Source organism: Sphingomonas sp. PvP056 (assembly GCF_040549155.1).
GTDB lineage: Bacteria > Pseudomonadota > Alphaproteobacteria > Sphingomonadales > Sphingomonadaceae > Sphingomonas.
In genome coordinates this window covers 109898-165507 of the sequence record NZ_JBEPST010000001.1, presented here as the reverse complement: position 1 = coordinate 165507, position 55610 = coordinate 109898, and the positions used below count along the sequence as shown (strand labels likewise).

The following is a 55610-nucleotide window of genomic DNA, read 5'->3' as shown; positions in this document are numbered from 1 at the left end:
CCCGAGCGCCGCCAGCATCGAGCGCGGCACATGCGCCAGACCCCGCCCGCTATCTTCCGCGCGGGCATTGGCAACCTGCAATTTCCGAATCGGCGCCTCGGCGTCCGCCATAGTCATTCCCTCACGAAACCCGCTGGTGAGCGCGCGAGATAGGGGGTCGGTTCCGCGAATACGAGGGCGCGCGCCGGGGCGGCCCGGTTCCGAGCGCGATCTGCGCGCGATCTGCGCCCGATCTGTAAAAGACAAAAAAAGGGCCGACCCCGGAGGATCGGCCTTGAAAGTTTTAGGAGAGGATGCCTGAAAGGCACCGTCTAAGTGCACCGCCGCGGATTATGTTGCAAGTGCGAAAGGATCGGATACGATTGCGCTTTGTGCAATCGACGTTATTAATTGCACCTGTAGCGCATAGCCGTCCTGAACCATGCGCAGCATGGTGCGTCGCACCATTCAACAAAGAAGGGGCATCCGATATGCGGCGCCTGCCACCACTCACCGCGATCGAAGCCTTCGTCCAGGTCGCGCGCACGGGATCGATCAAGGCCGCTTCACAAGAACTTGCGCTGTCACCCCCGGCGCTGAGCCGTCGCATCCAGGCGCTCGAACGCTTCATCGGTCGCCCGTTGTTCGAACGTCGGCATCAGGCGGTCGTGCTCAATGCGGACGGCGACCGGCTGCTCCAGCAAATTGCCCCCGCTCTGGACCAATTGTCCGATGCGGTCGAAGTGATGACGAGCAATACCGACGTGTTGCGGCTGCGGCTGGGCATCCTGCCGCTTTATGCGTCGCAACGGCTGTTCCCGCGACTCGGCGAACTGCGCAACCGGCATCCCGAACTGCACCTCGACATCGACACCAGCACGCACAACATCGCGCGGCTCGGCGAGGGGCTCGACGCGGTGATTGCTTTGGCACGCGATATCGACCCGGCGTTGTACGCGCGGCGGCTCGATCGCAACCAGGTCTATGTCATCGGCGCACGCTCGCTGATCGAGGGGCCGGATCCGGTGGTACGGCCGGAACAGCTTTCGGGGCTCACTGCGCTGGTTCACCGCGAGATGCCCGACACGTTCACCGCGTGGCGCGCGGCCGCGGGGCTGACCGAGCTCGAGCCGCTGGCGGTGGATCATTTCGATTCGGGGGCGTTGATGCTCGAGGCGGCGGCGCAGGGGCTCGGCATCGCCTTCATGCACGAAAGCCATTTTGCGGATGCCAACGATGCGCGGATCGTGCGGCTGTTCGATATCTCGGTGGAAAGCCCGTACAGCTACTGGTTTGCATGCCGCCCGCGCGCGCTGGCGCAGAAGCCGGTGAAGCTGTTCCACGACTGGCTGATCGCGACGATCGCCGATCCGAGTGTGTAACGTCTTCTTCTTCTAAAGCCCCTCCCCTTCAGGGGAGGGGTTGGGGGTGGGGAAGTGCCTCGCAGAGAGCTGAGTTCTGCTGCACTGCCCCACCCCAACCCCTCCCCCGAGGGGGAGGGGCTAAAGGCAGGATTTAAGCAGCCGTCGCCTTCAAAATCTTGCCCGGCTCGCGCGGCGGCTCGCCCTTCGGTAGCGCGTCGATATGCTCCATGCCCGACGTCACCTGGCCCCACACGGTGTACTGGCCGTCGAGGAAGCGTGCATCGTCGAAGCAGATGAAGAACTGGCTGTTCGCCGAGTTCGGATCGTTGGTGCGTGCCATCGACGCGACGCCGCGGACATGCGGTTCCTTCGAGAATTCGGCGGGGAGGTTGGGCTTGTCCGAACCGTGCATGCCGGTGCCGGTGGGGTCGCCGCCCTGCGCCATGAAGCCGGGAATGACGCGGTGGAACACGACGCCGTCATAGAAGCCGTCGTTCGCCAGTTCGGCGACACGCGCGACGTGCTGCGGCGCGAGATCGCCGCGCAGCTTGATCACGACATCGCCGCCATCGAGGGTCAGCGTCAGGGTTTCGGGAAGATCGGCCATGTTGGGCTCCTGAAATGGGAATGACGCTGACGTAGCGATGCAGCGTCGGAGAGGCAAATCGCCACCGATTGGCTTTGTTCCCATATCGGGCTAGAGCGCACCCCCGGCGGGCAACAGGAGGTCCATGATGAGCGAGACCGAGCTCCTTCCCGAAAACGACGGTGCACAACTCGACGAGGACGATCGGCTCAAGCCCGAATTCGTCCGTGCGGTGCTCGATGCGGTCGAGGCCGGCGATGCGGAGGGCGCGCGCGCGCTGGTCGAACCGCTTCATCCCGCCGATATCGCCGATCTGTTCGAGCTGACCCCGGCGGATTGCCGCGCGGCGCTGGCGAGCGCGATCACCGACCTGCTCGACGGCGACGTCTTCGCCGAAATGAACGATTACGTCCGCGAGGATCTGATCGATTCGCTCTCGGCGAGTCAGGTCGCGGATATCGCGTCCGAACTCGACACCGACGACGCGGTCGCGATCATCGAGGACATGGAGCCCGCCGACCAGCGCGAGGTGCTCCGCGCGCTCGACCCCGACGATCGCGCCGCGATCGAGGAGGCGCTGAGCTATCCCGAGGAATCCGCCGGCCGCCTGATGCAGCGCGAGCTGATCGCGGTGCCCGAACATTGGCGCGTCGGCGACGTGCTCGATTATCTGCGCACGCATGACGCGCTGACGACCGATTTCTGGGAAATCTTCGTGGTCGACCCGGCGCACAAGCCGATCGGCACCGTCGCCTTGTCGTGGATCCTGCGCACCCCGCGCGGGATTGCGATCAGCGACGTGATGCAGCGCGAACAGACGCTGATCCCGGTCGACATGGACCAGGAGGAAGTCGCGCTGCGCTTCCAGAAGTACGCGCTGATCTCAGCGGCGGTGACCGACACCGGCGGTCGGCTCGTCGGCATGATCACGGTCGACGATATCGTACACATTATTTCCGAGGAAGCGAGCGAAGACATCCTGCGCCTGTCGGGCGCGGGCGACGGCGACATCAACGAACCGATCCTGCTGACCGTGCGGACGCGGATCACCTGGCTGGTGGTCAACCTCGGCACCGCGATGATCGCCGCGTCGGTGGTCGGTGCGTTCCAGGGTCAGATCGCGCGCTTCGCATTGCTCGCGGTGCTGATGCCGATTGTGTCGGGGATGGGCGGCAATGCGGGCACGCAGACGCTCGCGGTCGTCGTGCGCGCGCTCGCGACCAACCAGCTGACGAGTTCGAATACCGCACGGATGATCCTGCGCGAATTCCGCATCGCCGCCGCCAATGGCGCGATGTTGGGCGTATTGGTCGGCACCGGGACCTACCTTGCGTTCGGCAATGTTGGGCTCGCGATCGTGATCGCGATGGCGATGGTGATCAATAATCTGATCGCGGGGCTGGCGGGCGTGCTCGTGCCGGTGTCGCTGGAACGCGCCGGGGTCGATCCCGCGGTATCGTCGGCGGTGTTCGTGACGACGATGACCGATGTGATGGGTTTCTTGTCGTTTCTGGGACTTGCGACGCTGTGGGGGCTTGGCGGCTGAGCCCGCTGCGCCCAAATCGGCGACATGTTGCATTTGACCAAGGTTGCGTTCGGCGCGACGAGCCTCGAACATCTCGCCGAACGCCTCAAGCAACGCGCCGCGGACGGCCCGGTGTTTCTCACCACGCGCTATCTACCCAAACGGCATGAGGAAATCGTCGGTGCGGACGGCCAAGGGGATGGCAAGGGCGGCTCGCTCTACTGGATCATCAAGCACACGTTGGTCGCGCGCTCGCCGATCCTCGGGTTCGGCGAGGCCGAGGGCGGGCGAGTCGCGATCCATATCGACCCCGCGCTGGTGCTGACCGAAGGCCGCCCGAAGCGTGCGCACCAGGGGTGGCGCTATCTCGAACCGGGCGATGCGCCCGCCGATCTGGGCGGTGACGTGGTGGTGGGGGATGCGATGCCGGCGGCGCTGATCGGCAAGCTCGCGGCGCTGGGGCTGATCTGACGAAGGCTTACGGCGTCTCCCCCCTTACGGCGCCGCCTCTACCCCGCACCGGATCGGCCCGCTCGCCGCCTTGGACACCCGGCACGTCGGCTTGCCATAGATCGTCACCGCCCCCAGCCCGGTGCTCGTCGCATCGGCGGTGTAGCGTGCGGTCGCGGTGATCGTCCCCGATCCGTCGAGCCGCACCGTCAGCGCATCGCTGCGCAGCGCGGCGGCAGCGATCCCGCCGGTCCCGCTGGTCAGCAACCGGACCCGACCCCCGCGCCCGCCGAGCGTCATCGCGCCCGTCCCGAGCAGCGTTGCGTTGAGCTCGTCCGCGTCGAGCGCGGGCGCGGCGATCGATCCACTCCCCGTCACCTGCAAATCGACGCGCTGTGCGCGGAAAGGCCCCGCCACCGTCAGCCGCCCGCCACCGATGACGGTCGCACCGCGCAGCATCGGAACGCCCAGCCGGATGACGAAGGGCTGCGCACCGCCGCGCCGGGGGACTTCCCCCCAGCCGCGGCTGCCCGCACGGACGATCAAAGTGCGCCCCTCGACCCGGATGTCGAGCGAGTCGCTCGCTTCCGCCGGCCCCTCCGCCCGCGCCGAGGGCGGTGCGCGCGTGGTCAGCGCGACGTCGAACGGGCCGTCGATCCGGATCCGGTCATAATCGGTGACGACATAGGACCGGCCCGTCGCCGCCAGCGCAACACCAGGCATTGCGAGAAAAAGCAGGGTGAGCAGGCGGACAAGGATCATCCACAGGGCATCGCCGCGATTCCGCGCTCAGGCAAGCGCCCGATTCACCCGCCGCAGCGGACGTTGCCCGATCCGGTCTTGCTCACCGAACACCGCGCCTGCGGCCCGAGATCGACATCGCCCGATCCCACCAGCGAAACCTGCGCCTGCCCGACGACGTCGGCGCGGACATCCCCCGATCCCGCGAGCGAGACGGTCGCCGACCCTGCCTTGACCCCGCCCGCCGACACGTTGCCCGACCCGGCAAGCTTGACCGTCAGCCGCTCGACCCGGCCCCTGGCGTCGATATTGCCCGACCCGGCCACCGTCAGCCGTGCATCGGGCACCGTCAGCGTCGCAATCGACAGATTGCCCGACCCTGCGGCCTCCCCGCCGAAGCGCTGCCCATCGACCCGGTCGATCGCAAGGTTGCCCGATCCGACGATCTGCGCGGTGACGATCCGTGGCATCGTCACGAACACCTTCACGCCGCGCCGTCCGCCGCCCCAGCTCATGCCCGCAAGGTTCTTCTTGCGCCCGACCTTCAACGTATCGCCGTCGCGGAGGATCTCGAGCTTGTCGAGTTCGGCGCTTGGCCCTTCTGCGCGGACCGAGAAGCCGGTGCCGACGCGGACATCGACATCGTCCGATCCCCGCAGCGAGACCCCGCTGAAATCGGTGATCGCGAAGGTGCGGGTGGTTCCTGCGCCCGCGGAGGTGGCCGCATCGCTGGTGTTGGAACATCCCGCAAGCGCGACGGCTGCGAGGAAGGACAGACTGCGCATACGCTACCTCCTGTGTGTTGCCTTATTAGTACACCGTCTGCTTTCGGATGCAACCCCTGTCGTGGGCCCGCCCCCTCCACACGCCGTGATGCTGAACGTGTTTCAGCATCCACCGTGCGACAGGCGCGGACCGTCAATGCGGCGCGGTGGCCCCTGAAACACGTTCGAGGTGACGCAAGGGGCGTGAGCGCCGTCCCACTCCAAACGCGCCGTCATGCTAAACTTGTTTCAGCATCCACCATGCGACGGGCACGGACCGTCATCGCGGCGGGGTGGACCCTGAAACGAGTTCAGGGTGACGCAGGGTGGGGGGGGTCCCGTGCCTCTTCATCCCACCCGTCATGCTGAACTTGTTTCAGCATCCACCGTGGGACCGGCACGGACCGTCATCACGGCGCGGTGGACCCTGAAAGACGTTCGGGTGACGCCGGGAGTGGGAGCGCCCCCGCTGCCCCCAAACGAAAAAAGGGGCGACCGTCGCCGGCCGCCCCTTTTTCAAACCGCGGTATCCGCAAAAGAACGTCAGGCCGGAGCCTTGTCCTTGTTGTGGATCGCCGCTGCCTTGCGCAAAATCTCGAGGATCTTTTCCTGCGCGGTCGGCTCGTCGACCTGCTCCATCGCGGCGAGTTCGCGCGCGAGGCGGCTGGTCGCGCCTTCGAAGATCTGCCGCTCGGAATAGCTCTGCTCGGGCTGGTCGTCGGCACGGAACAGGTCGCGGACCACTTCGGCGATCGACACGAGGTCGCCCGAATTGATCTTGGCTTCATATTCCTGTGCACGGCGCGACCACATGGTGCGCTTGACGCGCGGCTTGCCGGTCAGCGTCTCGAGTGCCTCACGCAGCGTCTTGTCGCTGGAAAGCTTGCGCATTCCGACGCTTTCGGCCTTGTTGGTCGGCACGCGCAACGTCATGCGCTCTTTTTCGAACCGCAGAACATAAAGTTCGAGCTGCATCCCGGCGATTTCCTGCCGCTGAAGCTCGATCACACGGCCAACGCCGTGCTTGGGGTAAACGACATAATCGCCGACGTCGAAGGACAGCGCCTTGGCAGCCATTCCGTTGGACCTTTCTGTGGACCGGGTATCCGGTGCAACGCACTTCTCGCAGCAAAGCTGCATCAGCGCTCGCAGGGTGGTGGGTTGATACGTCTCCGTGTCGGACAGCGCCTGAAGCACCGTCCGTCGTCACCCTTTTAACACAGTCGCAACAAAATTACCAGACAAAGGTCGCGCGCGCGCCGCTCCCGACGGGATCGGACGCACGACGACGCGCCATTTCCGGCCAATCCGGTCGATCAGTCGCCCGCGCCGGGCTCTGCCGAGAAGAACTTGTCGTACTTGCCGGTCTCGCCCTTATGCTCGTCGGCGTCGGCAGGCGTCTGGTTCGCCTTGCGCGTGACGTTGGGCCACTGGCTAGAGAAGGTCGTGTTGAGTTCGAGCCACGGTTCGAGACCGCTTTCCGTATCGGGGAGGATCGCTTCGGCGGGGCACTCGGGCTCGCAGACGCCGCAATCGATGCATTCGCTGGGGTTGATGACCAGCATGTTCTCGCCTTCATAGAAGCAATCGACCGGGCACACCTCGACGCAGTCCATGTACTTGCACTTGATGCAGGCATCGGTGACGACGTAGGTCATTAGGTAACTCCCGGAGCAACGAACTCGACGCTGCTATGCGCGAGCGTCCGCCCCGTCAATGTTTGCGTCACTGATTGCGGTGGCTGTTCGGTCATTTTCGATCAGGTCGACGTAGCACGCCCGCCCCGCTTCGGGCGGGCCACGACGCTCGGGCAGGCATTCGACGCGGATCGCGCGAATCCGGCCCGAGGGGGTAGCAAAGGCGAGCACGCTTCCGATCCGCACCGCCGCGGCGGGCCGGTCGACCGCGCGCCCGTCGATCCGCAATCGTCCGCTCGCGGCCATCCCTTGCGCGATGCCGCGCGTCTTCACGATCCGGGCGAACCAGAGGAAACAGTCGAGCCGCATGCTCGGGCCGCGGGGGAAAGCTTCAGCCATGCACCGCCAGATCGGCGAGCGCCGCAAAGTGCGTGCCGCGCGGCGCGACGACGGCTCGGACGGTCGGCAGCCCACGCCAGACCCAGCGCGGTACCGTATCGTCGGCGGCAGGGGGCGCAGCGGCTGGAGCCGGGCGGAAGCCGAACCCCGCCATCAGCTTCTCGATCGTCGGCGGGGTCAGCCCCATCGACAGCGCGAGCGCGGGATCGAGCGCGAACGGCTGTCGACCCGCCGCACCGCGTGCGTCATGCGCCGCGCGCGCAATCCGTTCGATCAGGTCGATCCGCACCGCTTGCGCCGCGATCGGGCGATAGCCGTCCACCAGCGTCGCGCCGGGTGCGCCGCGCACCAGCACGCTCGCGCCGTCGCGCGGTGCGTCGGCGATGCCGCGCGCGTCGCGGATCGCGAACAGGGCGCGCCGCCACCGCGCGGCGGCAGGCTTGAGCAAGCGCGGATCGAACAGGTCGAGCGCGCCGATCGTCACCCCCGCCCGCCGGAACGCCTTGCGCGCGACCCCGTCGAGCTTGTCGAGCACCGCCACCACTTCGCTCCGCGCGACCATCCCGCCGCCCGCAACCAGCGCCGCCGCGACCGCGCGCGATGCAGGACTGGCGGCCGGATCACGCTGGACCGAGTCGAGCAGCACCGGCCCCGGCAGGGCGCGTGCGACCGAATCACCGAACCAGCCGCGCAGCCGCTGCTCGATCTTGGCGCGGAGCGTCACGTCGAGGCAATCGAGCGCGCGGTCGAGCACAATGCGCGGGCGCACCAGGCTTTGCCCCGGCGCAAAGGTCGCGACCGTAAAGCCGCGCCACAGCAGCACCGGCGTCTCGCCCGCCTCGGTGCGCAGCGACAGGTCGGCATCCGCCGCTTCGGCAAGCGCCACCCCGCGCTTGCCGCGCTCGTCACCCAGCCGCCGTTCCGCCGCCGCGAGCAGCATGCGCTTGTCGTTCGCGCGCGCATCCGCCGCGACCGTGAAGCGGAACCCGTCGAGCCGCCCGATCGCATGATCCTCGACCATCACTTCGCCTTCCGGCCCGATCGTTACGGGGAGCATCCGCGGATCCGCACCGATCTGGCGCATCAGCAGCGTGGTGCGCTTGTCGACGAAACGCTGCGTCAGGCTCGCGTGGAGCGCATCCGACAGCCGTTCCTCGACCGCACTCGCACGCGCTGCTCCTTGCGCCGGGTCCGCCAGCCAGTCGCGCCGGTTGGCGATATACGCCCAGCTCCGCGCCGCCGCGATCCGCCCAGCGAGCGTCTCGACATCGCCGACCACCGTATCGAGCCGCGCGAGTTCCGCCGCGAACCAGGCGTGCGGGATATGCCCCTGCCCTTCGCTCAGATAGCCGAACACGCGCGCGACGAAGCGGGTATGCGGATCGACGCCAAGCTTGCGGAAATCGGGCAGCCCGCACGCCGCCCATAGCCGCTCGACCATCGCCGGATGCCGCGTCCGCGCGCGCACCCAATCCTCCTCGGCCATACGCTTGAGCACCGCGAGATCGACCGATTGCGGCGCCGCGCGCAGGCGGCGGTTCTCGGGCTTGGCCTCGAGGCTCGCGATCAGCGCGGCGACGCTCGAAAAATCGGGCTCGCCCTCGCGCCAGTAGAGATGTTCGAGCGGCGGGAAACGATGCTCTTCGATCGCGAGCACCTCCTCGGGTGCGAACGCCCCCGGCCCTTCCTCGACCAGAGCACCGAACGTCCCGTCGCGCTGGTGCCGCCCTGCCCGCCCCGCGATCTGTGCCATTTCGGCGACGGTCAGCCGACGCTGGCGGTGGCCGTCGAACTTGTTGAGGCTGGCGAAGGCGACATGGTTGACGTCCATGTTGAGCCCCATGCCGATCGCATCGGTCGCGACCAGATAATCGACCTCGCCCGCCTGGAACATCGCGACCTGCGCGTTGCGGGTGCGCGGGGACAGCGCGCCCATCACCACCGCCGCGCCGCCGCGCAGACGCCGCAGCATCTCGGCGACCGCATAGACTTCCTCCGCGCTGAACGCGACGATGACGGAGCGTTTCGGGAGGCGGCTGATCTTCTTGGCACCCGCATAGCTGAGCGTCGAAAAGCGCGGGCGGTTGATGATCTCGATTCCCGGGACCAGCGCCTTGAGCATCGGGCGCAGCGCTTCGGACCCGAGCAGCATCGTCTCGTCGCGCCCGCGGGCGCGCAGGATGCGATCGGTGAAGACATGACCCCGTTCCAAATCGGCGCCAAGCTGCGCCTCATCGACTGCAACGAACGCCAAATCGCGGTCAACCGGCATGGATTCGGCTGTGCACAGGAACCAACGTGCGTCTTTTGGGACGATCTTTTCCTCGCCGGTGATCAATGCGACGCGGTTCGCGCCCTTGATCTTGACGACCCGGTCATAGACCTCGCGCGCCAGCAACCGCAGCGGAAAGCCGATCATGCCGCTGGAATGCCCGCACATTCGCTCGACCGCGAGATGCGTCTTGCCGGTGTTGGTCGGCCCGAGCACCGCAGTGACGGCGCTGTCGTGGTGGCGTTGCATGACACAAGCAACATCGCGTCCCCAGAGGCGATACGCAACCATCCCGTTTGCAAAAAAGACCGCGAGATCATCGCCCAGCCACCGATATGCCGCCGACCCGGCGTGTTCCCGACGCAATCGTATCGTTCGAACGGTTGGCCGCATCCCACCCGATCGCAGGTGGCAGTTAATTTGACTTTAGGACTTGAGCGGCACAGTCCTCGGGCCCGACGCTGCGGGGCACATCAGGCGGCGGACAACGGATTTCGGGGTCGAAACAGCCTTGTTTGTACCAAATTTGAACGACGTGGAGACTTCGGGCGGCAGCGCGGCGCTGTCCTTCGGCCGCGCCATCGTGCCCGTGGCACAGACCCATCGGCTCGAACGCCTGCGCGCTGCCGCGGGCCGGGTCGATTGGGTGCCCGACCTCGGAACCCGCATCGGCTCGCGCGACTGGTGGCGCGGTGCCGCAACCTGCGCCGTCCTGTGCGTCACCGCCTTCGTCACCGCACCGCCGCTCACCCCTCCGTTGCTCGGCGCGGCCGCCGCACCGATGATCGGCACCGACCGCGAGGAAGCGCGTGCGCAGATGATCGCGCCGCTCGCCTGGGGCGCGGATACCGGGCGGCACATGGCGTCGAACGATCTCGTCCGTCCGCTGACCGAAGCCCCCGAACGCCCGGTCGAGCAACGCACCGCGACGGTCGGCCACGGCGACAGCCTAAGCGACATGCTCCAACGCGCCGGCCTGTCCGAGCGCGATGCGCAGGACACGGTTGCGCTCGTCGCGACGACGGTGCCGCTCGACACGCTCAAGCCCGGCACGCAGATCCCGCTGACGCTCGGTCGCCGCCCCAACCGCAGCGTTGCGCGTCCGCTCGAGGCACTGTCGCTGCGCGCGCGGTTCGATCTCGCGCTCGACCTCAAACGCGTGGGCGACCGGTTGGTGATGGAGCGCCGCGCGATCGCGGTTGATGACACGCCGCTTAGGATCACGGGCGCGGTCGGCTCCAGCCTGTACCGCTCGGCGCGCGCGGCGGGGGTCCCGATCCGCGCGGTCGAGAGCTACATCAAGGCGATCGCGAGCAAGGTCGCGGTCGGCCAAATCGATTCGAACGACACCTACGACCTGATCGTCGAGCGCCAGCGCGCCGCGACCGGCGAGACGCAGCTCGGCAAGCTGCTGTTCGCGGGGCTCGGCCACGGTGGACGCAAGACGCAGTTGGTCCAGTGGAACGACGGCACCTGGTATGAAGCATCGGGCCAAGCCGAACGGCAGGGGCAGTTCACGATGCCGGTATCGATGGCGCGCGTGACCTCGAGCTTCGGGATGCGCTTTCATCCGCTGCTCGGCTTCTCGCGGATGCACAAGGGGATCGACATCGGCACCGCCACCGGTACGCCGATCCACGCCCCCGCCGACGGCGTGGTGGCGTTCGCCGGGCGCAGCGGGGGTTATGGCAATTTCCTCAAGATGGCGCACGGCGGGTCGATCGTGACCTGCTACGGGCACCTCAGCCGTTTCGCTGTGCGCGCAGGCCAGCGCGTGTCGCGCGGGCAGGTGATCGGCTATTCGGGCAACAGCGGCCTTTCGACCGGACCGCACCTCCACTGGGAAGTGCTGCGCGGCGGGGTTGCGGTCAATCCGCGCGGCTTCTCCTTCTCCAGCCTTGCGACGCTTTCGGGGGAGCAGTTGCGCGCATTCCGGGCGAGGGTTTCCGGTCTCCTCGCGGTGAAGCCGGGCGCCTGAAAGCCCTAAACACGGAGCGTCGCGCTCAGACTAGTCCCGTGCCGTCGATCACCAGGTCGGGCAACGTCGCACTGGGCACCGCCCCGGCGAGCGGGAGCGACCTGCGGTGCGAGAACCCCTCCGCCGATACCGACCAGAATTGATGGACGGTCGTCTCCGCGAGATCGACGACCCAATATTCCGGGACGCCGTGCCGCGCATAGAGCGCCAGTTTCGCGCCGAGATCGTTCTCCAGCGTCGTATCCGACACCTCGACCACCAGCGCGACATGCTCGATCCGGAAATAATCGCGCGCCATCGGCGCATCGACGACAGCAACGTCGGGTTCGGGAAGATTATACGGCGGTAGCGCGAGCGTTGGCTCGACCACTGCGCTGAAGCGCGAGCCCGTCGCTTCCAAAGCGGCCTGCAACCGATACATGAGCTGACTTTTGACGAAGGTATGCGGGCGGAATTCTGCGCTCATTCCGACGATCATCCCCTCGATCAACTCGACCTTTTTTAAATCGGCGAACGCGCCCGTGCGATCGAGCACCTCGAAGTCCTCGATCCGGAGCTTGACCGGATGCGGCACGTTCACGGGGATCGTCATGTTCATGGCGCAAACAGCATAGCATTTGCGCTTGCCCCCCTAAAGCGGCAAACGCGGGGGATTATGACCGACACAGCCTTCCGCACCGCCGCCCAAGACTCCAAAGCCTGGCCCTATGAGGAGGCGCGCAAGCTCCTCAAGCGGTATCCCGACGGCAAACCCGGTGGCGCGCCCGTCATCTTCGAAACGGGCTACGGTCCCTCGGGCCTGCCGCATATCGGCACGTTCAATGAAGTGCTCCGCACGACGATGGTACGCCACGCATTCCAGACGCTGTCCGATGCGCCGACCCGGCTGATCGAATTCAGCGACGACATGGACGGGTTGCGCAAGGTGCCCGACAACGTCCCCAACCAGGCGATGCTGACCGAGCATCTCGGCAAGCCGCTCAGCCGAATCCCCGATCCGTTCGAGAAGTTCGAGAGTTTCGCCGCGCACAACAATGCGATGCTGCGCGATTTCCTCGATCGCTTCGGCTTCGAATACGAATTCATCTCCTCCGCCTCGCAATATGAAGCCGGCGTGTTCGACGATGCGCTGAAGGGCGTGTTGCGCAACTATGCCGCGATCATGGGCGTGATGCTGCCGACGCTGCGCAAGGAACGCGCAGCGACCTATTCGCCGATCCTGCCGATCAGCCCCAAGACCGGGGTGGTGCTCCAGGTCCCGGTCGAGGTCGTCAATGTCGAGCAGGGCACGATCCGCTTCACCGACAGCGACGGCGAGGTGCTGGTGCAATCGATCCTCGGCGGCCACGCCAAGCTGCAGTGGAAGGTCGACTGGGCGATGCGCTGGGTCGCGTTGGGCGTCGATTACGAGATGTACGGCAAGGACCTGATCGACAGCGGCGTACAGTCGGGCAAGATCGCGCGTGTGCTCGGCGGTCGCCCGCCGGAGGGGCTGATCTACGAGATGTTCCTCGACGAAAAGGGCGAGAAGATCTCCAAGTCCAAGGGCAATGGCCTGACGCTCGAGCAGTGGCTCGATTACGGCACGCAGGAGAGCCTGTCCTTCTTCGCCTACCGCGAACCCAAGAAGGCGAAGCAGCTTCACGTCGGCGTCATCCCGCGCGCGGTGGACGACTATTTCGACTTCCGGGGCAAATATGCCGCGCTTCCGGTCGAGCAGAAGCTTGGCAATCCGGTGCACCACATCCATGACGGCGCGGTGCCGGGGACGACCCCGCCGGTGACGTTCGGGCTGCTGCTCAACCTCGTCGGCGTTCTCGGCGCGGGCGCGACGGCGGAGCAGGTGCGCGGCTATCTCAGCAATTACGTCGAAGGCGAGATCACGCCAGAGCTCGACGCGCTCATCGGCCATGCACTCGCGTACAACCGCGATTTCGTCGCGCCGACGCTCCAGCGCCGCAAGCCGGTGGGGATCGAAGTCGCCGCGCTCGAACGGCTCGATCGCGATCTGGCCGCCGCACCGGCGGATGCCTCGGCGGTCGACTTGCAGAACATCGTCTATGCGATCGGCAACGAAGGCGGGTTCGATCCGCTGCGCAGCTGGTTCGGTGCGTTGTACGAGACGCTGCTCGGCTCGAGCCAGGGACCACGCATGGGCAGCTTCATCGCGCTGTACGGGCTCGACAACACCCGCAAATTGATCGCTGAGGCGTTGGCGGACTGAGGAAGCGGAAAATGCCCAACAAGCCCCTGATCAATCGTGACACGCGGCTGTGCATGTCGCTGGCGGCTCGCCCGGGCAATTTCGGGACGCGCTTCCACAACCGGCTGTACGAAACGCTGGGGCTGGATTTCGTCTACAAGGCGTTCTCGACGCAGGACCTGGAAGGCGCGGTGCGCGGGATCCGCGCGCTCGACATTCGCGGCTGCGCGATCTCGATGCCGTTCAAGGAAGCGGTGATCCCCATGCTCAACGGGCTCGCGCCCTCGGCGGCGGCGATCGATAGCGTCAATACGATCGTCAACGAAGACGGCGTGCTGACCGGGCACAATACTGATTATGCCGCGGTTGCGCGGCTGATCGCCGATATCGATCCTGCCACGCGCTTCGTGCTGCGGGGGTCGGGCGGGATGGCGAAAGCGGTCGCGGCCGCTTTGCGCGACGCGGGCTTTCGCGACGGGACGGTCGTTGCGCGCAACGCGGACGTGGGACAGGCGCTGGCGGCGCTATATGGTTTCGGCTGGCGTGCCGACGTGGACCAGGACGCGGGGGCCGGACTGCTACTCAACGTCACGCCGATCGGCATGACCGGCGGCGACGCAGACTCGCTCGCCTTCCCGGAAGCGATGATCGCGGCAAGCACGGTGGTGGTGGATGTCGTCCAATATCCGCCCGAAACACCGTTGCTGCGGGCAGCACGCACGGCCGGCAAGCGCGTGATCACGGGGGCCGAAGTCGCGACCTTGCAGGCGCTCGACCAGTTTGTGCTCTACACCGGCGTCACCCCTGACGCCGAACAGGTTGCCGAAGCCGCTGCATTCGCCCGCGCAAACGGTTGAAATCGGCACCTAGGTTAGGGCACCCTACCCTAGCAGCGCGCGATATTCCGGGTGTTTCTCGATATAGGCCGTCACGAACGGACATTGCGAAATGACCTTCAGTCCGCGGTCGCGCGCCGAATCAAGTGCGGCGCGGATCAGCTTGGATGCGACTCCTCGCCCCTCGATCGCCTTGGGGACGATCGTGTGGGTGAAGACGATCGTGTCGCCCTCCAGCTGATACGCCGCAACGGCGCGCTGGCCACTCACGATCAGTTCGAATTCGGCCTCGGCCTTGTTGTCGGTAACGCGTTCCATAGCCTTGCATGTGCTGTGCAGCCCCGGCTTGTGCAAGAACGTTTCGTGAAAACCTTGTGAGCGCACCCCGTCAGCGTTACATGTAACGGCATCTTCCGGAGACCGCCGCAATGGGCATGGAACGACCAATGACCAGCGCCGAACGCGTCGCCAAGCGCCGCGCGGCGCTGCGCGCGCAGGGGCTGCGCGCGCGGACCTTGTGGCTGCCCGACCGCGCGAGCGCGGCGTTTCAGGAGAGCGTCGTCCGGGACACGGCGGTAATCAACGCCATGCAGGGCGAAACCGATACGTCCGCCTTCATCGAAGCGGTCCAGCATTGGCCCAATGCGGACTATGATTGGGGTCCGGACGGCGCACCGTGACGCGCGATGACATCGCAACGTCGCCACAGGATCGGGCTTTGCGGGCAAGCCGCGCCCGGCGCTGATCGTCCAGGACACCGCCTATCTCGGGATTTCGACGATCGTCCTTGCGCTCATCACGAGCGACGACCGCGCCAGTCAGCTGTCGATCAGCGTCCCCGTCACCCCGAGCGCGACGAACGGGTTGCGCGTGCAATCCTATGTCACCGTTCACGAACTTGTGACGGTTCGGCGTGAAAAGCTGGACAAGCATGTCGGCAAGCTCGAAGAGCCCCTGATGCGCCGTGTCGATCACGCCATCATCCTTTTTCTTGGCCTAGACCGTGGTTGATCCTCTCCCCATCCTGCAATCCACCTTCGGCTTCCCGGCGTTTCGCGGCGTCCAGGGGTCGGTCGTCGAGCGCGTGCTCGCGGGCGAGAACACGCTCGCAGTGATGCCGACCGGCGCGGGCAAGTCGCTCTGCTATCAGCTTCCCGCGGTCGCGCTCAACGGCACGTGCGTCGTCGTCTCGCCGCTGATTGCGCTGATGCACGACCAGTTGCGCGCGGCGACCGCGATCGGGATCAGCGCGGCGACGCTGACCTCGGTCGACACCGACCAGATGGAGACGATCGCGCGCTTCCGCCGCGGCGACCTCGACTTGCTCTATGTCGCGCCCGAACGCGCCTCGAGCCAGAGCTTCCGCGACTTGCTCGGCCAGGCCCCGCTCGCGCTGTTCGCGATCGACGAGGCGCATTGCGTGTCCGAATGGGGGCACGACTTCCGCCCCGATTACCGCTTGCTCCGCCCGCTGCTCGATGCCTTCCCGGATGTGCCAAGGCTGGCGCTGACCGCGACCGCCGATGCGCATACCCGCGCGGACATCCTCGACCAGCTCGGCATTCCGCACGACGGGATGATCGTCGCAGGCTTCGACCGGCCCAACATCCAGTATCGCATCAGCCCCAAGGACAATGCGACGCGCCAGATCGCCGACCTGATCGCGGAGACGCCCGGCGCGGGGATCGTCTACGTCCAGAGCCGCGCCGGTACCGAGAAGATGGCGGAGGCGCTCGCCAAGACCGGCCGCCCAACCCGCGCCTATCATGCCGGGCTCGATCCGTCGGTCCGCGCGCGTAACCAGGCCGATTTCGTCGCGTCCGAGGATATGGTGATGTGCGCGACGGTCGCGTTCGGCATGGGGATCGACAAGCCCGACGTCCGCTTCGTCGCCCACGCCGGTCTGCCCAAATCGATCGAGGCTTATTATCAGGAAACTGGCCGCGCGGGGCGCGACGGCGATCCGGCGATGGCGCATCTCTTCTGGGGTGCCGAGGATTTCGCGCGTGCGCGCCAGCGGATCGGCGAGGTCGAGCCTGCGCGCCAGCCGGGCGAGCGGCAACGGCTCGCGGCACTCGGCGCGCTCGCCGAGACCGCGGGGTGCCGCCGCCGCATCCTGCTCAAGCATTTCGGCGACGATTCGCCGGAGAATTGCGGCAATTGCGACAACTGCATCTCCCCGCCCGCCAGCGTCGACGCGACGGAGGTGGCGAGGAAGTTCCTTTCCGCCGTCTTTCGCACGGGCCAGAGCTTTGGCGCGGGCTATATCGAACAGGTCCTGATGGGCCAGTCGAGCGAACGCAGCCTGATGAACGGGCATGAAGCGCTCGGCGTGTTCGGAATCGCGTCCTCCCCGGAGGAAGCCGCGCTGATCAAGCCGGTCGGACGCGCGTTGCTGCTGCGCGATGCGCTCCGCGCGAACGATTTCGGCGGGCTGGAGTTCGGCCCCGGCGCCCGCGGCATTTTGAAAGAGAACGACCGCGTCGACCTGATCGTCCCGCCCAAGCGGACCCGGCGAGCACGCGGCGGAGCAGGCAGTGGTGCGGCGGCGAACCCGAGCGGCGATCCGCTGTTCGAGGCGCTGCGTACCAAACGCCGCGAACTCGCGCTCGAGGCGAGCGTGCCGCCTTATGTGATCTTCCACGATTCGGTGCTGCGCGAAATGGCAAACCTGCGTCCGGCATCGCTCGGCGCAATGGGGCGGATCACCGGGGTCGGGACGCGCAAACTCGAGGCGTATGGCGAGGCGTTTCTGGCGGTAGTGCGACGGTTCTAAAGGGACTGGCGTCGGGTCGGGCAAATGGCCAGCCGGTACAGCTCGCCGCCTGCGCGGGGATGACACCTGGGAGGACCACTTCCCTCAAGCTCAAGCGCGATCCTCGCGGCCTTCGTCCAAATCGTCTTCGCTGCCCGATGGCCCGGCCCCCTTTTCCGTCCGCGCCGCGCGAAAGCGCCGCGCCGCTAGCACAGCGCCGAGTGCAAAGCCGCCGGGGACGAGGAGCACCACTGCCGCCGTCCCGATCCTGGTCCAGTCCTTACGATCCATGGCCAGGGCCTAGGCGCTTACCTGAGGTCGGTCGTTACGAAATCGGCACAGCGTTCCCCGATCATGATCGACGGTGCATTGGTATTGCCCGAGACGAGCTTGGGCATCACCGACGCATCCGCGACGTACAGCCCCTCCACCCCGCGCACGCGCAGTCGCGGATCGCAAACGGCGTCCGCATCCGACCCCATCCGCGCCGTCCCGACCGGGTGATACACCGTGTCCGCACGCGAGCGGATCAGATCCTCAAGCGCCGCATCGTCGGACAGGTCGACCGGGTGGCGGTCGCGGCCCATATGATCGGTCAGCGGGGGCTGTTCGAGGATGCGGTACATTGCGCGGACACCGGCCTTCATCACCGCCATGTCGCGCGGATCGGTCAGGAAGGCGGGGTCGATCGCAGGCGCATCGTGCGGGTCGGTCGACGCCAGCCGCACCGTTCCGTGGCTTTCCGGGCGGAGCACGCAGACGTGGCACGAATAGCCATGCCCTTTCACCTTGGTCCGGCCATGATCCTCCAGCGCAGCCACCACGAAATGCAGCTGGACGTCGGGCGCGGGCGCATCGGGCATGACCTTGAGGAACGCGCCCGCCTCGGCGAACGGGGTCGTCATCATCCCCTGCCGCTTGCGCAGCCACTGGACCATCCCGCCCGCCATCGCGAGCGTGCCTTTCAGCGAACTGCCGACGAACTGCGTCCCCGGCGTCTCGAACGAGGCGACATAGTCAATGTGATCCTGCAGGTTCGCGCCGACCGCCGCCCGGTCGACCCGCACCGCAATGCCGTGGTCGCGCAGATGGTCGGCAGGGCCGATTCCCGACAGTTGTAGCAACTGCGCGGTGCCGAACACCCCGCCCGCAAGAATCACCGCGCGCCGCGCGCGGATCTGGCGCATCGCGCCGTCCTGCTGATAGGCGACTCCGCTTGCCCGCGTACCGTCGAACAGCACGCGCTCGACCGTGACCCCCGTCATTACCGCCAGGTTGGCGAGGCGCGGCCCATCGCCGAGATACGCGCGCGCAGAAGTCCAGCGCTCGCCGTTCTTTTGAGTCACCTGATACAGCCCGATCCCCTCCTGCCGCGCACCGTTGAAATCGTCATTGTGCGGGATCTGCAGGCTTTCCCCCGCCGCGACGAAATCGCGGCTGCCGGGATTGGCGTGATGCTGTTCGCTGACCCACAACGGCCCTTCGCCGCCGTGGAAGGCATCGCCGCCGCGCATGTTGCGTTCGCTGCGCTTGAACCACGGCAGCACGTCGTCATACGCCCAGCCCGGGCACCCCATCGCCGCCCAATTGTCGTAATCCCAGCGATTACCGCGGATGTAGATCATCGCGTTGATCGCGCTCGACCCGCCGAGTCCCTTGCCGCGCGGCTGGTGGCCGCGACGACCGTTGAGCCCGGCTTGCGGGACGGTTTCGTAATTCCAGTTGGTCTTGGGGGTCTGGAACGCGAGCATCGCGGGCATCCGCGTGCGAAGCCCGGTATTCCGCCCCCCCGCCTCCAGCAGCACGACCGAGAACTTGCCGCCCTCGCTCAACCGCCCCGCGGCGGCGGCACCGCCCGATCCTCCCCCGATGACGACGATGTCGGCTTCTTCCACAGGCTGTCCTCTCGCGCTCCGCGGCCGTGGCTATGCTGCCGACGTGCCTTGAGGGGAGAACTTGGCACGAACCCCGGGTGCCTGCCAGAGGCTCCGTGTCGCGGTATCAGTGAAAGGTCAGCGAGGATTCGAGTGACCGGACCTCGTCCGCGGTCACGCCGAACAGCAGCACGCCGCCGAACATCTGCTCGCCCGTCTCGACCCGCACGCCCTCGACATCCTGGCTCAGCGCAACCGGGGGGAGCAACCGCCGCGCGACGACCTTGGCGCCCCGCCGCTTGAGCATCGCGACCGCGCCGCTGCCTGCGACAAGCGCGGCATTGCCGTCGGTGCCGACAACCGCCCCGTGCGCGACGAAGCCTGCGAGCAGATTCTCCGCCATCTCGCGCGCTTGCGCGGCATCGCTGATCCGGCTTTCCGCCAGCCGCAGCCAGCGCGCCACCAGCGCAAGGCCGATCAGACCGGCAAGACCATAGCCGATCACCTCCCAGCTCAGCGGCATCGGCGCGCGCCGGTCGGCGTCACTGCGGTGTCGACAACGCGTCGAGCAACGGGCGCAGGCCGGTCAGGTCGTACCCGGCAGCCGCCGCCTTTGCCATGACGGCATCGGGATGCGCCCCCGCCTTGACCGCGGCGAGTGCCCACAGGTTGCACGAGCGTGTGCCCGAGCGGCAATAGGCAAGCACCGACCCCTTGGCCTTGTCCAGCACCGCCGCCATCGCATCGATCTGCGGGTGCGAAAAGCCGGCCTGCGTCACGGGGATCGCGGTGTAGGTCATGCCCGCGGCGGCGGCAGCGGCGGCGATCTCGTCGCCGTCCGGCTGGCCGAAATCCTCGCCGTCGGGGCGATTGTTGATGATATCGGTAAAGCCCGCCGCAGCGAGCTCGGCGATCGCATCGGGAGCGATCTGCGGGGCGACGGCAATGCTGGTGTCGATGGTGCGAAGCGTGGTCATGGGCGCCCTTATACCGTGCGGTCGCGACGGCGAAAGGCTTGGTGCCGACACGGTCGGTCGTTCTTCGGCCTTCGATCAAGAACATTGATTTAAATCAATATCGCTTGCGTGGGTATATGATCACGGTCAAGGCCTCCCGCCTTGAACAACAAGGGGATCGTCATGAAGAAGTTGCTGCAAGTTCTGGTGGTGGTTGCGGTCGCGATCGTCGTGATGTTCGGCAGTCGCTGGTACATGTATGTCGCTTATGCCGATACGCCGTACAGTGAAGTCGGCATTGCGCTGAACGGTTATGCTCCAGCGCCGCTGCGTCAATGGGGCTGCGCCAAGCTGCACGCGCGTTTCCCGGGACAAATGCCGCCGCTCGGCTGCGGTGCTGCGGACGGGCGCAACTGGATCTGACGCAAGGGATCGGAACGCCCGATCGCGTTGATCCGTTAGAGCAGCGCTGCGGCAGCGCAGCATTACCTCAGTCAGCGGAGATATTGTGATCGGCGACCTTGGATTGTCGCATCTGTGGGAGCAGCGGCTTGCCGCTGCGCTGACCTTCGCGATTGCGATTGTGATCGCGCTGGTGTCCTACCGCGTCGCGATGCTGGCGCTCCGCCGGTTCACCGAACGGACCCCGACCCGTGCCGACAATGTCGTGGTCGAGCGGATCGCCGCGCCGTTGCGCTGGATCTTCGTCGCGGTCGCGCTGAGCATGGCGGGACGCGCGATCGACCTGCCGAAATATCAGGCGGCGTTCGCGCAGCAGATCGCCGGGTTCGTCATTCCTGCGCTGGTCGGCTGGATGGTGATCGCGATGATCCGCGCGGTCAACGACATCGTCGACTTGCGCTACGACGTCAGCGTCGCGGACAATCTCAAGGCGCGCCGCAAGCGCACGCGCTACGCGATCCTGACGCGGATCGCGGTAATCTGCGTCGTCTTCATCACGCTGTGCATGATGTTGCTCAGTATTCCCGCGATCCGTTCGGTCGGCGTCACGCTGATGGCGTCGGCGGGGCTTGCCGGTCTGGCGGTCGGCGCCGCGGCGCAGCCTGCGCTAAAGAACCTGATCGCGGGGTTCCAGCTTGCCTTCACCGAGCCGATCCGGCTCGACGACGTCGTCATCATCGAGGGCGAGTGGGGGCGGATCGAGGAAATACGGCTGACCTATGTCGTCGTACGAATCTGGGACGAGCGGCGTCTGGTCGTGCCGGTCAGCAAGTTCCTTGAGGACAGTTTCCAGAATTGGACGCGGTCGAACGCGCAATTGCTGGGATCGGTGTTCTTCTATGTCGATCCGTCCGCAGACGTCGCGCGGCTGCGCGAACGCGCCGGGCTGATCGTTCAGGATAATCCGCGCTGGGACAAGCGCTTCTGGAACCTGCAGGTGACCGACACGACGGTCGACGCGCTGCAACTGCGCGTGCTCGCAACCGCGCAGGATGCATCGATCGCATTCGACCTGCGATGCGACATTCGCGAGGGACTGATGCGGTACATCGCGACCGAAATGCCCGAGGCGATCGTGCGGCGGCGCGTCCAGGCGGACGGGTTCGGGCACACCGCCGTTACGGACAGCCAGCCGTAGCGGACGGGCGCAGCCGGTTTGTAGAGGGAGCGGCGCGATTCATCCGTCGCAAACGCGTCACCACGCTTGCTCATGCCCCCCGGCATCGGCCATTGGACCTGCATGACATTTCAAGTCGACATGGGGCTCGACACGGGCGGGCGGCCGGTGCCGATCGATCTCGAGGAATTGCTGGCAACGCGACTGCTGGTCCAGGGCAATTCCGGCTCGGGAAAGTCGCATCTGCTGCGCCGCCTGCTCGAACGCAGCGCGGGCCAGGTCCAGCAGATCATCATCGATCCCGAGGGCGATTTCGTCACGCTCGCCGACGTCTACGGGCATATCGCGATTTCGGCGGCGGACTATTCGGTCGGCGAGATCGCGCGCTTCGGCACGCGGATTCGCGAACATCGCTCGTCGGTCGTGCTAGATCTCGAAGGGCTCGAGATGGAAGGGCAGATGCGCTGCGCCGCCGCCTTCCTGTCCGCGCTATTCGACGCGCCGCGCGAGCACTGGTTTCCCGCGCTCGTCGTGGTCGACGAAGCGCAGGTGTTCGCGCCGTCGATGGGCGCGGAAGTGAGCGAGGAAGTCCGCCGTGCGTCGCTCGGCGCGATGACCAATTTGATGTGTCGCGGGCGCAAGCGTGGGCTCGCCGGGATCATCGCGACCCAGCGGCTGGCGAAGCTCGCCAAGAACGTTGCGGCTGAGGCCTCCAACTTCCTAATGGGGCGCACCTTCCTCGACATCGACATGGCGCGTGCGGCCGATCTGCTTGGGATGGAGCGCCGCCAGGCCGAACAGATCCGTGACCTCCCGCGCGGCACCTTCCTCGCACTCGGGCCGGCGGTCAGCCGCCGTCCGGTGTCGATCAAGGTCGGCTCGGTCGAAACCGGGTCGCGCGGTGGCGGGCCGGTGCTGACGCCCTTGCCCGACGCACCGACCGGCGAGATGAAGCAGCAGCTGTTACTCGGACTCGAGGAACCGATGCCGATGCCCGCGGCCCCGCCGCGCCCTGCGCCTGCCGCCAAGGTGATCGACCGGATCGAGGCGGACTCGACTCCCGATCCCGTCCCCGAGGTGCCGCGCCATAGCAAGGAGGAACTCGCCGCGGTGGTCCGCGACGTGCTGTCCGCGATCGTCGAGGACCCGGATTCGACCGCGCGACCCGCGGCGATCCTCTACCAGGACTTCCAGGTCCGCTGCCGGATGGTCGGCGTCTCGCCCGCCCCGCTCGATCCATCCGGCTTTGCACGCCGCTTGGCAGCCGCACGCGCCGGAATCCTCGACGGTCTCGACAGCGACTGGGCCGAGGCGATCGCGACCGCGCACGAACTGCCCGACGAAATGCTCGGCGCGTTCCTGCTCGTCGCAAAGGCGGCGCGCGAGGGCCAGCCGTGCCCGAGCGACGCCGAGATCGCGCAGACCTATGGCACCAGCTCGCTCGGCCGCGCACGGCGCGTGCTTACCTATATCGAGGGGCGCAACCTGTTCGTCACGCGGATCGACCTCGCGGGCAAGCGATCGGTGACGATCCCGACCCTCGGCTGGACGACTCAACCTGCCGATGCGGGATGAATTCGTCGTCATGCGGAATCATGGGCCTTTGAATCGCCCTGATTATCGTGCAGCGCGCGAGCAAGCGCTCTGGGCACCGACTTGATGGCATCCTCGACTTACCGTTCTTCCAATGATCGCGGCCGCGCGCGCGGGATCATCCTTGCGCTGGTCGTCGAGGGACTGGTTGCCTTGTTGCTGCTGCAACTCGGCACCGGCGTGTTCACGCCCCCCAAGCGGGACCAATCACTCAAGACCTTCGAGGTCCCGCCCGATGCCCCCGCGGTCGGCCCCAAGCCAACGCAGCGCACCCGCAAGCCGACCAAGCAGCGCGAGGCCGCCAGCACGACCTCGCCCGCGCCCCCGCCCCCGGTCGCGCCGCCGCCAGTCGTCACACCCACGCGGCCACAATTTATCGAGCTGAGCCGCGACGAATTCGCCGCGTCCGACATCGGCAAGATCCCGTCTAGCAAGGGATCGGGCGATTCCGAGGGGACCGGGAAAGACAGCGTCGCGGCTTATGGTCCCGGGCAGGGGCCGGGCGGTGCCGCGCTGTACAATGCTGAATGGTATCGCGAGCCGACCCGCGCCGAACTGGCGACGTATCTGCCGCCGGGCGTTCAGAGCGGATACGGGCTAATCGCGTGCAAGACGATCGAGGATTATCACGTCGAGAATTGCCGCTCGCTCGGCGAATCCCCGCCGGGATCGGGGCTGTCGCGCGCGCTCAGGCTGGCAGCGTGGCAGTTCCGCGTGCGCCCGCCACGGATCGGGGGGAAGCCGATGATCGGCGCATGGGTGCGGATTCGGTTCGATCTGACGGTGGGCGTGAAGGACAACTGACATTTTGTGTTCCTGCGTAGGCAGGAGAACGGCTTCTACCGCGGGATCCGTTCCAGAAACCCGCGCACGTCGTCCGCGATCGCGACCGCCTTGCCCGTCGGCAGATGGACGTTGACCACCGTCATCGCGATCACCGTATGCAGGTCGCCCGTCTCGGCGTGGCACAGCTCGAACCGCTGCGTCAGGCTCGATCCGCCGATCCGGTCGATCCGCACGAACGCCTCGATCGTATCGCCCCAGACGAACGGCTTGAGATAGTCAATCGCGCTATGCCGTACGTGGAATTCGGTCTCGTGCCAGGCAGCGCCCAGCGCCTCGCCGATCCCGGTCCATTCCCAGAATTCGGTCACCGCGACGTCGGCATATTCGAGATAGCGCGAGTTGAAGACGACCTTCTGCCCGTCGATCTCGGCATAGCGCACGCGGAATCGCGTCGAAAAGGCGAACCCGTCGCGCATCAAAACAGCAACTTGATGCCGACGAGCGCCAGCACCACCGCGAGGATCGGGCTCAGCACGCGGTCCGAGACGCGCGTCGCGATCAGGCTGCCGACGATGATCCCGGGAATCGACCCGATCAGCAATGACACTAGCAACGATCCGTCGACCGACCCCAGAATCCAGTGCCCGATCCCGCCGAGCAGCGTCAGCGGCACCGCATGCGCGATGTCGGAGCCGACCAGCCGGTTGATCGGCAATGTCGGGTAGAGGATCAGCAGTGCGGTCATCCCGAGCGCACCCGCGCCGACCGAGGTCAGCGACACCAGCACGCCCAGCACCGCGCCGAGCAGGATCGTCATCCGCGCCTGCCGCCGCGGATTCACCGCGCCCAGCCGCTGCGACAGCGCCGCGACGATCCGCTTGCGCAGCAGCGTGGCGATCCCCGACAGCAGCAGCGTGATGCCCAACGCGACCGAGATAACGTGCCCGGTATTGGCGGACCGCTCGCCTTCGTAATGGAGGATGACGAGCGTCAGCAGCGCGGCGGGGACGCTCCCCGCGGCGAGCCGCCCGACGACGCTCCAGTCGACCGTCCCACGCCAGCCGTGGACGGTCGTGCCCACCGTCTTGGTGGCGGAGGCATAGAGCAAGTCGGTTCCGACCGCGGTGGCGGGGTGGAAACCGAAGGCGAGCACCAGCAGCGGCGTCATCAGCGAGCCGCCACCGACCCCGGTCAAGCCGACGACGAGGCCGACGAGAACGCCGGCCATCGAGTACAGGGGATTGATCATTCGGCTGGGGTCAACCGGCCTTGGCGCTTGGCGTGTTGACGCCCATCGACTGGAGATACTTCCTCACGTTGCGCGCGGCCTGCCGCAACCGCTGTTCGTTCTCGACCATCGCGATCCGCACAAAGCCTTCTCCGTTCTCGCCATAGCCAACCCCTGGCGCAACCGCGACGTTGGCGCTTGTCAGCAATTGTTTGGAGAACTCAAGGCTACCTAGGTGCGCGAGCGCTGGCGGGAGCGGGGCCCAGGCGAACATCGACGCGCGCGGGGCGGGAATGTCCCATCCGGCGCGGCCGAAGCTCTCGACCATCACGTCGCGGCGCTTGTGGTACAGCTGGCGGTTCGCCTCGACGATATCCTGCGGCCCGTTGAGCGCCGCACACGCCGCCGCCTGGATCGGGGTGAACGCGCCGTAATCGAGATAGGATTTGACCCGCGTCATCGCCGCGATCAGCTTGGCGTTGCCGACCGCGAATCCGATCCGCCAGCCCGCCATCGAATAGGTCTTGCTGAGCGAAGTGAATTCGACCGCAATGTCCTTGGCGCCCGGCACCTGCAGGATCGAAGGCGTCGGATTGCCGTCGTAATAGAGCTCAGAATAGGCAAGGTCGGACACGATCCAGACCTGGTTCTCTTTCGCCCACGCCACCAGCCGTTCGTAAAAGGCGAGGTCGACCGCTTCCGCAGTCGGGTTGGACGGATAGTTGACCACCAGCACCGACGGACGGGGCACGGTGAACGCCATCGCGCGCTCGAGCGATTCGAAATAGGCTTCATCGGGCGTGGTCGGCACCGCGCGGATCGTAGCCCCCGCGATGATGAAGCCGAAGGTGTGGATCGGATAGGACGGATTGGGCGCGAGCACGACGTCGCCCGGCGCGGTGATTGCCGTCGCGAGGCTGGCGAGCCCCTCTTTCGACCCCATCGTCACGACGACTTCGGTCTCGGGATCGAGATCCACCCCGAAGCGACGCCCGTAATAATTGGCCTGCGCACGACGAAGGCCCGGAATCCCCTTGGACTGCGAATAGCCATGCGCGTCGGGCTTGCGCACCACCTCGATCAGTTTCTCGATCACATGCGGCGGCGGCGGCAGATCGGGGTTGCCCATACCAAGATCGATGATGTCTTCCCCGCCCGCTCGCGCGGCCGCGCGCATCGCGTTGACTTCGGCGATGACATACGGTGGCAGGCGTTTGATGCGGTAGAAATCGTCGGACATTGCGCGAAACCCGGCTTGAGGAGACCGATCCTTACGCCAAAGCCGCGCGCTTCGTCACCCCGGGTTTGTTTGCGTGCAAAAGCAGCGTCCTTTTGACGCGTTGCGGCCAAGCGGTTGATTGCGGACGTGATCCGGAATGACGGGATCGACGCGACGCGATAGAAGGCGAGGAAACGGGATCGAGGATGTCATGGCCGAATCGGAAACCACCACGCCGGGCGGCTCCGCCCAGCCAAGCCTCGCCGACATGCAGCACTGGACCTGGGTACTCGGACGCGCCCAACAGATGCTGCTCGAACAGGGCATCGCTACGATGACCGCAAGCAACGTGATGTTCCCGGCGATCCCTGGCCTGACCGATCCCGCGACGGTCGCGCGAACGCAGGATTTCTGGACGCAGAGCCTGACCTTGTGGCAGCGGATGCTCGATCCGACGACCCCGCCAGCGCCGCGTGCCGAGGCGCCCGATCGCGCGCGTGACAAGCGTTTCAAGGATTCGCGCTGGCACGACGACCCGGTGTTCGATTTCATCCGCCAGAGCTATTTCCTCGTGTCCGACACGATGCTCGCGCAGATCGAGGCGCTGGACGGCGTCGACGACAAGCAGCGCGAGCAGATGCGCTTCACTGCGCGCGGCTTCCTCGATGCGATGAGCCCGACCAATTTCCCCGCCACCAACCCCGAGGTGATCGAGAAGACGATCGAGACGCGCGGCGAGAATTTGCTCAAGGGCTTGCAGAACATGCTCGCCGATCTTGGCAAGGGGCAATTGACGCATACCGATCAGAGCGCGTTCGAACTCGGGCGCAACATCGCGATGACGCCCGGCAAGGTCGTCCATCGCACCGAATTGTACGAGCTGATCCAGTACAGCCCCACCACCGAGAACGTGCTGGCCACCCCGCTGGTGATCTTCCCGCCGTGGATCAACCGCTTCTACATCCTCGACCTGAGCCCCGAGAAGAGCTTCATCCGCTGGGCGGTCGAACAAGGCATCACCGTGTTCATGGTATCGTGGCGCTCCGCGGATGCGACGATGAAGCATGTCGTGTGGGACGACTATATCGGTGCGCAGATCGACGCGATCGATACGATCCGCGGCGCGCTCGACGTGCCCGCCGTCCATACGATCGGCTATTGCGTCGCGGGTACGACACTGGCGGCAACGCTAGCGATCCTCGCGGCGCGGGACGAAGCGGACAAGGTCGCCAGCGCTACCTTCTTCACCGCACAGGTCGATTTCGAGAAGGCGGGCGAATTGCTCCATTTCGTCGCCGACGACCAACTCGCGCTGATTCGTTCACTGACGCCGGACGGGTTCCTCGACGGGCGGTATATGGCGGCGGTGTTCAACCAGCTCCGCGGGCGGGACCTGATCTGGAACTACGTCACCAACAACTATCTGCTCGGCAAGGATTATGCGCCGTTCGACCTGCTCCACTGGAACGGCGACACGACCAACCTGCCCGCGGCCTGGCACATCGCCTATCTGACCGACCTGTACCGCGACAATCGTCTCGCCAAGCCCGGCGAAATGTCCGCGCTCGGGACGCCGATCGACCTGTCGCGAGTCGCCACCCCCGCCTACATCCAGGCCGGGCGTGAGGATCATATCGCTCCGGCGGAAAGCGTCTGGGCGATGATGGGGCATTTCGTCGGCCCCAAACGCTTCGTGCTGGCGGGGTCGGGGCATATCGCGGGCGTGGTCAATCCGCCGTCGGCAAAGAAGTACCAATATTGGCTCAATCCTGCACCCGTGGAGCGGTTCGAGGACTTTGTCGCGGGAGCAACCGAGACCAAGGGAAGCTGGTGGCCGGACTGGAACGACTGGCTGCGTACGCAGGGGCAGGATCATGTCCCGGCAACGGGTCCGCGCGTTCCGGGCGAAGGGCCGCTGGCACCGCTGGACGACGCTCCGGGAATCTACGTAAAGGCCCGATAACGGGGAAATAGCCCCGCATTCCCAAGGACTTGCGTAAATCAAATTGTGCATGTTGCAGTGCAGCAAAGATATTGTGTCCGAGCGAATCTTACGATATATTGCAGCGCAGCAAATGTGTCGTAGGAGAACGCTGGTCATGGCGAGCAAAGGCCCAAAATCGATCGCTCCCAAGCGGACCGCCAAGCCGTTGGCCACTGGTCCCAAGGCTGCAGCTGAGACCCCGCCCGTGCCGTTCGTCGCACAGCCCGCCCCGGCCAAGCCGGTTGCCAAGGCTGCCGCCGGCCGACCGATCGCCAAGCCACTGCCTGTCGCGGTGCCCGCGCCTGCCCCGGTGACACCCGATGTGGTGGCAACGCCCCCTGCGGCGGTCGTTCCGAGCGAACCGGCCGCTCCTGCGGAGCCAGTCCTGGCCAGCCCCGAACCGACCGATCCCGAACCCACGATCTCGACCCAGACCGAATCACCCCCCGCCATCGCGCCTGCGACGGCCATCACGCAGAAGGACCTCAGCACCATGGACGCAACGATCAACACCGCCGCAGACACCGCGCAGACCCAGGCGAAGACGATGTTCGCCGATGCGAACGATCGCGCGAAGACCGCGATGGAGAAGGGCTCGAAGATGATTGCAGAGCTGAGCGAGTTCTCGAAGGGCAACCTCGAGGCAGTCGTCGAGTCGAGCAAGATCGCGGCCAAGGGTGCCGAGGATATCGCGCGCTACACCAGCGACTATGTTCGCAATTCGGTCGAGAAGGCGAGCACCACCGCCAGCCAGTTCGCATCGATCAAGTCGCCGACCGATTTCTTCAAGCTCCACAGCGAGATGACCAAGCAGGCGATGGATTCGATGATGGCGGAAACCGCCAAGTTCACCGAGGGCTACGTCAAGCTGCTCGGCGAAATCGCGCAGCCGATCTCGAACCGCGTCGCGGTTGCGGTCGAAAAGGTGAAGGTCGCCGCATAAGCGATTTCCCCGTTGTGACGGCAAAGGGCGGTTCCCGACGGGAGCCGCCCTTTTCCTTTGTGCGAACCCCTTGCCCTGAAGGGCTGCAATGCCATATTTTAGCGCTGCATGATTGACCCAAACCCCCTCTCCATGGCTGAGCGCCGCGACGACGGAACCGACGATTCCGATCGGGACGGCAGCACCGGAGTCGCGACGCGTACGCGTTCCAAGACCAAGCAACCGACGCCGTACCGCGTCCTGCTGCTCAACGACGATTACACGCCGATGGAATTCGTGGTGCTCGTGCTTCAGCGGTTCTTCCGCATGGACATGGAAGCCGCGACGCGGGTGATGCTCCATGTCCACCAGAAGGGTGTCGGGGTGTGCGGGATCTTCAGCTACGAAGTCGCCGAGACCAAGGTCGCGCAGGTTCTCGATTTCGCCCGACAGAATCAGCACCCGCTCCAGTGCATGCTCGAAAAGGTCTGAAGCCCGAGCACCGTCCGTCAGGGATGGCCTGGTAGCCAGCCAAGATTGAGACCTGCGTAGCGATCGACGTAATTTGCCGCGCGCGCCATCCTGGGCTCGTCGAGAAAGCGGATTTGCCCTGCCTCGCGGGAAATGATCTTCTCTTCCTCCAGTTGTCGCAGCATCCGGTTGACGTGAACCGCGGTGAGCCCGGTCGCATCGCCGATCTCCTCCTGCGTCAGCCCGAGGATGAAGCTTCCAGGCGTCGATCGGTCGAGCAGCTGAATCCGGTTACGAATTTCCAGCAGGATCGCCGCGACCCGCGCCTTTGCCGAGGTTCGCCCGAGGGCTGCGAGCCGGTCGGTCAGGGCAGCGCGCTCGATCTGGTTGCAAATCAGGATCAGCGCCGCAATCCGCGGCTGCGCCAGCATCAGGTCGCTCAGCACGGATCGATCGAACGGTGCTACCACGCAGTCGCCGAGCGCCGTGATCGTCTCGGTCGCACTACTGTAGATCATGTTGGTCATCGCAAGCAGGTCGCCCGCGAAATGGAAGCGCAGGATTTGCCGGCTGCCGTCGTCCAGCAGCACCGAGCTCATCATCTTGCCCTTGCGGAGCACGAACATCTCGCCCGCGCGATCGTTTTCGCGCTGTAACGTCATGTTGCGTCGAAGCACACGCTCGCGCTCCTCCAGCCGGCCGAGCGCTATGCGTTCAGACGGCGTCAGTTCCACCAGATCGCCGAGACGGTCGGCGAAGCAACTTTGCGGCACGCGGTGATCACCCCTTGTTCTCGTACGTCAAAAGCAGTCTCTCGGGGACTTCGCATTAAAGTCGATCAACCGTGCTGACCACGCCACCAAAGGGTGAATCCTTTCCGCGCATGCTTGCGCGCGCGGGGTAAGACGATAAACGAGGTCGATGGATCGTATTCTCATTCGGGGCGGCAACCGCCTCTCGGGCCGTCTCCCCATCTCCGGTGCCAAGAACGCCGCGCTCACGCTGATGCCGTGCGCGTTGCTCACGGAGGAGCCGGTGACGCTGCGCAACCTGCCGCGGCTCGCCGACGTCGACAGCTTCGGGCATTTGCTCAACCAGCTCGGCTGCTCAACCCGGATCGAGGGCGCACGGCCCGAGGATTTCGGGCGGGTTATGACGATCCGCGCGGGCAAGCTGACCGCGACCGAAGCCCCCTATGACATCGTCCGCAAGATGCGTGCGTCGATCCTCGTGCTCGGCCCGTTGCTGGGCCGAGCTGGCGAGGCGACCGTGTCGTTGCCGGGTGGCTGCGCGATCGGCAATCGTCCGATCGATTTGCACCTCAAGGCACTGGAAGCAATCGGCGCACAGCTCGAGATGGCGGCGGGCTATGTCAAGGCGATCGCGCCCGGCGGGCGATTGTCGGGGGGTGTCTACACCTTCCCCGTCGTCTCGGTCGGTGCGACCGAGAACGTCGTGATGGCGGCGTCGCTCGCGAAGGGCGGCAGCCGGATCGAGAATGCGGCGCGCGAGCCCGAGATCGTCGACCTGTGCAACCTGCTCGTCGCGATGGGCGCGAAGATCTCGGGAATCGGCACTGAAACGCTTGAGATCGAGGGCGTAGACCGGCTCCACGGCGCGACCTATCGGGTCATGCCCGACCGGATCGAGGCGGGCAGTTATGCCTGCGCGGCGGCGATTACGGGCGGGTCGCTCGAACTCGTCGGCGTCAAGGCGAGCGACATGCTCGCGACGATCGAGGCGCTGCGCCAGGCGGGCGTCACGGTCGAGGAACGCGGCGAGAACCTGTTTGTCGAGGCGAATGGCCCGCTCCGTCCGGTGACGGTGTCGACCGCGCCCTTCCCCGGCTTCGCAACCGACATGCAGGCACAGCTGATGGCGATGCTGTGCATGGCGCCCGGCGAAAGCACGCTGACCGAGACGATCTTCGAGAACCGCTACATGCATGTGCCAGAGCTGGCGCGCATGGGCGCGGACATCCACGTCCAGGGCCGTACCGCGCTCGTCCGCGGGGTCGACCGGCTGGTCGGCGCGCCGGTGATGGCGACCGACCTGCGTGCATCGATGAGCCTGATCATCGCCGGGCTGGTCGCGGAAGGCGAAACCCAGGTCAGCCGCGTCTATCACCTCGATCGCGGCTACGAACGGCTCGAGGAAAAGCTGAGCGCGGTCGGCGCAGATATCGAGCGGGTCGGCGACGGCTGACGGCCCGCGCATCGCAACCCCGTCTCATCGCGACGATGAGGCGGCTTGTCGCAGCCAGCCACCACAGCCATTCCTAGAACATGATCTGGCTTTATCGCGGCGGTTCAGGGCATAAAGCACGGGCGGGGACAAATTTGGTGGTTGCGCACATCTTTTCTCTTCCTGTTTCCAAGCCGGTGGCAATCCTTGCGCTGAGCGCGGCGCTGTGCGCGTGTGGCTATGACACGCGCGTCCGGGCGGCAAGAAGCAGCACCGGCGCGCAAGCCCCGCTGATCGTCGCGATCCCGCCACGGTCGGGACCCTCGGCGGGACGGCACGTGCTGCCCGCGCCCCCGATGCTCGCCGCCAACGTCACGCAACTGGTGCGCGGCTTTACCGGCAAGGTCGGTGTCGCGGTTCGCAGCGTCGATGACGGCTGGTTGATCGATGCGGGTGGCAGCCAGCGATTGCCGCAGCAGAGCGTCAGCAAATTGTGGGTCGCGATGACCGTGCTGTCCGCGCGCGATGCGGGCAAGCTCAGGCTCGATGACCCGATCACGCTGACCCGCAACGACATCACGCTGTTCCACCAGCCGATCGCCGGGCTGATCCGCGGCGACACCGGCTATCGCACGACGGTCGGAGAACTGCTTCAGCGCGCACTGACGATGAGCGACAATACCGCCAACGACCGGCTGATGCGGCTGGTCGGCGGGCCAAACGCGGTGCGCGGATTCATCGCGCGCAAGGGGCTGGGCGCGATCGGCTTCGGTCCGGGCGAGCGAATGCTGCAGGCGGGGACCGCGGGGCTGACGTGGCAGCCGTCTTATGCCTTCAACGACGGCTTCAATCGCGCGCGCAACGCATTGTCGCGCGCGGACCGGATCGCGGCGTACCAACGCTACGTCGCTAATCCACCGGACGGTGCCGCCCCCACCGCAATCACGGGCGCGCTCGCGCGGCTCAAACGCGGCGATCTGCTGTCGGCGGCGTCGACCTCCTATCTGATCGGGACGATGCAGTCGTCGCACACCGGCAAGATGCGGCTGCGCGGTGCAGTCCCGGCCGGATGGAGCTTCGGGCACAAGACCGGGACGGGGCAGGATCTCGCGGGGCGGACCGCAGGCTATAACGACGTCGGCCTGCTGATCGCGCCCGATGGCCGGACCTATGCGATCGCGGTGATGATCGGCGATACGCCACGCCCGATCCCGGCACGGCAAGCGCTGATGCAGGCGGTCGTCAGCAGCGTCGTCGCCAACCATGCCAGCACCACCTCTGCCAACGCCAGCCGACGGAACGTGGCGCGCTCGAACGGCTGAGCGCAAAGCGGGCTTCTGCTAGGACGCGGGCGCTGCTATCGCCGCACGATGCCGCATCTCTATCTTGTCGATGGCTCGGGATATATCTTCCGCGCCTATCACCGCCTCCCCCCGCTCACCAACAAGCATGGCGAGCCGGTCGGCGCGGTCTATGGCTATACCACGATGCTGTGGAAGCTCGCGGACGAGGTGCATGCCGCGGACGGGCCGACCCACATGGCGGTCATCCTCGACAAGTCGTCCAAGACCTTCCGCAACGATCTGTACGACCAATATAAGGCGCACCGCCCGCCGCCGCCCGAGGATCTGGTGCCGCAGTTCCCGATGATCCGCGATGCAACGCGCGCTTTCTCGTTACCGTGCATCGAGACCGAGGGGCTGGAGGCGGATGACATTATCGCCTGCTACTCGCGCGCCGCGCTCGCGCAGGGGTGGGAAGTGACGATCGTGTCTTCGGACAAGGATCTGATGCAGCTGATCGAGCCTGGGCTCGACATGTACGACACGATGAACAACCGACGATTGGGCGCGGAGCATGTCGCGGAGAAATTCCACGGCATCACCCCCGCGCAACTCGGCGACGTGCTCGCGCTGATGGGCGACAGCGTCGACAATGTGCCGGGCGTCCCCGGCGTCGGCCCCAAGACCGCGGCCAAGCTGATCCTCGAACATGGCGACCTCGAATCCGTCCTCGCCGCTGCCGAGGGGATGAAGAAGGGCAAGCTCCGCGACAATCTGATCGAACATGCCGACATGGCGCGGCTGTCGAAGGAGCTGGTGACGCTCAAATGCGACGTCGCCTTGCCCGAGCCGCTCGAGGATCTCGAACTCAAGGGCATCCCCGATGCGCCGCTGCGCGTGTTCCTCGAACATCACGGGTTCCGCTCGTTGCTCGCCAAGCTGTCGGCGGTCGCGGATGCGCCGGTCCCTGCGCCCAAGGCGGTCCCGACCGAGCAGGACCCGCCATGCGAAGTTGATTCGTACGAGACCGTGGTCGACGAGGCCGCGCTCGACCGCTGGATCACGCTCGCGAAGCATCAGGGCTGGATCGCGATCGATACCGAGACGACCGGCATCGACGCGACTCGCGCCGACCTCGTCGGGATCAGCATGGCGCTCCACCCCAACCTCGCCTGCTACGTCCCGCTCGCGCATGGCGGGAGCGGACTGTTCGCGGAAAAGCCGGACCAGCTGAGCGTCGAAGTCGCGCTGGCGAAGTTGAGGCCGCTGTTCGAGGATCCGTCGGTCCTCAAGATCGGGCATAACCTCAAATATGACATGATCGTGCTCGGTCGCTTGGGCGTCAACGTCGCGCCGTTCGACGACACGATCCTGATGAGCTTCGATCTCGACGCGGGGCTCCACGGCCACAGCATGGACGAGCTCGCCGCGACGCATCTGTCGCACAGCTGCATCGCGTTCAAGGACGTGGTCGGCGTCGGCAAGTCGCAGCGGACCTTCAACGAAATCGATCTGGTCGCCGCGACCCGCTACGCCGCGGAGGATGCCGACGTGACGCTGCGCTTGTGGCGGCGGTTCAAGCCGCGCCTCGCCGCAGAGGGCGCAACGCGCGTCTATGAGATGGTCGATCGCCCGCTCGCGCCCGTCATTGCACAGATGGAGCGCCACGGGATCAAGGTCGATCGCGAAAAGCTCGCGCAATTGTCGGGAGAATTCTCGGCGCAGATCGGCGCGCTCGAAGTCGACATTCACGCGCTCGCGGGCGGTGCTTTCACCATCGGCAGCCCCAAGCAGTTGGGCGACGTGCTGTTCGAGCGGATGGGGATCAAGGGCGGGCGCAAGGGCAAGTCCGGGGTCTATTCGACCGACGTCACCGAGCTCGAGCGGATCGCGGCGGACAAGGATTCGCCGGGTAAGGACATCGCGACCAAAGTGCTCGAATGGCGGCAGCTGTCCAAGCTCAAGTCGACCTATACCGATGCGCTCCAGGCGCAGATCAACCCCGCGACGGGGCGTGTCCACACGTCCTATTCGCTGACCGGCGCGCAGACCGGGCGGCTGTCGTCGACCGATCCGAACCTGCAGAACATCCCGATCCGCACCGAAATCGGCCGCCAGATCCGCGACGCGTTCGTGGCGGAACCTGGCAACGTCCTGCTCGCGGCAGATTATTCGCAGATCGAGCTGCGGCTCGCGGCGCACATGGCGGACGTGCCGCAGCTTCGTGACGCGTTCGCGAGTGGTGCCGACATCCACAGCCTGACCGCGCAGGAGCTGTTCGGCGAGGTCAACCGCGACACCCGCGGGCGCGCCAAGACGATCAACTTCGCGATCCTCTACGGGATCAGCCGCTGGGGTCTGGCGGGTCGGCTCGACGTGACCGCGGACGAGGCGCAGGCGATGATCGACCGCTATTTCGATCGCTTCCCCGGCATCCGCAACTATATCGCGCAGACCACCGAGACGGTCCGCGCGAACGGCTACACCACCACTTTGTTCGGACGAAAGACGCACTTCCCGCGCATCGCCTCCAAGATCCAGCACGAACGCCAGGGGGCAGAGCGCGCCGCGATCAACGCACCGATCCAGGGCACCTCCGCCGACATCATCAAGCGCGCGATGGTCCGGATGGGCCCGGCGCTGTTGGAGGCGGGGCTGCCCAATGTGCGGATGCTGCTCCAGGTGCACGACGAACTCGTGTTCGAACTCCCCGAGGGCGATGTCGCGGCAGCGAAACCGGTGATCGAGCGCGTGATGGCGACCGCCGCCGAACCCGTCGTCCAGCTCAGCGTACCGCTCGGAATCGAGATCGGCACCGGCCTGAGCTGGGGGGCCGCGCATTGACCAACACGACGGGGGGGATGACCGGCGACCGTGGGGGCACGGACGACGAGATCAACGCGCTCGCCAAGGGCGGGCGGACCAACATCCTCGGCTTCCTGATGCGCCTCGTCGCGCGCATCCCGTTCCTGTTCATCGCCGGAAGGCTGTACGGACCGGACACGCTCGGCACCTTCGCGCGCGCGGTGCTGTTCGTCGAGGTGGCGGCGTTGCTCGCGACCTTCGGGCTCAAGCGCGGGCTTGCTTTGGCGATCAGCGATTCGGATCGCCCGCATGTCGACATCGTGTGGGATTGCCTCGTCGTCGCGGCGCTGGCGTCCTTCACCGCAAGCGGCATTCTGCTGCTGCTCCCCGACCTGATGTACCACGGCAGCGCGCCGACCGGGCTCGAACGGCTGCTGCCGTGCATCATCGTCTTTACCGCCTGGTCGGACATCACGCTGGCCGCGCTCGCCTATCGCCGCAACGTGAAAGCCACCGTCACCGCGCGCGCGGTGATCGAGCCGTGGACGATCTCGATTGCGGCGGGGGTCCTCTATCCGATCGCGCCGCATGACGGGCTGGTGATCGCCTACATGCTGTCGATGATCGCGGCATTGGTCGCGTCGCTGGTTCCGTTCTGGCGCAGCTATGGCGCGCCGGTTGGCTGGCGGCTCCATCCGGGGCGGACGCTCGCGCTGATTCGCCGCAATGCGCCGCTCGCGGGCGCGGATGCGCTCGAATGGGGGACGCGCAATGTCGATCGCTCGATCCTTTTCCTGATGTTCGAGCCTCGGATCGTCGGCATCTACTGGATGGCGCAACAGGTCGCGTCGATCCCGGGGAAACTGAAGACGAGCTTCGACCCGATCCTCGGCCCCGTGATCACCACCAGCCTGGCGCGCGGCGACACCAATGCGGTTGCGGCACAGGTCCGGCAGGTCGGATTCTGGATCCTCGCCGCGCAGACCGGGCTTGCACTGATGGGCTCGATTCCGGGCGAAGCGGTGATGGGAACGGTCGGCCCGCAATTCGTCGCGGGGACGGCAGCGCTCTCCTTCCTGCTGTTCGCCGAAGCCGCCGCGTCGACCGGTGCGGTGTGCGAATCCGCGCTCGTCTATATTGCGCGGTTGCAGAATATGGCGATTTCGATCGGGATGCTGCTGTTCCAGGTCGCTCTCAGCTTCGGGCTGATCTTCGCTATGCAGTCGGCCGGATGGCCGGTCGCGTTCCAGGCGGCGGGGCCCGCGGTCGCACTGTTCGTCTCAGTGTCGATCACCTCGGTCATCAAGTCGACCTATCTGTCGCGGTTGTTGAAAGCACCCGTCGCGGGATGGCGCTGGGCGATGGTGTGGGCGGTGCTCGCCACCTGCGTCGCGGGCGGGTTGTTCACCGCGCTCCCCAAACGCTACGAATGGGCCGAACTCGCGATCGGCGAGCCGGTGATGGCGGCGATCTACCTGTACGTGCTGTACCGCTGGGCGTTCCGCGACGAAGACCGCGCGCTGATCCGAAAGCGCCCGGCGGTGACCTAACCGGGACCGTGCCCCGATCGTTCGACCGCAGCGCCGCTTTACCGGAAATTTAAAGAGTAAGCCATAACAGCTCCCCTGAGACCAAAGACTTGGGCGGGGGCACGATGGACGCGGGAATACTCAGGGGTGCTGATTGTGCCAGGTCGGTGGCGTGTCTGGCCGTCTTCACGCATCACATCAGCCTCGCTTCTGGTCACCTTGCCCTTTCGCCTTTGCTGCGATCCGTTGTCGACTTGGCCGAACGCGGAAAGCTGGGCGTTTCGATCTTCTTCGTATTGAGCGGCTTCCTGCTCAGCATCCCCTTTTGGAAAGCGTGCGACCGCCAGAACAGCGTGGACCTCAGGACATACGCGTTGCGGCGTGCGTCGCGGATCCTTCCAGCAACCTGGGTTTGTCTGATCGTGTCGTTCGGGGTGGACCTGGCTTATGCCGGATCGCTTGAGGACGGCAAACTTGTCCGCCTGATCACGGGCCTGCTCTTCGTCTCCGATTTCCACTGGTTCACGCTTTTCCCGGTCGTGCAGAATGGACCGTTATGGTCCCTGTCGTTCGAAGTGTCCTCGTATCTGATGATGCCGCTCGCGTTCATTGCGCTGCGACAAGCGTTTCCGGGGTCGATGGTCGGCTGGACCGCGCGGTATCTCTGGGTTCTCGTGCTGCTGCTGGCATTGGCAGCGCATGGGTTGGTGATGGGGCTTGTGGAAACGCCCGTATCGAGTCCGGATGACGTGTATGCAGTCGCGAAAGACTGGTTCCCGCGATACAATCCCATGGCCTTCTTCGTCATGTTCGCGATCGGAACATTGGCGGCAGGCGTCCACACACAGATCGCCCTATCGACCACACACACCGACCTCGTGAAGGGCCTTGGGATCATGGTGATTGGCGTCCTTGTCCCGGCACTGGCGTACACCGTGTTGGCGCGCCCCTTTGGGTTTGAGCCACCGCCCTTCGGTTTTCCGATGCTTCCCCTCGCCACGGGACTGTTCCTGATCCTCTGCCAGAAGATCCCCGCCAGCCGCTGGCTTGACGGGCCCGTCATGGCATTCGTCGCCAAGATTTCGTTCGGCATCTATATCTGGCATGCCCTGCTGATCACGGCATTGGGCGATGCCCTTCGCTCGCTGCATCTGGATCCCGTTGTGTCGCTGACCCTTCTTGCGGGCGGGTCGCTCTCCGGTGCCGTCCTGATCGCGACCGTAAGCTATACCTATTTTGAAGAGCCGATGATCTTTTGGGCAAGGCGGCTGGAGCGCCGGCGCCAAAGCCTTCCGAACGCCGACACGGCGGCGCCGGAAGCCCTTGCCTGATCACCGACCGATCAATGCCGGAAGTGGCGCACCCCGGTGAACACCATCGCCAGGCCCGCCGCATCCGCCGCCGCGATCACTTCGTCGTCGCGGATGGATCCGCCCGGCTGGATCACCGCGGTCGCGCCCGCCTCGACCGCCGCCAACAAGCCGTCGGCGAACGGGAAAAACGCGTCCGACGCGACCGCGGAGCCGATCGTGCGCGGCGTCGCCCAGCCCGCCTTGTCGGCGGCGTCCTTTGCCTTCCACGCTGCGATGCGGGCGGATTCGAGACGGTTCATCTGCCCCGCGCCGATGCCTGCGGTGCTGCCGCCCTTGGCGTAGACGATCGCGTTCGACTTGACGTGCTTGGCGACGGTCCAGGCAAAGCGGCAGTCGGCGAGCTCCTGCTCGGTCGGTGCGCGCTTGGTGACGACCTTCATCTCGGGATTGGAGTCACCGTCGCGGCTCTGCACCAGCCAGCCGCCGGTGATCGCCTTCGCCAGCAACCCGGCGCGCGCCGGATCGGGCAGTTCGCCGGTCAGCAGCAGGCGCAGGTTCTTCTTCGCAGCGAAGATCGCGAGCGCCTCTTCATCCGCCTCGGGCGCGACCACGACTTCGGTGAAGATCCCGGCGATCGCCCGCGCGGTCGCGCCGTCGAGCGGACGGTTGAGCGCGATGATCCCGCCGAATGCCGACACCGTATCGCACGCGAACGCAGCACCATAAGCCGCTTCGAGCGTTTCGCCGGTCGCGACGCCGCAGGGGTTGGCGTGCTTGACGATCACGCAGGTCGGTGCCGCGTCCCGGTACTCGCTGATCAGGTCGAACGCGGCGTCGGCATCGTTGAGGTTGTTGTAGCTGAGGTCCTTGCCCTGCACCTGCCGCGCCTGGCCGATCCCGCGCGGTGCGGAGCCGCCCGCGGTGTAGAAGGCCGCCGACTGGTGCGGGTTTTCGCCGTAGCGCAGCGACTGGCCACGCTGCAAAGTGATCGCGAGCGTCTCGGGGAACGCTTCGCCCTGGTCGACCTGGCCGAACCACGTCGCGATCATGCCGTCATAGGCGGCAGTCGCGGCATAGGCCTTGGCGGCGAACTTGCGACGATCCGCAAGCGTCGTGCTGCCGCCTGCAACCAGCGCGTAATCCGCCGGATCGGTGACGATCGCGACGAAGGCGTGGTTCTTGGCCGCCGAGCGCACCATCGACGGGCCGCCGATGTCGATATTCTCGATGATCTCGTCGCGTTCCGCGCCCTTGGCGACGGTCGCCTCGAACGGATAGAGGTTGACCACAACCAGATCGATCGCGCCGATCCCGTGCTCCTCCATCGAGGCGACATGCGCCGCATCGTCGCGCACCGCGAGCAACCCGCCATGGACCACCGGGTGGAGCGTCTTGACGCGGCCGTCCATCATCTCGGGGAAGCCGGTCAGGTCCGAGATGTCGCGCACCTCAAGCCCCGCGTCACGGAGCGCCTTGGCGGTGCCCCCGGTCGACACCAGCTCGACGCCATTCTGCGCCAGTCCCTGCGCGAGCTCGACGATGCCGGTCTTGTCGGACACCGAGAGCAGCGCGCGGCGGATCGGGATGGTGGTCATGGGGAGGCTCCGGGGGCGAGAGGGGGGAGGAATGTCGCGCACCCCCTGCCCGCTTGGGCCTGCAATTTCAATGCGCGCGCTTGAGCACCCAGCCGATGTTGGTCCCCCCGGCGGGGGCCTCCCCCGTCACGACCAGCTGGAGCGTCGCATGCGGACGTCCCTCGGCGTCGATCCACAGGCTGTCCTCGATCGCCAGCTTGCCGCCGCGGCACCGGAATTGCCAGACGCCCCCATGCGGCAATCGCAGCAACGCCGCCATCCCGTCCGCGGTCGGGGAAACCTGCACGCCGAAACCAAGATGGAAGCGCACTGCGAACACCGACGGCTGGATCTTGCGCTGCTTTGGTGCCGGTAGCAACACATCCTCGCCACGCAGCTCGCGACCATCATTGGCCATCACTAGCTGGCGACGGTGGAGCAGCCCGAACCGGCGCGCATAACCGTCGTGGCTTGCCTCGATCCGGCTCGAGGTCTCACTCTCCTGGCGGACCAGCTCGACTTCGCCGACGCCGCGGCCAAGCGTTCCGTCGGCATGGATCGCGGTCGAGTTGCTGTCGCCGAGCACGAGCGTCGAATGCGCCGCGGTCGTGCGCAATCCTTCCGACAGATCGGCAGGAAGCTGCGCGATCCCGGTCCGCGCGCCGCCGCAATTGACGACGATCCGGTCGGGGCCGTCGGACAGTTCGATCGCCAATGTCGAGGCACAGCCGCCCTCGACCAGCCGGGCAACGGGCGGGGGTGCGCCGTCGAGAATGACGACCGCGCTGCCGGCCGCCAGCCGCTGATACCCCCAGTCGCGCGCCTGCCGCAGCGGGCGTGTCCGCACGCCGGTCGCGGCGATGACTTGCGCCAGCGCGTCCGCGCCATAGGGCCCGCCGCCCTGCCAGCTGCCGACGTCGCGGTCGCCGTGGCAGATGCCGAGCAGCGCGGGGATCAGCCTGGCCAGCGTATCGCCCAGGAATGCGGGCGGATTGAGCTGACGCGCGTCATAGACCTCGCGCAGACTGGTCAGCAGCATCACGAGATCGACCTGCACCGCGGGCGACCGCGCGACGTTCCCGCCATCTTCATGGATCGATGATGTCAGCCCGCGCAGCAACGCCGCTTCGGTCGCCGACTGGCGCGGATCACCGCCGGGAATCAGCAACGTTCCCGCGACGACCCCGCACAATGCGGCAACGCGCGGCGCGCCGGGCGGGGCCTTTTCCGCCGCACGATCGATATGCCGCGCCCCGCGCGCGAGCGTGTTGAGCACGCGGCTGCGATACACCAGATCCGCCGACGACAGGATCAGCGGGGCGTGCGCGGTCCAGAACAGAATGCGGCGGCCCCACAGGTCCGCGCGCCACGCCGGTTCGCTGACCGTATCGGCATGTGCGGTCAGCCACAGCCGCATCAGATGTTCCGCGATCGGCGTCGCCTGCGCGCGCGTCGCCACGGTCGACAGGTCGCGTAACCAGGCGAAACTATGGAGATAATCCGCGAACGCCTTGGAGAAATCGGGCTTGGTGAGATCGAGCGTCTCGATGTCACGGCTCTCGCCGCGAAACGTCAGCATGCCCTCGAGCAAGGCGTGCCCGCGCTGGACGTCCCCCAGCAGCGGGTCGTCGGGGACCGCGATCAGTTTGAGCGGATGCCGCCCCTTAAGGCGCATCCCGTGGATCGGTGTGCGCCACGTCAGCCGGTGGAAATGCTCGGACAGCCGCTCGGCCAGCGACAATCCCTTGTCGCCGCCGACGCGCACCAGCCGCTTGCCCTCGTCGATCCCGTCGGGCAGCGTTTCGTCCTGTGGAACCGATCGGTCGCGCATTTAGCCGCGCAAACCTGCGATGTTGGCGGCATAGGCGTCCGGCCCGCCGCGGAAGGTCGCAGTGCCCGCGACCAGCGCATCCGCGCCTGCCGCGATCGCGCGCGGCGCGGTGATCAGGTCGATCCCGCCATCGACCTCTAGGTCGATAGCATAGCCGCCCTTGTCGATCATCTTGCGGACGCTCTCGATCTTGCCGAGCGCGCTCTCGATGAACGCCTGCCCGCCGAAGCCTGGATTGACGCTCATGACGAGCACCAGATCGACCATGTCGAGCAGGTAATCGAGCGCCTTGGCGGGCGTTTGCGGGGTCAGCACGACACCCGCGCGCTTGCCGAGTTGGCGGATGTGTTGAAGACTGCGATGCGTGTGCGGCCCGGCCTCGACGTGGATGCTGATCGTGTCCGCGCCGGCTTCGGCAAACGCCTCGAGATACGGGTCGACCGGCGCGATCATCAGATGGACGTCGAGCGGCTTGGTCGTGTGCGGGCGGATCGCCTTCACCACTGCCGGGCCGATCGAGATGTTGGGGACGAAATGCCCGTCCATCACGTCGACATGGATCCAGTCCGCGCCCGCGGCGTCGATCGCGCGGACCTCCTCGCCGAGCTTGGCGAAATCGGCCGATAGGATGGACGGGGCGATGCGGACGGGGCGCTGAGACATGATGCGCTGAGCCTGTAGCACGCCGCCGATTCGGGACAAGCATGCGTTGGACCGGACGGGTCGCGCATACCGTATGTGGTTGTTGGTTTACGGTCGGGTGAGCGAATTGCGCTTCCCTTACCCTTCCTCCTGCGCTTCCCCGGCCTTCGCCGGGGAAGCGCAGGAGGAAGGAGACCGTAGTACGGGATAGGGAAGGCGCGCAAACGGCAGCCCCCCCAAACCTACCCCTGCCGCCGCCAACGCGCGATGAAGAAGCCGTCGTTGCCGCCCGGCTTGACCATTCCGGGAAGGGTCCGCACCGTTCCCTCCGCCGTCGGCACGATCCCTGCCGGCAATTCCTCCGCACCAACCGGATCGAGCGCGAAGTCGGGGCGGGCTGCGGCAAAGCGTTCGCGCTGCTTCTCGCCCTCGGCGGGTTCGAGCGAGCAGGTCGCGAAGACGAGCGTCCCGCCGGGCTTCACCCATTCCGCCGCGCGCGTCAGCAGGCTGGTCTGGAGTGCGGCAAGATCGGTGATCTGCGACGGCCGCACGCGGTGGAGCACATCGGGATGCCGCCGGAAGATACCCGTCGCGCTGCACGGCGCATCGAGCAGCACGGCGTCGACCGACGTCGGCGGTGCCCATTCGAGCACGTCCGCCTGGACGATCTCCGCCGCCAACCCCGTCCGCGCAAGATTGTCATGCAGTCGCGCGAGTCGGCTTTCGGACGCATCGACCGAGGTCACGCGCCAGCCTGCACTCGCGAGCTGCATCGTCTTGCCCCCAGGCGCGGCGCACAGATCGAGCGCACTGCCCGCACCCTTGCCCAGCAATCGCGCGGGCAACGAGGCAGCGATATCCTGCACCCACCAGCGCCCGTCCTCGAATCCCGGAAGCTCGGGCACATGCGCGGAGTCGATCCGGACATGGCCGGGAAGCAGCGAGACGCCGCCCAATTCCTCAACGAAGCGCGCGGTTTCGGCGGGGTCGGCGAGCGTCAGGTCGAGCGGCGGGGGAGCCGCCATCGCTTCCTCGGCAGCATGGATCCCATCGTCGCCCCAGGCGGCGTGCCAGCGCAAAGCGACCGGATCGGGAAGCGTCGGCAGTTCGGGAAGCTGGTCGCCGTTGCGCGACAACGTCCCGAACACGCCGTGGACGAGCTTGCGCGGGCCACCGTCGACCAGCGGCAGCACGGTCGAAATCGCCGCGTGCGACGGGGTGCCGAGCGACAGCGCCTGCACCAGCGCGATGCGCAGCGCAAAGCGCGCCTTGGAATCATCGGGCAGTCGAGTCTTGGTCGCCGAATCGATCAACGCGTCGAGATCGGGCAACCGTCGCAGCACCTCCGCCGCGATCGCGTGGGCCAGCGCTCGGTCATCGGCGCGGTCGATCCCTCCGGTCGCGCGGCCGATCGCGGCTTCGAGCGGCAAGCCCTGGCGGAGAACCGCGTCGAGCATCCGGAGTGCCGCGCGGCGTGCGGGGACGCCGGGGGCCTCGACGGGTTCGGGGCGGGGCATGTAACGGCGGGGGGGTGGCAGTGTCACGGGCTTGAACTCTTCGCAAAGGACCGCCAACTGACGGGAGACGCTTTATCTCATGCGTCTGCAAGGAAGTCCCTCATGGCCGCTCGTCCGCCGCATGTGAAGCCACCAGCCTATCTCAGCAAGAATACGCCGGTGCCCGCCCCCGACCCCAAACCCGAGCCGCGCGACACGCGCGACCATCTCGGGCTCGACCCGACGCGCTACGGCGACTGGGAGCACAAAGGCATCGCGATCGATTTCTGAGGGTATGCAGCGGCGCGGGAGAACCCTGCGCCGATTTCCCGCGAAGGCGGAAACCCAGAGCCCATCAGGACAACGACGGGGTGGCCGCCAAACCCTAGACTCCGGCTTTCGCCGGAGAACACGCTGAAAGCGTTACCGCACCTCGCGTCGCAACGGCCGCGCCAGCAGCGCCTCGATCACCGCACCGACATCCGCGCCTTCGAGCAGCGCACATACCGCCGCGACCACGGGCATCTCTACCCCGATCGCAGCCGCCGCCACGCGCAGCACCGGCGCGGTAGCCGCGCCTTCCGCCACCGTTACGCGGTCCGCGAGCAGATCCTGCGCACGCCGTCCCTGCCCCAGCCCGACCCCGAGCGAGAAGTTGCGCGAGCTGGTCGACGAACAGGTCAGCACCAGATCCCCCAGTCCCGACAACCCGCTCAGCGTTTCTACCTGTGCACCACGCGCCATCCCGAAGCGCACCATTTCCGCAAATCCGCGCGCGATCAATGCGGCGCGGGCGTTCTGGCCGAGTCCGGCACCCTCGACGACACCGCACGCTATCGCGAGCACGTTCTTGACCGCGCCGCCGATCTCCGCGCCAATGACGTCGGTCGTCGCATAAGGCCGGAGCGCAGGCCCCGCGAGCCGGTCCGCGAGCGCCGCGCCCAACGCTTCGTCCGCACAGGCAAGCGTCACCGCAGTCGGTTGCCCGGCGGCGACTTCATGCGCGAAGGTCGGACCGGACAGCACCGCGATCGGCGCGTTTGGATGGATCTCGCGCGCGACTTCGCCGACCAGCATCTGCGTGCCCGCCTCGATCCCCTTGGCGCAGAGCACCAGCGGCGTCGCGCCGACCGCCGTCTCGGTGAGCACCGCGCGGACATGTTGCGCGGGGACGACGACGAGCAACGCATCGCACGCCGACAGCGCGCCGAGCGACCCGGTCGCGACGATCGTCTCGGGCAGCGTGATTCCCGAGAGGAACCGCGCGTTCTTGTGCCCGGTATTGATCCCCTCGACGACATCCGGCTCGCGCGCCCACAAAAGGACGGGCTCGCCGCCGCGCGCTGCGACCTGCGCGAGCGCGGTGCCCCAGGCACCGCCACCGATGACCCCGATCTTCATGCCTTCACTCCTGCACCACGCACCGCTTCCGCGCCCGGATCAAGCGGCCAGCGCGGCCGCGCAGCGACGTCGAGCGGATCGGTCAGCCCGGCCGCGTAGCGCTCCGCGCCAGCCCAGCCGATCATCGCGGCATTGTCGGTGCACAGCCACAAGGGCGGCGCCACGAACCGCAGACCGTTCGCCGCCGCCAGATCGGCAAGTGCGGTCCGCACCGCGCCGTTCGCAGCGACCCCGCCCGCGACCACCAGCGCAGTCGCGCCATGTGCGGCCTCGAGCGCGCGGACGGTGCGATCGAGCAGGCAATCGACCACGGCCTGCTGGAACGACGCGGCGATATCCTCGACCGACCAAGTCCCTGCCGCATGCGCGCGGACGACCGCGCTCTTGAGCCCGGCAAAGGAAAAATGCGGTTCGGGCGATCCCTTCAGCGGGCGCGGCAGCGGCACGATCGGTCGCCCGGCGCGGGCCGCAACCTCGACCGCGGGGCCGCCGGGGAAGCCCAGCCCGAGCACCTTGGCGGTCTTGTCGAACGCTTCGCCCGCAGCATCGTCGATCGTCGTCGCAAGCCGGCGGTAGCGGTTCACCCCCTCGACCAGCAGCAACTGGCAATGCCCGCCCGAGACGAGCAACAACAGATAGGGAAATGCGAGATCGGGATCGGACAGTCGCGGGCTCAGCGCGTGCCCTTCCAGATGGTTGACCGCGATCAGCGGCTTGCCCGCGGAATGCGCGAGTGCCTTGCCCGTGACGAGCCCTACCATAACCCCGCCGATCAGCCCCGGCCCAGCAGTCGCGGCGATCGCGTCGACCTCGGCGAGCGTGACCCCCGCATCCGCCAGCGCTGCCTCGATCAGGGGGGCGAGCACCTCGACATGCGCGCGCGCGGCGATTTCAGGGACGACGCCGCCGAACGGACGGTGCGCCGCCTCCTGTCCTGCCAGACGGTGTGCCAGAACCTGACGATCCGACGTGACGAGCGCAGCGGCGGTTTCGTCGCAACTGGATTCGAGACCAAGAATGAGTGCCATCCGCCCTCCCTATCGCCGATCCCGCGCATTGTCGAAGCCCCCGCCCTCGCCCGCCACTTGTCGGACCCCGGCGATTTCGTCCATGACACGCAGCGAAGGGGACGCCGCGTGACACAACCACCGCTCAAGCTCGGGACGCGCGGGTCGCCGCTCGCACTGGTTCAGGCCAATCTGGTGCGCGAGGCACTGTGCGCAGCGCATGGCTGGGACCGCGACCGCGTCGAGATCGTCACGATCCGCACGACCGGCGACCGTCGCCAGGATGTCGCGCTTGCCGAGATCGGGGGCAAGGCGCTGTGGACCAAGGAACTTGATCGCGCATTACTATGCGGCGAGATCGATTTCGCGGTCCATTCGATGAAGGACGTCGAAACCGGACGCCCGGATGCGATCACGATCGCAGCGATGCTGCCGCGCGCCGACGTGCGCGATCGGATCATCGGCGCCGACAGCGTGAGCGCGTTGCGTGAAGGCGCGGTGGTCGGCACGAGCTCGCCGCGCCGGGTCGCGCAGGTCAAGCGGTTGCGCCCCGATCTCGTCACGATCTTGCTGCGCGGCAATGTCGACACGCGGCTCGCCAAGGTCGCGGCGGGCGAAGTCGACGCGACGTTGCTCGCGGCGGCAGGGCTCGAACGGCTCGGGCGGGTCGAGGTCGGCAGCTGCATCCCGATCGACGTGATGCTCCCCGCCCCCGCGCAGGGCGCAGTCGGGATCGAGGCACGGACCGGCGATGAGCGAGTCCGCACGCTGCTCGCCGCGATCGACGATGCCCCGACCCATGCCTGCGTCTTGCTGGAACGCGCGTTGCTCGCGGTGTTGCAGGCGGATTGCCATTCGCCGGTCGCAGCACTTGCGACGCTCGCCGACGACGGAGAAGGCGGGACGACGATGACCTTGCGCGGCGAATTGTTCGCTGAGGACGGCAGCGCGCATGTCGCGGGCGTGGTCGACGGCGCGCTCGGCGATGCCACGCTGGCCGCGCGACTGGGGGCGGACTTGCTCGACCGTGCGCCCGCCGCTGTGCGGTCGTTGTTCGCGGGATGATGCAGCGGCTGGTCGTGCTGCGTCCCGAGCCCGGCAATGCCGCGACGCTGGCGCGTGCGCGCGACGCCGGGTTCGACGCGGTCGCGCTGCCGCTGTTCGCGGTCGAGGCGCTCGACTGGGCCGTTCCCGATCCGACGCAGCACGATGCGCTGATCCTGACCAGTGCCAATGCGCTTCGGTTCGGCGGGGGATCGATCGCCGCCCTGCGAATGCTGCCGGTGCTCGCGGTCGGCGGACACACTGCTGCGGCGGCACGCGATGCCGGGTTCGAAGTGATCGCATCGGGCACCGGCAACGCCGCGGACATCGTCGCGCTGGCGGAACGCACCGGCGTGCGACGCGCGCTCCATCTGACCGGGCATGATCGCACGCTCGAGGCCGGTGGCGTCATCGCGACGCTGATCCCGGTCTATCAAAGCGTGCCCCGCGCGGTCGAGCCTGCGGAGCTCGACCTTCTGGACGACCGCGTCGCGTTGCTCCATTCCGCACGCGCGGCACGACGGATCGGTACGCTGGTAGATGCGGCGGGCCTGTCGCGCGCGCGGATTGCGATTGCGGCGTTCAGCCCGGTAATCGCCGCCGCCGCCGGGTCCGGCTGGGCTGGTATTGCCGTCGCGGCGCGACCTGACGACGCGGCGCTGTTCACCGCCCTCACGGCTCTTCCGACGACGAGCCGTTGACCGTTCGCGTTCGGGCGATGATAAGACAGCGCTATGGACGAAAACACGCCCACCGTCCCCGAGACCGAGTTCCCGGCGCAGGCCCCCGGCCGGGACAGGCACAACGCCCCCGAACAGACTCGGCCTGACCCTCCAGTACCGCCGCAGCGCACCGTGCCGCCCTATACCCCACCCCCCGTTCCCCCCGCTGCGACTCGGCGCGGGATGGGATGGCGGATGGGAATCGCGCTCGGGCTGATCGCGTTCCTGATCGGCGTCGGCGTGGCCGCGTTACTGATCACGCGGTTCGGCAAGGGCCTGAATACCGGCGCGGATGGCAAACAGGTCGCGACGATGACGCTCCCGGTGTCGAACGGGCAGCCCCCCGTCGTGATCCTGCCCGGAAAAGCTGGTGCCCCCGGCCCCGCGATCGATATCGCAGCACTGAGCAGTCGCGAAGTCGAACTGGCGAGCAAGCTGGATGCACTCGAAGCGCGCGAGGCCAGCATTGACCGTGATGCGCAACAGGCCGCCGCTTATGCCACCCGCAGCGAGGGGCTGATGGTCGCGTTCGCGGCCCGTCGCGCGCTCGACCGCGGACTCAACCTCGGCTTTATCGAGCAGCAATTGCGCACGCGCTTCGGCACGACCCAGGCCGCCGCGGTCGCGACGATCGTGCAGGCAGCGCGCAACCCGGTGACGCTCGAGGATCTGCGCGCCGGGCTCGACGGCGTCGCACCCGAACTCGTCACCGGGGTGGCGAGCAGTGGCTGGCTGCAAAGCCTGGCGCGCGAACTGCGCAACCTCGTGGTCCTGCGCAAGGCGAGTGCGCCGTCGCCGCTGCCGGTCGACCGAGTCGCGCGCGCGCAGCGGCTGCTTGAAGCCGGACAGGTCGAGGCGGCGCTTGCCGAAGTGTCGCGGACGCCCGGCGCAAGCCAGGCCACGCGCTGGACCGAGGCCGCCCGCCGTTACATCAACACGCGGCACGCGCTCAATACGATCGAGAGTGCCGCCATCCTGAGCCCGGGTGTCGATCCGCGCCCGATGGCACCCCTGACACCCGCCACACCGCAGGAAGCGGCGCCCGAAGAGACTGAAGTGGTGCCGGATACGCCCGCGACTCTCGAAACGAACGGAGCGATCTAGAGCGGGATCACTCCCGCTCAGGCAGACAGTTTTACCCCTGCACTCGGTCGATCAGCGCCATCGCACCGTGTGGCGCACGCACTTTGGCGCCATTGATAAAAAAGACGAACGTTTCCCGCGGCACGACCGGGGCCGCATCCGCCACGTACGGCAAGTCGCCCGGAGCAGCGCCCGCCGACCAGTCGCGCGCAGCCTTGGCCCAGCGATCGAGCGCGGCCGGGGCATAGCCTGCCGGCTCCTCCTCCACCGCCGCCTCTAGCCGCGCATAGACCATATCCCCGCTGACATCCGCGATTGCGGGGTATTCGGTCGAATCGGCATAAACGATCGCCACCCCCGCCGCGCGCGCCAGCGCGACGAATTCGGGGACGAGGAAACTCTCGTGCCGCACCTGCACCGCATGGCGCAGCGTGACGCCGTCCTGACTCGACGGCAACAGCTTGAGGAACGCGCCGAAATCGTCCGCGTCGAACTTCTTAGTCGCCATGAACTGCCACAGGATCGGCCCGAGCCGGTCGCCCAGTTCGACGATACCCTGCCCGGTGAACTTCGTGATTGATTCGCCCGCCTCCGCCAGCACCTTGCGGTTGGTGCAATAGCGCGATGCCTTAAGTGCAAAGACGAACCCGTCAGGCACCGCCTTCGCCCAGGACGCGAAGGTCGCTGGTTTTTGCGACGAATAATAGGTGCCGTTGACCTCGATCGCGGTCAGTTTCGACGCGGCGTAATCGAGTTCGCGCTTCTGCGGCCATTTTTCGGGGAAGAACGTCCCGCGCCATGGTTCGTAGGTCCAGCCACCAATGCCGATTCGGATGTCGCCGTGTTTCATGCCCGCCACGCTAACCGACCCGGCAGAGGTTAGGAACCGTCTCCGCCGTCACGCGCCGAGCAATTGCGCGAGCCGAACCGGCGCGAACCCGTTGGGATCGACCCCGACGTCATATTGCCGCGACATCGGCTTGAGCCGGCCGTGGCTATGGCCGTGGAGGTTGATCGCGCCGCGATGCTGCCCGTTCCACGACCGGAAGGGGTAGTGACACAGGACGAGGTTGCGCTCCTCGACCGTGATCTCCGCATAATCGCCGACGCTTGCCCAGCCCTCCGCGGCAAGGGTTGCATCGGGATCGTTGTTGCCGCGAAGCAGATGCTTGCGCCCGTTCAAGCGCGCCAGCAGATCGGCCACCGCATCCGGACGCCGCGCAACGTCGCCGAGGTGCCATACCGAGTCCTCTGGCCCGACCACCGCGTTCCACCCGGCGATCAACGCCGCATCCATCGTCGCGACATCGGCGAACGGGCGGCGCTGGATGTTGATCGTGCGGTGGTCACCGAAATGCGTGTCGGCGGTGAAGAAGACGCTCATGTCCAGTACAGCACGCGCGCCAACGGCAATGTCCGCGCGATCGTCTCGGTGAACCAGCCACGCAGGCGCTGCATCGTCGCGGTGTCGTACACCTGCTTTTCTGTGCCGAACTTGGTGCGCTTGGTCATCCGGTCGGCGTCGGTCATGTCGAGCGCGGAGCCGGGATACCAGCTGTCGAGCACCGCCTTCGATCCGGTCGTGAAACGGTGCGTGATCAGTTCGATCGTAAGGTCGGGCACATCGCCGAGCAGCGCCGCCGCGTCGTCGATCAGCGTGCCGTACGCCTCCTCCCAACCGTCCGCCGCGATGATCGGCGCGATGGTCAGGCCAACGGGATATCCTGCGTCCGCCATCTGCCGCAGCGCCGCCAGCCGCAACGCGACCGGCGCGGTGCCGCCCTCGAACCGGGCATAGCGTTTTGGATTGATCGACGCGCGCATCCGCGTTCGCCCATTGTGGTCGAGCGCGAGCAGCGGCGCGACATCCGCGAACTTGGAGGTGAAGCGCAACTGCGTATCCGCATCCGACCGGCCGAACCATTCGATCATCCGCGACAGCGACCCGGTGATCGGCTCGATCCCCAGCGGATCGGTGTAACAGGACGCCTCGAACGTAGTGCCCTCATGCACCCGCGTCGCCGAGCGCGAGGTGATCGTGCCCTTGTCCATATAGCTGGGTAGCACGCCGAGGATCTCGTCGAGATTGGCATAAGCGCGCGTAATCGGCGGGCCCTTGAGCGAGCCCGCGAGATAACAATAGCTGCAATGCGCCGGACATCCCGCCGCCAGGTCGACGCGCCAGTCCGCGCTCGGCGCGATCGGTTCTAGCTTGAGCTTCGACGGCGGCGCGACAACGACAGCCAGCGTGGCCTTCGCCTCGGCATAGGCGGCGCGCGGATCCTCGGGCTGGGCCCAGACGACCCGGTCGTTGGGCAGTTCGATCACCGGCACGCCCTGCTCCGCGGCCCGCTGCGCGATCGCGACGCCGTGGTCCCAGGCGCGCGCGGATCGCGTGATGAGGAGGCGCCGGGGGCGCCAGTACGCAGTGTTGCGTTCGGAGGGGAGAGAAGTCACCCGAGCCCAACGCGGCGCACGCCGGTCCGTTCATGCCGTCCGACCCAAAATGATCGCGCACGCCGCCGCTTGCGTCGCACCGAATCGCCCTGCACAACAGCACCAACCAGTCGGTAGCGACGGTTTTTAGGGAGATGTGCCGTGCGTCCGATGTTTGCGATCCTTGGTGCCATGACCGCCACCCTTGCCGTGGCCGGCGTCGCCATCGGCCAGGCACCACGACCAGATCCGGCGCTGACCAAGGCGATTGCCGCCACCACGCGGACTCCGGCGAACGTGGCGCGCGACCGGTATCGGCATCCCGCCGAGACGTTGGCCTTCTTTGGCGTGAAGCCGACCGATACGGTGGTCGAGCTGATTCCCGGCAGCGGCTGGTATACCGAAATCCTCGCGCCTTATCTCGCCACGCGCGGGACCTATTATGCGGCAGGCGGCATGGCGAAGGGCCTCAACGCGGTAAAGACGCTGCAGACGACCAACCCTGCCGTCTACGGCAAGGTCAAGCTTGCCGCCTTCCCCGCAGCAGCTGGCGAGCCGTCCGTCCCCGCGGGCAGCGCCGACGTCGTGCTGACCTTCCGCAACATCCACAACCTCCGCTTCTCGGGCGTCGACCGCACGCAAGCCGCGTTCGCCGAGATGTTCCGGATGCTCAAGCCCGGCGGGACGCTCGGAATCGTCGAGCACCGCCTGCCCGAGGCACGCGACGCCGCGGCGGAGGAGAAGAGCGGCTACATGAAGGTCTCGAGCGTCGTCGGCTTCGCGCGCAAGGCCGGGTTCGAGGTCGCGGGCATGTCCGAGGTCAACGCCAACCCCAAGGATACCGCGGACTATCCCGATGGCGTCTGGACGCTGCCGCCGTCCTACGCGCTGAAAGACGTCGATCGCGCCAAATACGCTGCGATCGGCGAAAGCGACCGGATGACGATCCGGTTCGTCAAACCTAAACGGTAAATAGTGCTGTGACCCCGCGCGGAACCGTCACGGTGCCGCGCGGGCGCGGGCGAACAGCCGGGCGAACCCGCCCGCGTCAAGCGCGCCGAGCTGAAGGATGGGCCCGGCGAGATACCCCGGCGTCCCCGTCAGCCCGACCGACAGCGCCTCGCGGCCGTTGCTGCGCAGCCGTTCGGTAATCGTGTCGCCCTGCACGCGGAGGTCAGACGTCAGCCGCGCCCAGTCGCCGCCTGCCGCGGTAACGACGTCCTCCAGCATCGCATCGTCGATCCCCCGGTCGTCCGTCATCAGCGCGTGGTGAACGGCCGTATAGATCCCCTGCGCCGTACTCGCGAGCGCGACCTGCGCAGCCCGCTCCGATGCAGCGCCGAAGATCGGCCAGTCCTTGGAAATCACCTGTACCGCGCCATCCGCGCGAATCGCGTTTTCCAGCGCGGGAAACGCCTGCCGGCAGGCAGGGCAACGATAGTCGCTGAACACCGCGAGCCGCAGCGTGGCATCGCGCGGGCCGGATCGCGGCGAATCGGTCCCGTCGAGGATTGCGGCAACGGTATCGGAACGACCGATGTCCCGCCCGACCGGCGTAAGCCAATGCGCCCCCCGCCCGACCACGAACCCGCCGAGCAGGACCGCGACGAGCTGCCACGCCTGTCGACGGGTGAATCGCGGCGTCATGACGACAGTCGCCGGGCTGTGTGAAAAGTGCGTGGTGGCGAAGAGTGCATCGCATACCCCATCCTGCAACAAACCAGCGCGACAGCACCCGGGCCCTGGGCCGGGTCGGCTTGCGCCGGTATATATAACTACGGATGAGTGACTGGAGCGGGCGAAGGGATTCGAACCCTCGACCCCAACCTTGGCAAGGTTGTGCTCTACCCCTGAGCTACGCCCGCTCTGGCGCCATGTGCCGGACTGTGGAGCCCGGCGGGTAGGGGGCGGCCTCTAACACCGGGTCGGGGGGTCGGCAAGCCTCTTTTCGCACTTTGATGAAAAGGGTTGGCTTGTCGGCCCCCGCCCCCACATAAGACGCAACGATCGAAACGAATTGGAGCATCTCTTGGCGACCCTGGGAATGAGCGCAGCCGAACGCGACGCGGTGGAGGCTTTCCGTCGCGACGTGGTCGAACCGTCGATGACCAAATTGGTGATCATCGATTTCTGGGCGGAGTGGTGCGGGCCGTGCAAGGCGCTGACCCCGGTGCTCGAAAAGGTCGCGGCCGCTTATGCCGACAAGGGCGTGGTGCTCGCCAAGGTCGATACCGACAAGAACCAGTTCATCGCTGCGCAATTCCAGATCAAGTCGATCCCGACCGTCTATGCGATGTTCCAGGGTCAGCTCGTCGCCGACCTGACCCCGGCGCGAACAGAATCGGCGTTGAAGACGATGCTCGATCAATTGCTCAAGCAATTGCCGATCGAGAGCGACGCCACGCAAGGCGAGGCCGAGATCGAGCCGCTGATCGCCTTGGGCGAGGAAGCGCTCGCCGAGGGCGATGCCGATCGCGCCGCCGGGATCTTCCGCCAGATCGCCGAGGTCGCGCCGGATCACCCCGCGGTCAACGCAGGCTTCGTCCGCGCGCTGGTGGCCGCAGGCGAGCTCGAGGCGGCGCAGGAGCACCTCGCCGCGATGCCTGAGGACGCCGCCAAGCACCCCGAGATCGAACGCGCACGCGCCGCGCTGGCGCTGGCGCAGGATGCGACGCCGGTCGATGACCTTGCCGGGCTCGCGGCCGAGGTCGCCGCCAATCCGGGCGATTTCGACAAACGATTCGCACTCGCCAACGGCCAGATGGCGGCGGGCGACCGTGATGCTGCCGCCACGACGCTACTTGCGATGATCGCCGAGGATCGCGCCTGGAACGAGGGGGCGGCGCGCGCGCAGTTGCTCAAGCTGTTCGAGGTCGTCGGGCTCGAGGACCCGTGGGTGTCGGCGCAACGCCGCAAGCTTTCCGCGATCCTGTTCGGATGACGATCACCCGCCTCTCGATCTTCCCGCTCCCGGGCGCGTTGCTGTTCCCGGGGATGCATCTGCCGCTCCACATCTTCGAGCCGCGCTATCGGGCGATGATTTCGGACGCGATGGCGCGCGACCGGCGGATCGGGATGGTGCAGCCGCGCCCCAACGTGCCCGCGCGGCCCGACAAGCCGCCGCTGTTCGACATTGGGTGCGTGGGCAAGATTGCCGAG

General features: G+C 66.7%; 55 protein-coding genes, 1 tRNA gene and 1 pseudogene (2 of these 57 running past the window's edge). 28 read left to right on the top strand and 29 right to left on the bottom strand.

Annotated elements, in window-relative coordinates; all coding sequences use genetic code 11:
• Positions 1-111, bottom strand: the beginning of a protein-coding gene (locus ABIC17_RS00880; RefSeq protein WP_354278778.1) for a CDC48 family AAA ATPase. Its footprint begins 2172 nt before the window's first position; 111 of the gene's 2283 nt are visible here — the first part of the coding sequence; it begins with the start codon at positions 109-111; the stop codon falls past the left edge of the window.
• A 359-nt stretch (positions 112-470) separates the two neighbouring features.
• On the opposite strand from ABIC17_RS00880, the gene ABIC17_RS00875 reads away from it, so the two are divergent.
• The gene (locus ABIC17_RS00875; RefSeq protein WP_354278777.1) at positions 471-1361 is read left to right on the top strand and encodes a LysR substrate-binding domain-containing protein; all 891 of its coding nucleotides are present in this window, start codon (positions 471-473) and stop codon (positions 1359-1361) included.
• Between the two features lie 133 nt (positions 1362-1494).
• Here the strand turns inward: ABIC17_RS00875 and ABIC17_RS00870 are convergent, their stop codons facing one another.
• On the bottom strand, positions 1495-1950 hold the full coding sequence (locus ABIC17_RS00870; protein WP_242138131.1) for a peptidylprolyl isomerase: 456 nt from the start codon (positions 1948-1950) through the stop codon (positions 1495-1497).
• Between the two features lie 127 nt (positions 1951-2077).
• Here ABIC17_RS00870 and mgtE point away from each other — a divergent pair, with 127 nt between their 5' ends.
• Positions 2078-3475, top strand: a complete 1398-nt coding sequence (gene mgtE / locus ABIC17_RS00865; RefSeq protein WP_354278776.1) for a magnesium transporter — start codon at positions 2078-2080, stop codon at positions 3473-3475.
• 24 nt (positions 3476-3499) lie between these two features.
• Entirely contained in the window at positions 3500-3925 is a 426-nt protein-coding gene (locus ABIC17_RS00860; protein WP_354278775.1) for a DUF1489 family protein, read from the top strand.
• A 24-nt stretch (positions 3926-3949) separates the two neighbouring features.
• On the opposite strand, the gene ABIC17_RS00855 is transcribed toward ABIC17_RS00860, so the two are convergent.
• The 6 genes from ABIC17_RS00855 to ABIC17_RS00830 all read right to left on the bottom strand — a co-directional run bounded on the left by ABIC17_RS00855 (position 3950) and on the right by ABIC17_RS00830 (position 9966).
• Positions 3950-4666, bottom strand: a complete 717-nt coding sequence (locus ABIC17_RS00855; protein WP_354278774.1) for a head GIN domain-containing protein — start codon at positions 4664-4666, stop codon at positions 3950-3952.
• Positions 4667-4710: 44 nt separating this feature from the next.
• The gene (locus ABIC17_RS00850; protein WP_354278773.1) at positions 4711-5430 is read right to left on the bottom strand and encodes a head GIN domain-containing protein; all 720 of its coding nucleotides are present in this window, start codon (positions 5428-5430) and stop codon (positions 4711-4713) included.
• A 522-nt stretch (positions 5431-5952) separates the two neighbouring features.
• Positions 5953-6486 carry a CarD family transcriptional regulator gene (locus tag ABIC17_RS00845; protein WP_010161421.1) on the bottom strand — a complete coding sequence of 178 codons (534 nt, stop codon included), beginning with the start codon at positions 6484-6486 and terminating at the stop codon, positions 5953-5955.
• 239 nt (positions 6487-6725) lie between these two features.
• Positions 6726-7067, bottom strand: coding sequence for a ferredoxin FdxA (gene fdxA, locus ABIC17_RS00840; protein ID WP_131533043.1), 342 nt, complete (start codon positions 7065-7067; stop codon positions 6726-6728).
• Between the two features lie 33 nt (positions 7068-7100).
• Entirely contained in the window at positions 7101-7445 is a 345-nt protein-coding gene (locus ABIC17_RS00835) for a S4 domain-containing protein (RefSeq protein ID WP_354278772.1), read from the bottom strand.
• Positions 7438-9966: a helicase-related protein gene (locus tag ABIC17_RS00830; protein WP_354278771.1), complete on the bottom strand. Its 2529-nt coding sequence runs from the start codon at positions 9964-9966 to the stop codon at positions 7438-7440. The genes ABIC17_RS00835 and ABIC17_RS00830 overlap by 8 nt, the downstream gene beginning before the upstream one ends.
• Positions 9967-10228: 262 nt before the next feature.
• Here ABIC17_RS00830 and ABIC17_RS00825 point away from each other — a divergent pair, with 262 nt between their 5' ends.
• Positions 10229-11695, top strand: coding sequence for a M23 family metallopeptidase (locus ABIC17_RS00825; RefSeq protein ID WP_354278770.1), 1467 nt, complete (start codon positions 10229-10231; stop codon positions 11693-11695).
• Between the two features lie 25 nt (positions 11696-11720).
• Here ABIC17_RS00825 and ABIC17_RS00820 read toward each other — a convergent pair whose 3' ends face one another.
• The gene (locus tag ABIC17_RS00820) at positions 11721-12293 is read right to left on the bottom strand and encodes a Uma2 family endonuclease (protein ID WP_354278769.1); all 573 of its coding nucleotides are present in this window, start codon (positions 12291-12293) and stop codon (positions 11721-11723) included.
• A gap of 57 nt (positions 12294-12350) precedes the next feature.
• On the opposite strand from ABIC17_RS00820, the gene ABIC17_RS00815 reads away from it, so the two are divergent.
• Positions 12351-13919, top strand: coding sequence for a lysine--tRNA ligase (locus tag ABIC17_RS00815; protein ID WP_354278768.1), 1569 nt, complete (start codon positions 12351-12353; stop codon positions 13917-13919).
• A gap of 11 nt (positions 13920-13930) precedes the next feature.
• Positions 13931-14755 carry a shikimate 5-dehydrogenase gene (locus tag ABIC17_RS00810; RefSeq protein ID WP_354278767.1) on the top strand — a complete coding sequence of 275 codons (825 nt, stop codon included), beginning with the start codon at positions 13931-13933 and terminating at the stop codon, positions 14753-14755.
• Positions 14756-14779: 24 nt separating this feature from the next.
• On the opposite strand, the gene ABIC17_RS00805 is transcribed toward ABIC17_RS00810, so the two are convergent.
• Positions 14780-15052 (bottom strand): GNAT family N-acetyltransferase, encoded by a 273-nt coding sequence (locus ABIC17_RS00805; RefSeq protein WP_354278766.1) that lies wholly within the window; start codon positions 15050-15052, stop codon positions 14780-14782.
• Between the two features lie 128 nt (positions 15053-15180).
• On the opposite strand from ABIC17_RS00805, the gene ABIC17_RS00800 reads away from it, so the two are divergent.
• The 3 genes and pseudogenes from ABIC17_RS00800 to recQ all read left to right on the top strand — a co-directional run bounded on the left by ABIC17_RS00800 (position 15181) and on the right by recQ (position 17510).
• A complete protein-coding gene (locus ABIC17_RS00800) occupies positions 15181-15414 on the top strand; it encodes an antitoxin MazE-like protein (protein ID WP_354278765.1) in 234 nt (77 codons plus the stop codon).
• A 52-nt stretch (positions 15415-15466) separates the two neighbouring features.
• A pseudogene (locus tag ABIC17_RS00795) lies at positions 15467-15745 on the top strand (type II toxin-antitoxin system PemK/MazF family toxin); the annotation flags it as partial.
• Positions 15738-17510: a DNA helicase RecQ gene (gene recQ, locus ABIC17_RS00790; protein ID WP_354278764.1), complete on the top strand. Its 1773-nt coding sequence runs from the start codon at positions 15738-15740 to the stop codon at positions 17508-17510. The pseudogene ABIC17_RS00795 and the gene recQ, both read left to right, overlap by 8 nt.
• Before the next feature lie 90 nt (positions 17511-17600).
• On the opposite strand, the gene ABIC17_RS00785 is transcribed toward recQ, so the two are convergent.
• The 4 genes from ABIC17_RS00785 to ABIC17_RS00770 all read right to left on the bottom strand — a co-directional run bounded on the left by ABIC17_RS00785 (position 17601) and on the right by ABIC17_RS00770 (position 20340).
• The gene (locus ABIC17_RS00785; RefSeq protein WP_354278763.1) at positions 17601-17780 is read right to left on the bottom strand and encodes a hypothetical protein; all 180 of its coding nucleotides are present in this window, start codon (positions 17778-17780) and stop codon (positions 17601-17603) included.
• Between the two features lie 17 nt (positions 17781-17797).
• The gene (locus tag ABIC17_RS00780; RefSeq protein ID WP_354278762.1) at positions 17798-19384 is read right to left on the bottom strand and encodes a GMC family oxidoreductase; all 1587 of its coding nucleotides are present in this window, start codon (positions 19382-19384) and stop codon (positions 17798-17800) included.
• A gap of 106 nt (positions 19385-19490) precedes the next feature.
• Positions 19491-19886, bottom strand: a complete 396-nt coding sequence (locus ABIC17_RS00775) for a hypothetical protein (RefSeq protein ID WP_354278761.1) — start codon at positions 19884-19886, stop codon at positions 19491-19493.
• 19 nt (positions 19887-19905) lie between these two features.
• Positions 19906-20340: a protein tyrosine phosphatase family protein gene (locus ABIC17_RS00770; protein ID WP_354278760.1), complete on the bottom strand. Its 435-nt coding sequence runs from the start codon at positions 20338-20340 to the stop codon at positions 19906-19908.
• A gap of 162 nt (positions 20341-20502) precedes the next feature.
• Between ABIC17_RS00770 and ABIC17_RS00765 the strand changes: the two genes are divergently transcribed.
• The 4 genes from ABIC17_RS00765 (at position 20503) to ABIC17_RS00750 (ending at position 24295) form a co-directional block, all read left to right on the top strand.
• A complete protein-coding gene (locus tag ABIC17_RS00765) occupies positions 20503-20742 on the top strand; it encodes a hypothetical protein (protein ID WP_354278759.1) in 240 nt (79 codons plus the stop codon).
• 82 nt (positions 20743-20824) lie between these two features.
• Positions 20825-21919 (top strand): mechanosensitive ion channel family protein, encoded by a 1095-nt coding sequence (locus ABIC17_RS00760; RefSeq protein ID WP_354279404.1) that lies wholly within the window; start codon positions 20825-20827, stop codon positions 21917-21919.
• Positions 21920-22021: 102 nt separating this feature from the next.
• Entirely contained in the window at positions 22022-23473 is a 1452-nt protein-coding gene (locus ABIC17_RS00755) for an ATP-binding protein (protein WP_354278758.1), read from the top strand.
• Positions 23474-23557: 84 nt separating this feature from the next.
• The gene (locus tag ABIC17_RS00750) at positions 23558-24295 is read left to right on the top strand and encodes a hypothetical protein (RefSeq protein WP_354278757.1); all 738 of its coding nucleotides are present in this window, start codon (positions 23558-23560) and stop codon (positions 24293-24295) included.
• Between the two features lie 35 nt (positions 24296-24330).
• On the opposite strand, the gene ABIC17_RS00745 is transcribed toward ABIC17_RS00750, so the two are convergent.
• Genes ABIC17_RS00745 through ABIC17_RS00735 form a run of 3 tightly spaced genes read right to left on the bottom strand, consistent with a single transcriptional unit; the run spans position 24331 to position 26745 of the window.
• Positions 24331-24753 (bottom strand): acyl-CoA thioesterase, encoded by a 423-nt coding sequence (locus ABIC17_RS00745; RefSeq protein WP_354278756.1) that lies wholly within the window; start codon positions 24751-24753, stop codon positions 24331-24333.
• Positions 24753-25526: a sulfite exporter TauE/SafE family protein gene (locus tag ABIC17_RS00740; protein WP_354278755.1), complete on the bottom strand. Its 774-nt coding sequence runs from the start codon at positions 25524-25526 to the stop codon at positions 24753-24755. Before ABIC17_RS00740 ends, ABIC17_RS00745 begins: the two co-directional genes overlap by 1 nt.
• A 10-nt stretch (positions 25527-25536) precedes the next feature.
• Positions 25537-26745: an LL-diaminopimelate aminotransferase gene (locus ABIC17_RS00735; RefSeq protein WP_354278754.1), complete on the bottom strand. Its 1209-nt coding sequence runs from the start codon at positions 26743-26745 to the stop codon at positions 25537-25539.
• Positions 26746-26935: 190 nt separating this feature from the next.
• On the opposite strand from ABIC17_RS00735, the gene ABIC17_RS00730 reads away from it, so the two are divergent.
• From ABIC17_RS00730 to clpS, 3 genes are all read left to right on the top strand, one after another.
• Positions 26936-28687, top strand: a complete 1752-nt coding sequence (locus tag ABIC17_RS00730; RefSeq protein ID WP_354278753.1) for a PHA/PHB synthase family protein — start codon at positions 26936-26938, stop codon at positions 28685-28687.
• Positions 28688-28823: 136 nt separating this feature from the next.
• Positions 28824-29651, top strand: a complete 828-nt coding sequence (locus ABIC17_RS00725) for a phasin family protein (protein ID WP_354278752.1) — start codon at positions 28824-28826, stop codon at positions 29649-29651.
• Positions 29652-29783: 132 nt separating this feature from the next.
• Complete coding sequence (clpS, locus tag ABIC17_RS00720; RefSeq protein WP_354278751.1) at positions 29784-30122, top strand: ATP-dependent Clp protease adapter ClpS; 339 nt, start codon at positions 29784-29786, stop codon at positions 30120-30122.
• 17 nt (positions 30123-30139) lie between these two features.
• On the opposite strand, the gene ABIC17_RS00715 is transcribed toward clpS, so the two are convergent.
• Positions 30140-30874 (bottom strand): Crp/Fnr family transcriptional regulator, encoded by a 735-nt coding sequence (locus ABIC17_RS00715; protein WP_354278750.1) that lies wholly within the window; start codon positions 30872-30874, stop codon positions 30140-30142.
• A 148-nt stretch (positions 30875-31022) separates the two neighbouring features.
• Here ABIC17_RS00715 and murA point away from each other — a divergent pair, with 148 nt between their 5' ends.
• The 5 genes from murA to ABIC17_RS00690 all read left to right on the top strand — a co-directional run bounded on the left by murA (position 31023) and on the right by ABIC17_RS00690 (position 39233).
• On the top strand, positions 31023-32306 hold the full coding sequence (gene murA / locus ABIC17_RS00710; RefSeq protein ID WP_354278749.1) for a UDP-N-acetylglucosamine 1-carboxyvinyltransferase: 1284 nt from the start codon (positions 31023-31025) through the stop codon (positions 32304-32306).
• A 182-nt stretch (positions 32307-32488) separates the two neighbouring features.
• A complete protein-coding gene (locus ABIC17_RS00705) occupies positions 32489-33607 on the top strand; it encodes a serine hydrolase (RefSeq protein WP_502958401.1) in 1119 nt (372 codons plus the stop codon).
• Positions 33608-33655: 48 nt separating this feature from the next.
• Positions 33656-36412, top strand: coding sequence for a DNA polymerase I (gene polA / locus ABIC17_RS00700; RefSeq protein WP_354278747.1), 2757 nt, complete (start codon positions 33656-33658; stop codon positions 36410-36412).
• Positions 36413-36429: 17 nt separating this feature from the next.
• Positions 36430-37923, top strand: coding sequence for a lipopolysaccharide biosynthesis protein (locus tag ABIC17_RS00695; RefSeq protein WP_354279402.1), 1494 nt, complete (start codon positions 36430-36432; stop codon positions 37921-37923).
• Between the two features lie 104 nt (positions 37924-38027).
• Positions 38028-39233, top strand: a complete 1206-nt coding sequence (locus ABIC17_RS00690; RefSeq protein WP_354278746.1) for an acyltransferase family protein — start codon at positions 38028-38030, stop codon at positions 39231-39233.
• 11 nt (positions 39234-39244) lie between these two features.
• On the opposite strand, the gene purH is transcribed toward ABIC17_RS00690, so the two are convergent.
• The 4 genes from purH to ABIC17_RS00670 all read right to left on the bottom strand — a co-directional run bounded on the left by purH (position 39245) and on the right by ABIC17_RS00670 (position 44779).
• Positions 39245-40810 carry a bifunctional phosphoribosylaminoimidazolecarboxamide formyltransferase/IMP cyclohydrolase gene (gene purH, locus ABIC17_RS00685; protein ID WP_354278745.1) on the bottom strand — a complete coding sequence of 522 codons (1566 nt, stop codon included), beginning with the start codon at positions 40808-40810 and terminating at the stop codon, positions 39245-39247.
• 67 nt (positions 40811-40877) lie between these two features.
• Positions 40878-42620, bottom strand: coding sequence for a heparinase II/III family protein (locus tag ABIC17_RS00680; RefSeq protein WP_354278744.1), 1743 nt, complete (start codon positions 42618-42620; stop codon positions 40878-40880).
• The gene (rpe, locus tag ABIC17_RS00675) at positions 42621-43283 is read right to left on the bottom strand and encodes a ribulose-phosphate 3-epimerase (protein WP_354278743.1); all 663 of its coding nucleotides are present in this window, start codon (positions 43281-43283) and stop codon (positions 42621-42623) included.
• A 221-nt stretch (positions 43284-43504) separates the two neighbouring features.
• Positions 43505-44779: an RsmB/NOP family class I SAM-dependent RNA methyltransferase gene (locus tag ABIC17_RS00670; protein WP_354278742.1), complete on the bottom strand. Its 1275-nt coding sequence runs from the start codon at positions 44777-44779 to the stop codon at positions 43505-43507.
• 102 nt (positions 44780-44881) lie between these two features.
• Between ABIC17_RS00670 and ABIC17_RS00665 the strand changes: the two genes are divergently transcribed.
• On the top strand, positions 44882-45049 hold the full coding sequence (locus tag ABIC17_RS00665; protein WP_354278741.1) for a DUF1674 domain-containing protein: 168 nt from the start codon (positions 44882-44884) through the stop codon (positions 45047-45049).
• A 132-nt stretch (positions 45050-45181) separates the two neighbouring features.
• Here the strand turns inward: ABIC17_RS00665 and ABIC17_RS00660 are convergent, their stop codons facing one another.
• Positions 45182-46159: an NAD(P)H-dependent glycerol-3-phosphate dehydrogenase gene (locus tag ABIC17_RS00660; protein WP_354278740.1), complete on the bottom strand. Its 978-nt coding sequence runs from the start codon at positions 46157-46159 to the stop codon at positions 45182-45184.
• Positions 46156-47187: a tRNA (adenosine(37)-N6)-threonylcarbamoyltransferase complex transferase subunit TsaD gene (gene tsaD / locus ABIC17_RS00655; RefSeq protein ID WP_354278739.1), complete on the bottom strand. Its 1032-nt coding sequence runs from the start codon at positions 47185-47187 to the stop codon at positions 46156-46158. Before tsaD ends, ABIC17_RS00660 begins: the two co-directional genes overlap by 4 nt.
• A gap of 108 nt (positions 47188-47295) precedes the next feature.
• Between tsaD and hemC the strand changes: the two genes are divergently transcribed.
• Genes hemC through ABIC17_RS00640 form a run of 3 tightly spaced genes read left to right on the top strand, consistent with a single transcriptional unit; the run spans position 47296 to position 50036 of the window.
• On the top strand, positions 47296-48231 hold the full coding sequence (hemC, locus tag ABIC17_RS00650; protein ID WP_354278738.1) for a hydroxymethylbilane synthase: 936 nt from the start codon (positions 47296-47298) through the stop codon (positions 48229-48231).
• Positions 48228-48911 carry a uroporphyrinogen-III synthase gene (locus tag ABIC17_RS00645; protein WP_354278737.1) on the top strand — a complete coding sequence of 228 codons (684 nt, stop codon included), beginning with the start codon at positions 48228-48230 and terminating at the stop codon, positions 48909-48911. The genes hemC and ABIC17_RS00645 overlap by 4 nt, the downstream gene beginning before the upstream one ends.
• A gap of 33 nt (positions 48912-48944) precedes the next feature.
• A complete protein-coding gene (locus ABIC17_RS00640) occupies positions 48945-50036 on the top strand; it encodes a hypothetical protein (protein ID WP_354278736.1) in 1092 nt (363 codons plus the stop codon).
• A 31-nt stretch (positions 50037-50067) separates the two neighbouring features.
• Here ABIC17_RS00640 and ABIC17_RS00635 read toward each other — a convergent pair whose 3' ends face one another.
• Genes ABIC17_RS00635 through ABIC17_RS00625 form a run of 3 tightly spaced genes read right to left on the bottom strand, consistent with a single transcriptional unit; the run spans position 50068 to position 52472 of the window.
• Positions 50068-50865: a DUF72 domain-containing protein gene (locus ABIC17_RS00635; protein WP_354278735.1), complete on the bottom strand. Its 798-nt coding sequence runs from the start codon at positions 50863-50865 to the stop codon at positions 50068-50070.
• 48 nt (positions 50866-50913) lie between these two features.
• The gene (locus ABIC17_RS00630) at positions 50914-51399 is read right to left on the bottom strand and encodes a metallophosphoesterase family protein (protein ID WP_354278734.1); all 486 of its coding nucleotides are present in this window, start codon (positions 51397-51399) and stop codon (positions 50914-50916) included.
• Complete coding sequence (locus tag ABIC17_RS00625) at positions 51396-52472, bottom strand: SPL family radical SAM protein (RefSeq protein ID WP_354278733.1); 1077 nt, start codon at positions 52470-52472, stop codon at positions 51396-51398. Before ABIC17_RS00625 ends, ABIC17_RS00630 begins: the two co-directional genes overlap by 4 nt.
• A 171-nt stretch (positions 52473-52643) precedes the next feature.
• On the opposite strand from ABIC17_RS00625, the gene ABIC17_RS00620 reads away from it, so the two are divergent.
• Positions 52644-53423, top strand: coding sequence for a class I SAM-dependent methyltransferase (locus ABIC17_RS00620; protein WP_354278732.1), 780 nt, complete (start codon positions 52644-52646; stop codon positions 53421-53423).
• Between the two features lie 27 nt (positions 53424-53450).
• On the opposite strand, the gene ABIC17_RS00615 is transcribed toward ABIC17_RS00620, so the two are convergent.
• On the bottom strand, positions 53451-54098 hold the full coding sequence (locus ABIC17_RS00615) for a DsbA family protein (RefSeq protein WP_354278731.1): 648 nt from the start codon (positions 54096-54098) through the stop codon (positions 53451-53453).
• 143 nt (positions 54099-54241) lie between these two features.
• A tRNA-Gly gene (locus tag ABIC17_RS00610) sits at positions 54242-54316 on the bottom strand.
• Positions 54317-54495: 179 nt separating this feature from the next.
• Between ABIC17_RS00610 and ABIC17_RS00605 the strand changes: the two genes are divergently transcribed.
• Both ABIC17_RS00605 and ABIC17_RS00600 read left to right on the top strand, forming a co-directional pair.
• Positions 54496-55392, top strand: coding sequence for a tetratricopeptide repeat protein (locus tag ABIC17_RS00605; protein WP_354278730.1), 897 nt, complete (start codon positions 54496-54498; stop codon positions 55390-55392).
• A protein-coding gene (locus tag ABIC17_RS00600; RefSeq protein ID WP_354278729.1) for an LON peptidase substrate-binding domain-containing protein crosses the window boundary here: on the top strand, positions 55389-55610 show its 5' end (the start). The gene runs 405 nt beyond the window's last position; the window shows 222 of its 627 coding nt (coding positions 1-222); the start codon lies at positions 55389-55391; the stop codon falls past the right edge of the window. The genes ABIC17_RS00605 and ABIC17_RS00600 overlap by 4 nt, the downstream gene beginning before the upstream one ends.

Excerpts from the sequence above, each read along its gene's own strand:
- ABIC17_RS00875 (WP_354278777.1), top strand. The coding sequence starts at position 471 with ATGCGGCGCCTGCCACCACTCACCGCGATCGAAGCCTTCGTCCAGGTC.
- ABIC17_RS00870 (WP_242138131.1), bottom strand. The coding sequence starts at position 1,950 with ATGGCCGATCTTCCCGAAACCCTGACGCTGACCCTCGATGGCGGCGAT.
- mgtE (WP_354278776.1), top strand. The coding sequence starts at position 2,078 with ATGAGCGAGACCGAGCTCCTTCCCGAAAACGACGGTGCACAACTCGAC.
- ABIC17_RS00860 (WP_354278775.1), top strand. The coding sequence starts at position 3,500 with ATGTTGCATTTGACCAAGGTTGCGTTCGGCGCGACGAGCCTCGAACAT.
- ABIC17_RS00855 (WP_354278774.1), bottom strand. The coding sequence starts at position 4,666 with ATGATCCTTGTCCGCCTGCTCACCCTGCTTTTTCTCGCAATGCCTGGT.
- ABIC17_RS00850 (WP_354278773.1), bottom strand. The coding sequence starts at position 5,430 with ATGCGCAGTCTGTCCTTCCTCGCAGCCGTCGCGCTTGCGGGATGTTCC.
- ABIC17_RS00845 (WP_010161421.1), bottom strand. The coding sequence starts at position 6,486 with ATGGCTGCCAAGGCGCTGTCCTTCGACGTCGGCGATTATGTCGTTTAC.
- fdxA (WP_131533043.1), bottom strand. The coding sequence starts at position 7,067 with ATGACCTACGTCGTCACCGATGCCTGCATCAAGTGCAAGTACATGGAC.
- ABIC17_RS00835 (WP_354278772.1), bottom strand. The coding sequence starts at position 7,445 with ATGGCTGAAGCTTTCCCCCGCGGCCCGAGCATGCGGCTCGACTGTTTC.
- ABIC17_RS00830 (WP_354278771.1), bottom strand. The coding sequence starts at position 9,966 with ATGCAACGCCACCACGACAGCGCCGTCACTGCGGTGCTCGGGCCGACC.
- ABIC17_RS00820 (WP_354278769.1), bottom strand. The coding sequence starts at position 12,293 with ATGAACATGACGATCCCCGTGAACGTGCCGCATCCGGTCAAGCTCCGG.
- ABIC17_RS00815 (WP_354278768.1), top strand. The coding sequence starts at position 12,351 with ATGACCGACACAGCCTTCCGCACCGCCGCCCAAGACTCCAAAGCCTGG.
- ABIC17_RS00810 (WP_354278767.1), top strand. The coding sequence starts at position 13,931 with ATGCCCAACAAGCCCCTGATCAATCGTGACACGCGGCTGTGCATGTCG.
- ABIC17_RS00805 (WP_354278766.1), bottom strand. The coding sequence starts at position 15,052 with ATGGAACGCGTTACCGACAACAAGGCCGAGGCCGAATTCGAACTGATC.
- ABIC17_RS00800 (WP_354278765.1), top strand. The coding sequence starts at position 15,181 with ATGACCAGCGCCGAACGCGTCGCCAAGCGCCGCGCGGCGCTGCGCGCG.
- ABIC17_RS00785 (WP_354278763.1), bottom strand. The coding sequence starts at position 17,780 with ATGGATCGTAAGGACTGGACCAGGATCGGGACGGCGGCAGTGGTGCTC.
- ABIC17_RS00775 (WP_354278761.1), bottom strand. The coding sequence starts at position 19,886 with ATGCCGCTGAGCTGGGAGGTGATCGGCTATGGTCTTGCCGGTCTGATC.
- ABIC17_RS00770 (WP_354278760.1), bottom strand. The coding sequence starts at position 20,340 with ATGACCACGCTTCGCACCATCGACACCAGCATTGCCGTCGCCCCGCAG.
- ABIC17_RS00765 (WP_354278759.1), top strand. The coding sequence starts at position 20,503 with ATGAAGAAGTTGCTGCAAGTTCTGGTGGTGGTTGCGGTCGCGATCGTC.
- ABIC17_RS00755 (WP_354278758.1), top strand. The coding sequence starts at position 22,022 with ATGACATTTCAAGTCGACATGGGGCTCGACACGGGCGGGCGGCCGGTG.
- ABIC17_RS00750 (WP_354278757.1), top strand. The coding sequence starts at position 23,558 with ATGGCATCCTCGACTTACCGTTCTTCCAATGATCGCGGCCGCGCGCGC.
- ABIC17_RS00745 (WP_354278756.1), bottom strand. The coding sequence starts at position 24,753 with ATGCGCGACGGGTTCGCCTTTTCGACGCGATTCCGCGTGCGCTATGCC.
- ABIC17_RS00740 (WP_354278755.1), bottom strand. The coding sequence starts at position 25,526 with ATGATCAATCCCCTGTACTCGATGGCCGGCGTTCTCGTCGGCCTCGTC.
- ABIC17_RS00735 (WP_354278754.1), bottom strand. The coding sequence starts at position 26,745 with ATGTCCGACGATTTCTACCGCATCAAACGCCTGCCACCGTATGTCATC.
- ABIC17_RS00730 (WP_354278753.1), top strand. The coding sequence starts at position 26,936 with ATGGCCGAATCGGAAACCACCACGCCGGGCGGCTCCGCCCAGCCAAGC.
- ABIC17_RS00725 (WP_354278752.1), top strand. The coding sequence starts at position 28,824 with ATGGCGAGCAAAGGCCCAAAATCGATCGCTCCCAAGCGGACCGCCAAG.
- clpS (WP_354278751.1), top strand. The coding sequence starts at position 29,784 with ATGGCTGAGCGCCGCGACGACGGAACCGACGATTCCGATCGGGACGGC.
- murA (WP_354278749.1), top strand. The coding sequence starts at position 31,023 with ATGGATCGTATTCTCATTCGGGGCGGCAACCGCCTCTCGGGCCGTCTC.
- polA (WP_354278747.1), top strand. The coding sequence starts at position 33,656 with ATGCCGCATCTCTATCTTGTCGATGGCTCGGGATATATCTTCCGCGCC.
- ABIC17_RS00695 (WP_354279402.1), top strand. The coding sequence starts at position 36,430 with ATGACCGGCGACCGTGGGGGCACGGACGACGAGATCAACGCGCTCGCC.
- ABIC17_RS00690 (WP_354278746.1), top strand. The coding sequence starts at position 38,028 with ATGGACGCGGGAATACTCAGGGGTGCTGATTGTGCCAGGTCGGTGGCG.
- purH (WP_354278745.1), bottom strand. The coding sequence starts at position 40,810 with ATGACCACCATCCCGATCCGCCGCGCGCTGCTCTCGGTGTCCGACAAG.
- ABIC17_RS00680 (WP_354278744.1), bottom strand. The coding sequence starts at position 42,620 with ATGCGCGACCGATCGGTTCCACAGGACGAAACGCTGCCCGACGGGATC.
- rpe (WP_354278743.1), bottom strand. The coding sequence starts at position 43,283 with ATGTCTCAGCGCCCCGTCCGCATCGCCCCGTCCATCCTATCGGCCGAT.
- ABIC17_RS00670 (WP_354278742.1), bottom strand. The coding sequence starts at position 44,779 with ATGCCCCGCCCCGAACCCGTCGAGGCCCCCGGCGTCCCCGCACGCCGC.
- ABIC17_RS00665 (WP_354278741.1), top strand. The coding sequence starts at position 44,882 with ATGGCCGCTCGTCCGCCGCATGTGAAGCCACCAGCCTATCTCAGCAAG.
- ABIC17_RS00660 (WP_354278740.1), bottom strand. The coding sequence starts at position 46,159 with ATGAAGATCGGGGTCATCGGTGGCGGTGCCTGGGGCACCGCGCTCGCG.
- tsaD (WP_354278739.1), bottom strand. The coding sequence starts at position 47,187 with ATGGCACTCATTCTTGGTCTCGAATCCAGTTGCGACGAAACCGCCGCT.
- ABIC17_RS00645 (WP_354278737.1), top strand. The coding sequence starts at position 48,228 with ATGATGCAGCGGCTGGTCGTGCTGCGTCCCGAGCCCGGCAATGCCGCG.
- ABIC17_RS00640 (WP_354278736.1), top strand. The coding sequence starts at position 48,945 with ATGGACGAAAACACGCCCACCGTCCCCGAGACCGAGTTCCCGGCGCAG.
- ABIC17_RS00635 (WP_354278735.1), bottom strand. The coding sequence starts at position 50,865 with ATGAAACACGGCGACATCCGAATCGGCATTGGTGGCTGGACCTACGAA.
- ABIC17_RS00630 (WP_354278734.1), bottom strand. The coding sequence starts at position 51,399 with ATGAGCGTCTTCTTCACCGCCGACACGCATTTCGGTGACCACCGCACG.
- ABIC17_RS00620 (WP_354278732.1), top strand. The coding sequence starts at position 52,644 with ATGACCGCCACCCTTGCCGTGGCCGGCGTCGCCATCGGCCAGGCACCA.
- ABIC17_RS00615 (WP_354278731.1), bottom strand. The coding sequence starts at position 54,098 with ATGACGCCGCGATTCACCCGTCGACAGGCGTGGCAGCTCGTCGCGGTC.
- ABIC17_RS00605 (WP_354278730.1), top strand. The coding sequence starts at position 54,496 with ATGAGCGCAGCCGAACGCGACGCGGTGGAGGCTTTCCGTCGCGACGTG.